We start from the raw sequence: 55508 nt of genomic DNA on the forward strand, positions 1-55508 counted from the left end.
GCAGCGGTCATCATGAACGGGACCAGCGCCACGGCGAGCGCCACCGGGATGAGCGTGATCAGCGTGAGCCGCCAGTCGACGGTGAACAGGTAGACCAGCGACAGCAGCGGCACCACGAACGCGGAGATCAGTTCGCCGGGGGTGTGGGCGACGAACGGGTGCACGGAGCTGACGTCGTCCCCCACCACTTTGGCCAGCTCGCCGGTGCGGCGCCGGGACAGCCAGCCGATCGGTACGCGTCCGAGCGACGCGGCCAGCTCCCGGCGGAGCGCCAGCTGCACCTGGCCGTCGACGAGGTGCGCGATGCCGGACGACGCGCCGGTGAACAGCAGCCGGACGAGCAGCCCGGCCGCGCCGGCGATCACCAGGAACCGGACGTGACCGGGATCGAGCGGGCCGGGCGACAGCAGGGCGCGGCCGAGCTCCACGACCGCGAGCAGCGGTGCGAGGCCCGCGACCGCGCCGACGACCTGGAGGGCCACGACGGCGGCGAAGCCGCGGGCGTGCGGGCGCAGCAGCCGGCGCACGGCCTGCCGCGCTGTGTCGGTGGCTGGGTCGGTGGCTGGGTCGGTGGCTGGGTCGGTGGTGGTGGTCCCGCCCGTGGGTTCGGTTACCTGGGCTCTCATGACCGCCATCGTCATCCGATGGCGTGGTCCTGCGCGTCCTGCCGGTGGAGTCCTTCGCCGCTACGACGCCGGGAGTAGTCCCGGCGGTTGCGTACGGTGGTACGCGTGACAGGCATGATGTCGGGGCCGCCGTCCGACGAGGAGCTGGTGCGCTCCGCGCGGGACGGCGAGATGGCGGCCATGGGGGCGCTGCTCGAGAGGCACCGGGCCGGGATGCACGCCGTGGCGCTGAGCGTGCTCGGCAACCGGCCCGACGTGGAGGACGCCGTACAGGACGCCTTCCTGGTCGCCGTGCGGCGCATCGGCGACGTGCGGCGGGCGGAGTCCGTGGGCGCGTGGCTGCGCATGATCGTCCGGAACGTCTGCCGCTCCCGGCTGCGCTCGCCCGACGCCCCGACACCGGTCCCCGACCTCGCGATGCTGCCGGGCGCGACGAGCCCAGAACGGATCCTCGACCGGCACGCGATGCGCGACTGGCTCTGGAGGGCGGTCGAGGAGCTGTCGCCCACCCTGCGCATGACGCTGATGCTGCGTCACTTCAGCCCGCGCACGCCGTCGTACGAGCAGATCGCCGAGCTGTGCGGCGTGCCGGTCGGCACGGTGCGCAGCAGGCTCAGCGAGGCCAGGACCAAGCTGGTCGCCGCGATGGCCGCGACCGCCGAGTCGGCGCACGCCGACGCCGCCGCGCTGTCGCGGGCGAGCGCCAGGCAGGCGGCCGAGACGCTGGCCGCGGCCGAGCGGGGCCGGTTCGCCGAGCTCACGGCCGAGCGGTGGAGCCCGGACGTCGCCCTCTACTCCGGGCGGCAGCGGGTGGGCGGCCGCGACTTCCTGGTCCGCGGCATGGAGTGCGACCTGGAGGCGGGCGTACGGCAGCGCTTCGTGACCGCCGTCACCAGCCGCGACGTCACCATCTGGGAGATGGACCTGGTGAACCCACCGGACGATCCCGACCACTGCCCGCCGGCGGTCGCCTGGCTGATGACCATGAAGGACGGCCGCCCGCACGAGGTACGGCTCTTCCACGGCTGAGACGTCACGAGCCGTCGGCGGCCGAGGTCCTGCGCCGGACGTCGGCGGTCAGTTTCGCCAGCAGTCGCGCGAGCGTGGCCTTCTCGTCCGCGGACAGCCCGGCGACCAGCGACGCCTCGCGCCCGAGCACCGAGTCGACCGACCCTTCGATGAGCGCGTGCCCCTCGTCGGTCAACGACACCACGACGCTCTTGCGCCCGGTCTCGCCGGGGCTCCGCCGGATCAGCCCCTCGCGCTCGGCCCTGGCCACGCGCTGGGAGATCGCCCCGGCCGTCACGAGCGTGCGCCGGGCCAGCTCGCGGGTGGTCAGCCGGTAAGGAGGGCCGGAGCGGCGGATCACGGACAGCAGGTCGAGCGTGGCCGCGTCGATCCCGGCCGCGCGCAGGACGCGGGCGCGGTCGTCGGCGAACAGCTTGGCCAGCTGCCAGATCGGCGTCACGATCTCGATGGACTCGGTCGGCGTGCCGGGCCGTTCACGCTGCCAGGCGGCCGCGATCTCCGCGGGAGTGGTGTTGGACATCCGGGAACCCTCCGCTATGTTTAGGCCTAAACAGAGTAGCCGCATGGAGTGAACGTGAGCAGAACCGTACTCGTCACCGGGGGCACCAGCGGCATCGGCAGGGCCGTCGCCGCGCGTTTCGCCGCCGACGGGGCCGACGTCGTCATCACCGGCCGCCGCGCCGGCACCGTCGAGCCCGCTGCCAAGGACCTCGGGGTGCGCGGGATCGTCTGTGACGCCACCCGGCCCGACGAGGTCGCCGCCCTGGCCGGCGAGCTGAGCGGCCCGCTCGACGTGCTGGTCAACGTCGCGGGTGGCCTTCCCGCCACGCCGGACGCCGGGGCGCCGCCGCTGGAGACACTGGCCGAGGAGTGGCTGTCGAGCGTCTCGCTGAACGTGCTGACCGCCGTCCTGACCACGGCCGCCGTCAGCGAGCGGCTCGCCCCTGGAGGCGCGGTCGTCAGCATCGGGTCGATCGGCGCCGAGCGCCGCGGCGGGTCGTACGGCGCCGCGAAGGCCGCCCTCGCCGCCTGGAGCGCCTCGCTGGCCGCCACGCTGGGCCCGCGGGACGTCACCTGCAACGTCATCTCCTCCGGCTACGTCGTCGGCACCAACTTCTTCGGCGACGCGATGACCGAGGAACGCCACCGCGAGAAAGTGGCGGAGACGCTCGTCAAACGGCCGGGCACGCCCGACGACATCGCCCACACCGTCTTCTTCCTCGCCTCCCCCGGCGCCCGGCACATCACCGGCCAGACCATCCACGTGAACGGCGGCGCGCACACCACCCGCTGAGCGCAGAACGGGCCGGCCCGTTCCCCCGAGCGTCGGTCCACCACCGACCGGGGGCGGCCCGTTCGCGCAGGTCAGGGGCTTGCGCCGGCGCGTTTTGTCGGGGCGCGACGGTAGCATGCCCCTCATGACGCCGCACGAGCTCGCCACCCTCACGCACCTGCGGCGGGCGCGCGACCTGATCGACCGCGAGTACGCACGCCCGCTCGACGTGCCGACGATGGCGCGCCACGCGCTCATGTCGCCGGCCCACTTCTCGCGGCAGTTCAAGGCGGCCTACGGCGAGACGCCGTACAACTACCTGATGACCCGCCGCATCGAGCGGGCGATGGCGCTGCTGCGCGCGGGCATGAGCGTGACCGACGCGTGCATGGCGGTCGGCTGTACCTCGCTCGGGTCGTTCAGCTCGCGCTTCACCGAGCTGGTCGGCGAGACGCCGAGCGCCTACCGCGCGGGCGAGCACCCCGCCGAGGCGGCGATGCCGCCGTGCGTGGCCAGGACGCGCACCCGCCCGGTCAGGCGCGAGCCGAGCAGGATCGGAGAAGCGCGGCGCGGAGCCGCCGCCTAGCGTTGGCCGTATGACCATCGCACTTCAGTACTGCCATATCACCGTCAACGACGTCGACGAGGCGCTCGCCTTCTACCGCGACGCGCTCGGCCTCGACGTACGCAACGACGTCGGCTCCGGCGGGTCCCGCTGGGTGACCCTCGGCTTCCCCGGCCTCCAGGTCCCCGAGCTGGTGCTCTCCGACCCGCACGCCGGCCGGTCGCAGGCCGACGGCGACGCGGTCCAGGAACTGCTCACCAAGGGCGTCCTTTCCATGGTCGTGTTCCGTACGGACGATCTCGAGGCGACGTTCGACAGGGTGCAGGCGTCGGGCGCCGAGGTGCTGCAGGAGCCCATCGACCAGCCGTGGGGGGTGCGCGACTGCGCGTTCCGCGACCCGTCGGGCAACATGGTGCGGATCTCCCAGCAGCCGAAGGCCTAACCGCCGTCCGGTGGGCATGGGGTGGGGTGGGCGAGACGAGGCGATCGGGGGCGAGCATGGCTCACGACGGCGAGACCGACCGGCCGGCGGCTGACGGCCACGCGCGCCACGACGACCTGGCCGTCACGCTCACCGAACTGGCCCGCACGCTGCGGGAGGAGCCGGGCGTCCAGGAGACGCTCGACGGGATCGTCGCCGCCGCCGTCGACACGGTCCCGGGCACCCGGTACGCGGGCCTCATGGTCGTGGAGGGCCGCCGGCACGTCGACACGCGGGCCGTCACCGCCGAGGTGGTGCGCCTCGTCGACCAGGCCCAGTACGACGTGGGCGAAGGCCCCTGCCTCGACTGCCTGGACGCCGTCCACGAGCGCCGGACCGTGCGCCTGCCGGACATGACCGCCGAGCGGCGCTGGCCGCTGTTCGCCCGGCGGGCCATCGAGCTGCGGATCATGAGCATGCTGTCGTTCCAGCTGTACGTACGGCGCGACATCCTGGGGGCGCTGAACCTGTACTCACGTGAGGTGGGCGCTTTCGACGACGAGTCCGAGCACGTGGGCCTGCTGTTCGCCGCGCACGCCGCGGTGGCGATGTCGGGGGCGCAGCACGAGGAACACCTGGTCAGAGCCGTGGCGATGCGCGACCTGATCGGCCAGGCCAAGGGCATCCTCATGGAACGTCACCGGGTGACCGCCGAGCAGGCGTTCGCGCTGCTCGTACGCGCCAGCCAGCAGACCAACACCCGGCTGGCCGACATCGCGCAGCACCTGGTCGACACCGGTGAGCTGAGCCGCCGCCGGCCATGACGCCGTCACGTCGACGCGCACGGCTTCACCACGCCCGGCGCGCTCAGGCCGAACGTCTCCTGCATGCCCATGGCCGCCAGGACGGACGTCACTCTGGGGCTCGGGTGCACCACGGTGAACTCGCAGCCCACCTGTGCGGCGTCGGCCTGGCAGGCCAGCAGCGTGCGCACCCCGCGTACGTCGAAGAACTCGACCTCCCACAGGTCGGCGAAGATGTCGACCGGCCGGTAGCGGCGCAGCGCGTCCAGGACGGCCGCGTGCAGCAGGCGGGCCGTGCACGTCTCGAGGTCGCCGCTCACGAACAGGCGTACGGTGCTCGGGCCGTCGACCTGCGTGGCGATCGACAGCGGCGGGTTGTCCGCCGCCACGGCGGGGGGAAAGGGTTCGGAGTGCACGAGTGCTTCCCGCTGTGCAGGACCGGCTGCGTCCCCTCGCTGTTGAAGGCAAGAACCGGTCGCGATGCCTCTATCCGCCCATAACCGCCATAAACCCTGATTTAGGGCTATCCATAACACCCTACGGTCGGGGTAGGGGCGCCGTTCTCGTGGGGACGGCGCTGGTCGAGGTGGACTCCTCCTCCTACGCTGCCGGCGGAGAACACCGTCGTCCGCCTGCACGGGCACCACGCTCAGGTCAACGCCGCCCAGCTCGCCCGCCTGATCCCCCGCACCTGACCGGATTGTCGGTGCGGCAGGCCATACTCCACCGGAAGATCACCAACAGGGCGAAGGCGTTGACATGGCACAGTTGCTGCGGCGGCTCGACGACGAGATCTACGTCGAGTACAACACGTTCGCGCTGGAGGGCACCGACCTGCCGGCGTGGCGCTCCCCCACCGACGAGATGTACCACTTCCACTGCGCCGTACGGCTGGAGGCATGGGACGCCGAGCCCGACCCCGCGAACGCCTCGTGGACGCCGGTCAGCTCGACGGTGTTCGTCGCCGAGAACGGCGTGGTCGCGATGGCGAAGACGGACGGCAAGGGGCACGACTTCCTGATCGGGCCACCGTACTTCGAGTACGGCGTCCGGATGTACCTGCGGGAGCCCGAGCCGGGCGACGGGCATGCCACCGGAACGTGCGCGGAGACGTGGCTGCTGAGGTTCTGGCCGATCCGCGACGTCTTCGACCCGATCGCGCACGCGGCGCCGTTCTCCTACATCGCGCGCGGCGTGCTGTACTACTCGATCGACCTCGAACCGGAACAGCTCGTGCAGCCGCCGTCGCGGCGGCCGGTGCCGGTGCCGGTCTCGACGGCGGCCGATTGGGCGTCGCTGCGTCCGGACCCCCGCCTGGCCTCCCGCACCCCGCCGCGGGCGCGTGCGGGGCGGCGGTTCAAGGATCCGCTGATCGACCGCTACCACGCCGAGCAGGCGTGGCGGGACTGGTCGTCCAGGCGCGACCTGGGCGAGGACGAGCTGCGCGAGCGCGCCGACGGCGAGCGCATCGCCAAGGAGTTGTGCCGCGACGGCACCCCTACGTACTCCGTGCCGATCGAGGGCCGCGACGCCTGGTACGTACCACCGGGTGTCAGCCGCCGTGTGTGGCGGTGGGAGGACGACCTGCTCGGCGGCGAGCTCATGGACGACGGGCTGACCGTCGATCGGCAGGTTCTCGCCAGGAACCCGTGGACCAGGCAGATCCTCGTCTCCGGCATCGTCACGGTGCTGCGCCGCGATCACGACCGCCACTGCTGTGGCGACACCGTCCGGTACGTGGTGCGCGACGCCGAGCCGCACGAGGCGGCCAGGGTCCTGTGCGCGGAGGCCACCTGGGAGGAGGACCCTGACCGGCGCCGCGCCCTCGACGAGGTGGCCAGGGAGAAACTGATCGAACTGCGGGCCACCTACCGGAGCCGGAAGCTGTGAGGACGGTCAGCAGGTGCGCTTGGCCACGGCCCGGCGTTCGATGATGCACTGGGAACCGTTGGCGTAATTCGCGCCGCTCTTGGTGTTGTTGCTGTTCACGGAGGCGTTGCCGTTGGTGAAGTTCCCGCTGTTCACCTGGCGGCCCTTGCCCCGGTAGTTTCCGCTCTTCCACATGTTGCCGCTGTCCTTCGGGGTGTCAGCGGCGGCAGGAGCCGCGGAAAACGCATTCGCCACCAGCACGACCGCGGCCGCGGCTCGTGTCCCCCACGCGCAAAGCCGTCGAAGCGCTCCCAAGGTGTCCCTCCGCCATGTCGTCACCGCTGCTGACGTGCTCGCCGACAATAGCAACAGGAAACCGGAAATCCGCGGCATGCGAATAGGGGATGTCCGTGGCATCACGGTCACCTTTACCCTCCCTGTACCGGACGTCGAATGTGGAAAGACCGGTTTTCACCCGGGGATATTCGGGTTGTGGGTGACCCCGACGGGAAACGGCTCTCCTATGCCCTCAGATCATGGTTCCCTTACGGCCGCACAGGAATTGTCCGTGGTGGCCGTGATACTCATCGCCGGCGGATTACTGCTCGTCGTGCTGGGCGAACTCGGGCGCCGGCGGTTACTGAGACAGAACGCGGTAGCCGGGCTGCGTACCCCGCTGACCATGTCCGACAGGGCAGCCTGGGAGCACGTCCACTGGAAGGCCGCGCCCTGGGTCATCTCGAGCGGGCTGGCACCGGCCGCGGCAGGCGTGGCCATCCTCGTCGCGGGCACCGCCGACGTCCTGCCGTGGGCGGTCCTGGGCAGCGCCGTCATCTCGGTGACGCTGCTCGCCATCGGCACTTTGCGTGCGCAAAGAGACTACCGACGCCGCCAGGACCCCGGGTGATCCACGAAGTAACACGCCCCCACAATTTCCGACTACGAAGTGAGAGGCGGCAGGGCCTCGCGCCGGTTCCGCGCCCCTGACCGCAGGACGAGGCTGAGGGGGATCAGGATGGCTGTCGTCGCCCGGCCGCCGTTCACGGACCGGCTCCTGCCCATGACCGCCGGAGGTGCCGGAGCCGCGACGGTGGCCGCCCTGCTCGCGCTCCGGCTGGCGGGTCAGGACGGCTAACCGATCCGGTCGCGGTGCCGCGTCGGCTGTCCGTCGCGGGCATCGTGTACATCGTCGTGTCCGCCGCCCTGCCGGCCGGCCCGTACGTCGCCGCGTCCGCGTACGTGCTGCAGGTCGTGCTCCTCGCGGTCATCGGCTGGTACGGGCTCCGCGCGGCGCTCGACAGGCGCTGACTTCCCACGCGTCAAGGGGCTGATGACAGTGCGAGCACGGCGTTGAGGGCCGCGGCACCCTCCAGGAGGGCCCGGGAGCGGGTTTCCACCTCGGTGTCTCTGGCGGCCAGTGCCGCGATGATCTCCTCGGGACGGCGGGCGCGGCGCAGTTCCGGCACGAGAGCGCGCAGGGGTTCGATGCGGTAGCCCGCCTGGCGCAGCTGGTGGACGATCCGTGCGTCGCGTACCTGGGCGGGGGTGTAGCGCCGGGCGCCGCGCACCGGGTCGCGGTCGGGGACGACGAGCTGCTCGGCGTCCCAGTGCCGCAACGTCGACGGGCGTACGCCGAGGGCGGCGGCCAGCTCGGAGACGCTCATCGCGTCCGACGCGCGGACGTCCTCGATCGGCTCGCCGCCGATCGCCTCGGCGGCCTGTTTCGCCTGCCTCAGCTCGGCCCGCTCCATGTGCAGCCGGGCGTGCGCCGCGTCGAGCAGCGCCAGCGCGCGGGAGACGGGAGGCCCGTGGGCGGCGCGGACGATCCTCCTGGCCTCGGCCGGGCCGGCGCCCGCCGCGAAGGCCCCGTAGGCGAGCGCCGACTGCACGTGGATCTCCTCGTAGCGGCGGTGGCCCGTGGCGGTGCGCGTCGCGGGCGGCAGCACGCCGTCGTGTTCGAGGTCGCGGATCTGCTGGACGGAGTATCCGGCGCGCCGCGCGACGTCGACCGTACGCAGGACACCTGATTGGAGACCTGACACCATGAAACCCCACTGTTCTCGCCTCGAAGTCTCCACAAGCACCTTAATGGAACGCTTGAGCACATGACCAAGGACGAGATCATCACCTTCGTGGGCGGGCTCGACGGCGTGCTCACCCTCGCGCCGGGCCCGGGCGACGGCTCTCCGGAACTCGCCTGGGGCGACGCGTTCTTCTACTACTCGCCCGACGGCGTGGTCCCGGAGACCGGGCAGCCCTTCGCCACCGTCGTGACCAAGAACTATCCCGGCGACGAGGCGTCCGGCCTGGACCGTCCCGGTGCCTACCGGGTGAACGTCGCCGCCGGGAAGGAGGCGTTCGTCCGGTGGGCCCGGCGCGCCCCGCGCGATCCCGCACTCGCCGGGGAGGACCCCGGCGCCGTCGACACGGTGATCGCGCACCCCGTCTACGGCTCCCTCGGCTGGCTGGCGGTGGTGAACCCGGGCCCGCGCACCGGCGAGGCGCTCCGCGAGCTGCTGCGCACGGCCTACCGGCTGGCACGGTCGCGCCACGAGCGCCGTACACCCTCTGAGCAGGGGCGCGACTAGAGTGGCCAGGTCAGAAACCTGTTCCGGGTGAGTGAGGAGACGGGGGCATGAGCGTTCTTGACGCCATCCTGGAGGGCGTACGCGAGGATCTCGAGCGGCGCAGGAGCGAGACTCCGCTCGCGGAGCTGCGGGCGCGGGCGGCGGACGCGCCGCCCGCGCTCGATCCGATGCCCGCCTTCCTGGAGCCCGGGGTGTCGATCATCGCCGAGGTGAAGCGCAGGAGCCCGAGCAAGGGCGACCTCGCCGACATCCCCGACCCCGCGTCGCTGGCCGCCGAGTACGCGGCGGGCGGGGCGGCGGCCGTCAGCGTGCTCACCGAGCGGCGGCGCTTCGGCGGTTCCCTCGCCGACCTCGACGCCGTGCGCGCCCGCGTCGAGGTGCCGGTCCTGCGGAAAGACTTCATCGTCGACCCGTACCAGGTGTGGGAGGCGCGGGCGCACGGGGCCGACCTGGCGCTGCTCATGGTCGTGTCGCTCGACGGGAGCCTGCTCGCCGACCTGATGGGGTTGTGCCGGGAGGTCGGGCTGACGCCGCTCGTGGAGTCGCACACCGCCGACGAGCTCGAACGGGCGGTCGACGCGGGCGCGACCCTGCTCGGCGTCAACGCCCGTGACCTGACGACCCTGGACGTCGACCGGTCGGTGTTCGCGCGCCTCGCGCCGCTCATGCCCGAGGGCGCCGTACGGGTGGCGGAGTCGGGCGTCGCGGGCCCGCAGGACGTCGCGGAGTACCGGCGCTGGGGCGCCGACGTGGTCCTCGTCGGCGAGGCGCTGGTGCGTTCGGGTGACCCGCGCGCGTCCGTGGGCCGTTTCATCGAGACGGCGAACGCGCAGGTCGCCTCCTAGACCAGGAACTCGCGGGCGCCGCGCACTCTGGTACGCAGGCGCCCCCGCGTCATGCCGCACTCCAGGCGCACGTCGAGCGGCCCCGGCACCCCCGAGCCCGCTCGCCTGCCCGCGGGCAGGCGGTCGGGGTCGAGTCCGTCCCGCAGGGCGATGAGCCTGCCGAGTTCGTAGCGGCTCATCGCGTCGGGACCGGCGACGTGGTGGACGCCGTGATGGCCGGAGGCGGCCAGGTCGAGCAGGGCGGCGGCGAGGTCCGCGACGTGCACCGGACACCGGACGTCGTCGGTGAACAGCACTCCCTGCGCGGCGCCGGTGGCCAGGGAGCGCACCCGGGTCTCGTGCGCCGAACCGCCGTCACCAATGATCAGGGACGTCCGGACGATCACCGCGGCCGGGTCGATCGCGGCGACCGCCGTCTCGGCGGCCGCCTTGGCCGCGCCGTACGGGGTGATCGGGTCGGGGACGCACGTCTCGTCGTAGTGGACCGCGGCGCCGGAGAAGACCGCGTCGCTGGACACGTGGACCAGCCGCCCGCCCCTCGCGGCGACGGCGAGGGCCACGTTCGCGGGGCCCATGGCCGTGGTCGGCCAGTCGGCCTGCCGGAACGCGGCGTTGATCACCACGTCGGGGCGGAAGGCGGCGACCAGCGCGTCGACGTCGTCGCGGCGGCGCACGTCGAGCGGCAGCCAGGCGACGTCAGCGGTCTGCCCCGGCCGGGTGCGGTAGGTGGCCGCCACCTCGTGGCCGGAGGCCAGGCACGCGCGGACGAGCGCGCTGCCGAGCAGACCGCTGCCACCGACGACGAGGCATCTCATCGCGCTTCGTCGTCCCAGTCGGGGAGGGTGACCGTGCCCGTCTCCCAGTCGCGACGCAGCACGGCGTAGCCGACCGTGTCGTGCAGAACGCCGTCGCGGTCGGGCCACGACTCGCGGTAGTGCGCCTCCTTGACGTATCCGGCCTTTCGGAAGACGGTTCGCATCCCCCGGTTGTCCTGGCGGGTCGTGCCCTCGATCCGCTGGACCTCCTTGAACTCGGTGAACAGGTGGTCGGTCAGCCACGTCAGCGCCGCCGTGCCGAGGCCCTTGCCGCGGCTCGCGCTCCGGATCCGCAGGTCGAACATGGGGGTGTCGTCCGCGAGGTCCTGCAGCCGGATCAGGCCCGCGCGTTCGCCGTCGGCGAGCACCCAGAACGTCCGGTTCTCCTCGTCGTCGTAGTGGCCGTCGGCGGCGTTGCGACGGATCGCGTCCGGCTCCTGGACGCCCGCGTGGTAGAGCCACTCGTCACCGGTCAGGAAGTCGACGAGCAGGTCGACTTCGCGATCGGGGACAAACGGCGCAAATTCGATGTGCATCCGGCCATGCTGGCGAAGAACGCACAGTCCGATCAACTGAATAAAGGAGGCGGGTGACGTACACCCATGACGTCATCCGACGGTCGCCGTGGCCTTCCGCCGCTTCCTACCGTGGTCGCACTGTGAGAACACCGAGAACGGGGCAGGTAAGCCATGTCTGAAATCACGTACACCGCCGTGGTCGCCTCCACCGCGGAGGGTCGCAACGGGGGGCGGGCGACCTCCAGCGACGGCGTGCTGGACCTCGGCCTCGCCCTGCCGCCGCAGTTCGGCGGCACGGGCCGCGGCACCAACCCCGAGCAGCTGCTCGCCGCCGGCTGGGCGTCCTGCTTCGCCGGCGCCGTGCACCGGGTGGCCGGGCTGCGCAAGCTGAAGCTGGACGACCTGGCCGTGGTCGCGGAGGTCACCCTGCACCACGACACGGAGCTCGGCGAGTTCTGGCTGAGCGCCGTCCTGCACCTGGAGGCGTCCGGCATCGACCAGGAGACGGCCGACGTACTGGTCAAGGCGGCGCACGAGGTGTGCCCGTACTCGAAGGCGACCCGCGGCAACGTCGAGGTCACCCTCGACGCCACCGTCGCCTGAGCCCGCGACGAGCCCGCCACCGTCACGGTGGCGGGCTCGTCGTGTCACCGATCCTGCAGGGCCCGCAACGTCCGGGCGAGATCGGCGCGCGAGCTGACCCCGAGCTTGGGGAAGATGCGGTGCAGGTGGGTGCCGACGGTCCGGTGCGACAGGTAGAGCCGCTGGCCGATCTCCCGGTTCGTCAGCCCCTCGGCGGCCAGTTGCGCGATGCTCAGCTCGTGCGGGGTGAGCTTCTCCCGCGCGTGGGCGTCCCGGTTCGGGCTCGCCTCCCCGGCACTGCGCAGCTCGCGCCGGGCGCGCTCGCTCCACGCGACCAGGCCGAGCGCGTCGAAGGTCTCCCTCGCCGTACGCAGGTGCGTCCGCGACTCGACGACCCGGCGCTGGCGGCGCAGCCACTCACCGTACGCCAGGTGGACGCGTCCGCGCTCGGCCGGCCATCCGGTGAGGTCGGCCCGCAGCGCGGCCTCGAACAGCTCATCGGCCTCGCCGGTCGGGGCGAGCACGGCGCGAGCGTAGCGCAGCCCGATGTGCAGCGCCGGCGACGGCGTGGCCGCGGCCGCGCGTTCCAGGTCGCACAGGACGTCGCGCAGGACGTCGGCCTGACCGGCGCGTACGGCGGCCTCGGCGAGCTCGGCGACGCAGTAGGCGCGCAACGCCACCTGGTACGCCGGGTCGGCGGGGTCGAGGAGCCTGCTCAGCCCGGCGAACGCGTCGTCGAAGCGTCCCTCGCTCAGGGCCGCGAGGCCCCGCGCGAGCTGGACGGTGGCGAGGACCGGCCGCGCGCAGGACGGGAGCGCGACGCGTTCTGCCTCGTCGGCGAGGGTCCGCGCCTCGTCGTGCTCGCCCCGGAGCGCGGCGATCTCCGCCTGCACCGCCCTGGCGAGGCCGTACATGAACGGCTGGCCCGTCTCCTGGCCGAGCGTCGCCGCCTCCGCCGCGGCGGGCACGGCCGCGGCGAGGTCGCCGAGCCTGCACAGACTGTACGCGTGCACGGCCAGCGCCCGGGTGAGCAGACCGAGCCGGCCCTGGGCACGCAGGCCGGGCACGGCCGCCGCCGAGAAGCGGGCCGCCAGGTCGAACGCGCCCACCTGGAGGGCCGCGCTGCCCAGGTGGCGATCGGTCGCCGGGTCGGCCCCGGCGGAACCGGCCAGGGCACGGAGCCGTTCGAGCACGTCGGCGCCCCGCTCGAACGGGGCCACGTACGCGCTGATCGAGACCAGGCGGGGGTCGTCGGCGGGCAGCGGCAGCCGGTCGGTGACGGCGAGCAGCCTCTCGCGGGCGGCGGCGCCCGGCTCGGACCAGAAGCAGCGCATGGCGGCTCCCCAGAGGATCCGCGCGGCCGGTTCGGTCTCCCCGTCGGCGGCGACGGACGCGGCGAGCTCGGCCAGCTCGGCCACGCGGGAGACGTCCTCGCGGACGCCGTCCTCGAAGCCGCTGAGCAGCCAGGCGGCGGTGGCGCGCCGGCGCGGTGAGAGGTCGAGGGCCTGCGCGTCGCGGACGAGCCGCTCGGCGGTGTCGCGGCGACCGGACTCGACGGCGAGCTCGGCCGCGCGCAGCAGCCGGGCGGCCTGCGCGTCGCGTGCCTCGCTCAGCCGGGCCGCCCGCTCCAGTGCCGCGACCGCGGCGGCGGCGCCTCCGCGGCGCAGCGCCCGGTCGGCGGCGCGCTCCAGTTCGGCCGCCACGCTCTCGTCCGGTCCTGCGCTCGCGGCGGCGCGGTGCCACGCGCGGCGGTCGGGGTGTTGCGCCAGCGTGTCGGCGAGCGCCAGGTGGGCCCGCCGGCGTTCGGCGAGCGAGGCGGCCGCCGGGACGGCCGACCGGATCAGGGGGTGGCGGAAGACGAGCGCGCCCGCGCGGAGCTCGACCAGGCGCACCTCGACGGCGGGGGCGAGAACGTCCGGCTCGACCAGGCGCGCCCCAGCGGTGCGGGCGTCCGGCTCGGCCAAGCCCGCCTCGAGGGCGTGGGTGTCCGCGTCGGCCAGGCGCGCCTCGACGGCGGGGGTGCCAGGGCCGAGCGCCAGGCCGGTGGCGGTGAGCGTCTCGGGCAGCGACGGGCTCTCGTTCAGCGCGGCCACCAGCAGGGCCGTGCGGGTGGGCGCGGGCAGGGCGGCGACGCGGGCGGTGAACGCGCGCTCCAGGCGTCCGCTGAGCGGCAGCGCCGGGTCGAGCCGGCCGAACTCGTCGACGGCCGCCGGCAGCTCGGTCAGCGCCAGCGGGTTCCCCGCGGCCTCCCGCAGGAGCCGTTCCCGTACGTCGGGGGCGAGGCCCGGCGCGACGGAGTCGAGGACGTGGGCCGCGGCCTCGTCGGGCAGCCGGCTCACCGAGATCGTCGACAGCCCGGCGTCCTGGACGGGTGACCGCTCGTCCTCCCTCAGGGTCGCGACCACGACGACGGGTTCGGACTCGACCCGGCGCGCCACGAAGGCGAGGGCGTCGGCGCTGGCGCGGTCGAGCCAGTGCACGTCCTCGGCGACGACGAGCAGCGGACGGTCGGCGGCCGCGTCGGCCAGCAGGCTGAGAGTGGCGAGGCCGACGAGGTAAGGGGCGATCTCTCCCGGTTCGGCGAGGCCGAGCGCGCCGCGCAGTGCGTCCCGCTGCGGGGCGGGCAGCGCGTCGATGCCCGCCCTGATCGGGAACAGCAGCTGGTGCAGCCCGGCGTAGGCGAGGTGTCGTTCGGCCTCGACGCCGGTCGTCGTCAGCACGCGCAGACCCGCGGCCGTCGCGGTCGCGACGGTCGCCTCGACGAGCGCGGTCTTGCCGATCCCGGCTTCCCCGCAGACGAGCGCGCCGCGACCGGCGGGCCTGTCGACGAACTCGGCCAGAGCGCTCAGCTCGGCTTTCCGCCCGAAAAGCAGCATGACGCGGCGCTCCTCCCCCGCAGGTGTCCGCAAAGTCCCCGGTCGTGACCTTACCGAAGCCCCGGAGCCGCCGAGCCGCCGGAGGTGCCTAGACTGGACCCCACAGTCCAGTACGGGGGTTCTGTCATGCGCCGGCTGACGCGCAAGGGGGCCGCGACGCGGCAACGCATACTCGAGGGCGCGGCCCTGCACATCCGCGAGCACGGCGTGGTCGAGACGACGCTCGACGACGTCCTCGTCCGGACGTCCACGAGCAAGAGCCAGCTCTTCCACTACTTCCCTGGCGGCAAGGAGGAACTGCTGCTGGCCGTGGCCCGCCTGGAGGCCGACCGGGTGCTGGAGGACCAGCAGCCCCAGCTCGGCGAGCTCACGTCCTGGGAGGCCTGGCGGCGGTGGCGCGACCTGATCGTCGCGCGCTACCGCGACCAGGGCACCAACTGCCCGATCCATGCCGTCATGTCGCAGCTGCGCGCGAGCACGCCGGGCGCGCAGGCCGTCGTCAGCGAGCTGATGGAGCGCTGGCAGGCCGAGATCGCCGACGGCGTACGGCACATGCAGGCCGTCGGCGAGGTCGCCGGGAGCCTCGACCCCGACCAGGCGGCCGCGGCGCTGCTCTCCGGCATCCAGGGCGGCGTACTGATCCAGCTGTCCACCGGCCGGACCACGCACCTGGAGGCCGCTCTCGACATGGGCATCGCCCACCTGCGGGCCAACCGGCCGTGAGCGCGCCGGACACGGGACGGCCGGGCCGCCTCATCGAGGTGGCCCGGCCGGGTGGCGCCGCGCTCGGTGTGTTCCGCCCCTGATCCTTCAGGGGCGGGACGTCACTGGGTCTGTTCCTGCTCCGCGAGGCCGCCGCAGGTGAAGCCCTCCTCGCGCTCGGGGTCCATCTGGATCTCACCGAGGTTGGTGGTCTCCATCGGCCGCCGGATGGTCTCCATCTTGTCGCAGTCGTACAGGATGTACGTGCCGTCGCTCTCGCCGAGCATCATCATGTAGCGCCCGTCGTAGAGCGGCTTGTCGCTCTCGGCGTCCTTCACGATGGCCCACTGGTCCTGGAAGCCGACGGCGCCCAGGAGTTCGTTGGCCTGACCGGTCGCCTGCACGTCGAGCGCGCCGTTGATGAGCCCGAGGACGAGCACGAAGCCCAGACCGATGCCGGTCAGGCCGCCGACGATCACCTTCGTGCCCGCGCGACCGACCGGCTTGCGGCGCAGCAGCCGGAACGGCACCAGGAAGGCCAGGACACCGAGCCCCACCGCGACGGCGACCATGACGAACAGGTCGAGGTCGCCGAACAGGTCGAACAGCCCCCAGTAGGTCGCCCCGCACCAGAGCGCCGCCAGCGTCGCGGCGATCCAGGGCCGCTGCCTGATCGCCTGGACGAGCCTGCCCGTCGCGCCCCCAGTGATCTTGTTCAGCAGCCAGCCGAGCCCGACGATGATGCCGAGCAGCGGGAGGGCGATCAGCAGGAGCAGGACGAGGGTGCTCATCATGCGGCCGAGCAGGACCGACTGGTCGACCCCCACCTGCTGGGGGTTGACCCCGAAGATGGCGTACATCTGCTCGATGCCGATGTAGAGGACGGCGTAGAGCGCCACGCCGATCGGCACGAAGACGGAGCCGATCCGTTCGAGCAGGCTCATGACGCTCCCGCCGCTCTCCTCCTGCGCGTCGGGAGCCACGGAATCGCCACGTGCCGGGGTCTCCGGCGGATCAAGGGTAATCGGGTGATTGGACACGGCGAACGACCATAAGAGCCGCATGTATACGAAATGTAGACAACGGGTATACGCCGAGCTGCCTATGGGTGGTCGTCGCACGCGGCTGTACAGCGGTCGCCGCCCGACAGCCCTTCACGTTACGCGCCGATCGGCGAAACGTCACTACCTACGGCACCATTTGCTCCTGGAACGCACGCGCGAGCCTCGCCGGGCGCGCACCCGGATCGCCCGCCGGCGATTCCGACAGGATCGTCATAGTACGTGGCCTTATGGGCGACTTTCCACGCAGGCACGTCGCGCGTCATCCTTCCTCGATCGCCACCTCCGCCAGGACACGCGCGGCCCAGATGACGGCGTCCGGTTCTGCCCGCGGGTCGAGACCGGGGGCGGCCGGATCCCGAGCGGCCCTCGCCGTCGGTTCCGGCCGCCACGCGGCCGGAAGGTCCAGGCTCGGCAGCCCTACGCGGGCGGCCGGTTGTGCTTCCCGTCGAGCCAGAGCACGTCGGACTCGTCGCGGTGGGAGCCCGAGGTTCCGACGTGCTTGGCGTCGATCTTCGCCCCCTTCTTGATGACGTGCACCAGCGCCATCGCGTGCCCACGGCCCAGGCCGTAGTCCTGCTTGAGCCACTCGATGATCGGGGTGGCCTTGACGGCGGGGTCGTCGAAGCCGCGCTCGCCGGCGAGCGCGATGAACTCGCGCGGCGTCAGCCCGGTCCTGTCTTCGATATTGTCGAGGTACGCCTGGAACGACATGTGTCTCTCTCGGTGCTCGTGGTCTGTGCGGCCTTCCGGCCGGGGCCGATGTGATCAACGATGCCGTCCTGCGCGGCGCCCATCAACGCCCGATCGCGCTACGATCCGTTAGCTGAACTACGCGATCGGACCGAACGGTGCTGGAACGACACGAACTCCAAGTGCTCCTGACCCTGGCCGAGGAACTGCACTTCGGGCGCACCGCCGAGCGGGTGGGGGTCACCTCCAGCCGGGTCAGCCAGACCGTCAAGAAGCTCGAACGGATGATCGGCGCGCCGCTGTTCGAGCGCACCAGCCGCCAGGTGCGGCTGACGGCGATCGGCCGGCGGCTGGCCGACGACCTGGCTCCGCTGGCCGCCGCGATGAACGACGCCGTGGGCCGGGCGATCGACGCGGGCCGCGGCGTCACCGGCGAGCTGCGGGTCGGATTCCTCAGCGCCGCCGCCGGGCAACTGCTGCTCACGGCCGTCGCGCGGTTCAGCCGGCGGCACCCCGACTGTGAGGTGCACATCCACGAGGTCCAGGGGCACGACGCGGTCGCGCGGCTGCTCGACGGTGACATCGACGTCCTGTTCACCGACCTGCTCATCGCCGCCCAGCCCGACGTGGTGGCCGGGCCGGTCCTGCTGTCCGAGCCGCGGATGCTCGCGGTCGCGGCCGGACACCCGCTGGCCCGCGAACGGCAGGTCTCGGTGGAGGCCTTGGCGGACCACCCGGTGATCGGGGTGCCGGCCGACATGCCGGAGGCGTTCCAGCGCGACCGCAATCCGGCGGCCACGCCGTCGGGGGCGCCGATCCCGCGGGGGCCGCGCGCCGCCAGCTTCAGCGAGACCCTCACCCTGGTCGCGGCGGGCCGCGGCGTCTTCCCGGTCGGCGAGAACGTCGTCCGGCTCTACCCCCGCCCCGACATCACCTACCTGCCCTTCTGCGACGCCCCGCCGATCCACTGGGGCCCGATGTGGCTGAGGACCAACACCACCCGACGCGTCCGCGAGTTCGTCCAAGCCGCTCAAGCCGCCCCCGGCTCAACGCGGTGATTCCGGTGGGCCGGATCGCGGGTGACGGGGTCAGGGCCGCACCGATCCGGCAGGCGATGGCCCGTCGGCGCCGCACAAGGAGTCGCCGAGGGCTGTCGTCATGTACAGGACGTTTCGTCCGTACCGCTCTCGCGTGACGAGGCCGCTCGCGCGCAGCACGCCGAGGTGTTGCGACACCGCGCTGGGTGTGACGCCGAGGGCGCGGGCGAGGTCCGTCGTGGTCGCCGGAGAACGCAGTGCCTCGAGCAGCGCGGCGCGCGCCCTGCCGAGCAGGCGAACCGTGCTGCTCGACGGCGCTCGCGTTCCCATGGTCCACAACCCCCCAGCGCCCCGCGCCGGATAGCGCACCGTGGTCTGCGTGGACGTCCTCTTCTTGATCAGCACGTGCGGCGAGCCGAGAGCGACCGGCATGAGCACCAGCCCGCCAGGACCGCGATCCACGACGATCTCGCTTCGCCAGCGTGCTCCCTCCAGCACCAGCCGGCCGTCGCGCCAGTGCAGATCGGGGTGCAGGTCGGCGAACAACTGCTCGGCCCCGCCCGCGGCGAACCGCTTGGCGCGATGAATGACGTCGGCGTCGAGTACGGCCCTGATCCGCGACCAGTGCGGCGCGATGAGCCGATCGTGCACCGCACGCAGTTCGCCGGCGATCGCCCGCAGACCTGCCGCAGGCCGCGCGGCGAGCCTGGCGACGGCGTCAGGCGGTCGCGCGCCGAACACGCGCCGGAGGCTGGTCCTCACCTGCTGCGCGGTAGTCCGTTGCAGGGCTTCGAGGTCCTCCTCGATGGACGTCCCCGCGCCGCGAGGGGCGGGGACGAGGAACTCCGGCCAGGCCAACCGCTCGCTGACGATGAGCGGCCAGGTGTGGGAGAGGTGGAGCGGCTCCTCGGCGAGGCTCTCCTGGGCCCACCGCAGCCATGGCAGATGGATCGCGTGCCGGTCACGATCACCCAGTTGGCGCAGGCAGGCCACCGTCTCCGACAGCGGCGAGACCGCGAACCGCGTCGCCGCCAGCTCCGCCACGCCGAGATGAACCGTCAAGGCCATGCTCGATTATCTGACGCGCTGCCCGGCATGAAAGCCGGAGCGCTGCGGACCATCCCGGTAGCGCTGACCTAAAAGGTGTCAGTGCCGCGGCGCGGGGGGTGAGGCTCCTGGCATGACACACAGCGATGCGGAGCGCTTGTCCAGGCCCTACTGGCGGTTCCGGTGGGCGACGGCTGTCGCGACCGTCGGCGACGGGGCGTTCGCGGCGGCTGTTCCGCTGCTGGCCGCCGCGGTCACGAGCGACCCCCGGCTCGTGTCGGTCGTGTCCGCGGCGACGTACCTTCCCTGGCTTCTCCTGTCGCTGCCGGCCGGCGCGCTCGTCGACCGCTACGACCGGGTCGCCCTCCTGTGGCGTTCACAGGCGCTGCAGGCCGGGGTGGTCGGCGTCGTGGCGGTCCTTGCCGCGTTCGGTCAGGTGGGCGTGCCCACGCTGGCGATCCTGGCCTTCTGGCTGGGGGCGTGCTCGGTCGTTTTCGGCAACGCCGCGCAGGCGATCCTGCCGGACATCGTCGCCAAACCCCTGCTGCACCGGGCGAACGGCCATCAGCAGGCGATCACGACGATCGGTCTGCAGTTCGCCGGGCCGCCGGTCGGCAGCATGCTCTTCGGGGTCGCGGTGGCGCTGCCGTACGGGCTGGCGGCCGGCTTGTTCGCGCTGGCCGCCGCGCTGCTGGCGACCTTGCCGAGGCGTGGCCGGCAGAGGGTCGCGCATCCGCCGATGCGTAAGGCGATCGCGGACGGACTGCGCTGGCTGGCCGGGCACCGGCTGCTGCGGACGCTCGCGGTGCTGCTCGGCGTCAACAACTTCTGCGGTCAGCTCGCCAACACGATGCTGGTCCTGCTGGCGACGCAGACGCTCGGTCTCAGCGCACGCGTCTACGGTCTGCTGCTCGCGTCGGCGGCGATCGGCAGTCTGCTCGGCGCGCTGGTCAACGCGCGCGTCGTCGAGCGGCTGGGGGCGCTTCCCGCCCTGGTCACGGCGCTCGTCACCAACGTCGTCGTCTTCGCCGGGATCGGGCTGAGCCGGAACGCGGTCACGCTCGGCGCCCTGCTGGCGGTGAACGGTTTCGTCACCACACTGTGGAACATCGTGACCGTCGGCCTCAGACAGGAGCATGTGCCGTCCGAACTGCTCGGACGGGTGAACAGCGTCTACCGCATGCTGGGGTGGGGGCTGATGCCGCTGGGGGCGCTGGCCGGCGGTCTGGTGGCGCACACGTTCGGGTTGCGCGCGCCGTACCTCGTCTCGGCGGCCATCAGGGGCATCGCCCTGCTGGTCGCGATCCCCGTCATGGTCCGCGCCGTCCGAAGCTCGCGGCGTCGATGATCGGGGCCGGTCGTGTTCCGGCCGGCCGCGTCCCATACTCTGCCGCGTGCGGTGGCGATCTCAGGGAGGGTGAACCGGTTGGTGGGGCCGATGGAGCGGTATGAGATCGAGACGTTTCTGGCGCTGGCCGAAGAGCTCCACTTCACACGCACCGCTGAACGTCTGCTCGTCTCGCCTGGCCGGGTCAGCCAGACGATCAAGCAGCTGGAACGCCGCCTCGGCGGCGCGTTGTTCGAGCGCAGCAGCCACCATGTCGCCCTCACCTCGGTCGGCGAGCAGCTCTACGCGGAGCTGCTGCCTGCGCACCGGGAGGTCCAACGTGCCGTCGAGAACGCGTCGGCGGCCTTCGCCGGGATCAGCGGGGTGCTGCGCGTGGGGTTCACCACCCCGTGGTCCGGTGCCCTCCTCCTGAGAGCCGTCGAGGCGTTCCATTCCCGCCGCCCCCGGTGCACCGTCCAGTTGCAGGAGCTGACGTACAACGCGGCCTTGCCGGCGTTGCGGGACGCGGACGTCGACCTGGTGATCACCGTGCTTCCCGTCGAGGACGCGGCGATCACCGTGGGTCCCGTCCTGTTCTCCGAACCCCGCGCCCTGGTCGTGCCCGCCGACCACCCGCTGGCGGCCAGGGAAACGGTGTCGCTGGAGGATCTCGCGGTGCTGCCGCTGATCATGGGTGGCGGGATGTCCCGCGCCTGGCTGGACGCCCACTTCCTGCGCCGGACCCCGCAGGGTCGTCCCGTCCGGCACGGTCCGATCGCCAGCGGGTGGCAGGAGGTCCTCGCCCTGGTCGGGGCAGGCAAGGGGGCCTCGGTGGCTCCCGTCCGGGCGGGGCTCTACCACGGTCGGCCCGATGTGGTTTATGTGCCGTTCGAGGACGTGCCGCCCTTCGACTACGCGTTGATGTGGCGTGACGCGGGCGACACCGCCCTGCTCCGGGAGTTCGTGCGGACCCTCCACGAGTTCGTCCCTCAGGCGCGGCGCTCCGTTCCCGTGTGAGCCCTCAGGTCTTCCTGTCGCCGCGGCAGCGTCAGGGTCGCGCACGCGGTGAGCAGGAGTCCGGCCGCCGCGAGCAGCATGCTCCACCGCATGCCGGTCAGGAACCCGTCCGCCCCGGACAGCAGCGCGCCGAAGACCGCCACCGCAATCGCCCCGCCGACCTGGCGGGCGGTGTTGAGCACGGCCGAGGCGGCGCCTGCCCGGTCCGGAGGCGTCGCGTCGAGGAGCATCGCGGTCAGCGCGGGCACCGCGAGTGCCCCGCCGAGGCCGACCGGCACCATCAGCACCGCCACCGCCCCCACCCCGGTGTGCGCGCCGACCGTGGTCAACGCCGCCAGCCCGGCCGTACCGAGCAGTTGTCCGGCGACGATCGGCACCCGTGGGCCGAACCGGGCGGCCAGCCGCGCCGAGGCCAGGTTCACCACCGCGACCAGCGCCGTCATCGGGATGAACAGCAGGCCTGTGTGCAGCGCCGACTGTCCGCGCTCCTGCTGGAGGTACAGGCTGAAGACGAACACCCCGCCGTAATAGGTGGCATTGAGCATGAAGCCGACCACCAAGGACACCACCACGACCCTTGAGCGGAACAGCGGCAACGGGAGCATCGGATGGGCGCCCCTGGCCTGCGCCGCGAGGAAGGCCGCCGCCGCGACCACGGCCACCAGCAGCGACGCCACCACGAGCGGCCGGCCGAACCCCTGCTCGCCGCCCTCGATCACGCCGTAGGTCAGCGCGCCCATCGCGACCACGGTCGTCACCTGCCCGACCACGTCCAGCCGCGCGGGCAGTCGCGGGGAGGGCGGCACGCGGGTGAACAGGGCGAAGGCCAGCAGGCTCGCCGGGAGGTTGACGTAGAAGATCCACCGCCAGCCCGTGGAGGCGACGAGTGCACCGCCGAGCACCGGTCCTGCCGCGACCGCGACCGCGCCGCCCACGGTCCAGACGGCGATCGCGCGGGCGCGCTCGGTCTGGTCGGGGAAGTTCTGGCGGATCAGGGCGAGGGACGCCGGCATCATCACCGCTGCCGCGGCTCCCTGCACCAGGCGGGCGATCACCAGCACGCCGAGCCCGGGCGTGAGTCCGCACGCGGCCGAGGCCAGCGCGAAGAGCGCCAGCCCGCCGCCGTACGCCCGTCGTGCCCCGATGCGGTCGCAGAGGGCTCCGGCGGAGAGCATCAGGGCGGCGAAGATCAGCGTGTATCCGTCCACGACCCATTGCAGGCCCGACATGCCGACGCCGAGGCTGCGGCCGATGTCGGGCAGCGCCACGGTGACGATCAACGCGTCCAGCGAGATGAGGAAGAAGCCCAGCATCGCGGCGCCGAGGACCACGAGAGGTCCGCTCCGGGCCGGGGCGGAGGAGGAGTGCTGGGACAGGGGTTTCATCAGGGCACTCCTGAGACGTTCGGTGCCGCGGTGTGACCGAGCCCCGTCGTGCGGCGCGTTCATGCGGTCAGCCCGCCGCGTGTGCGGGCAGATCCTTGTTGCCGTCACCCCAGGTCGCCGTCATCACCACCGAGGTGATCAGCCATCGGCCGTCCGCCCGTGCCAGCTCCCAGCGGTAGTCGCCGCCGAGTGTCCACAGCGGCGCCCCATGAGGGGTGGCGAGCCGGTGGGTGGCCTGGAAGGAGGCGGTGCACACGGCACGTTCGCCGTCGATGTGGACCAGGTGGTTGGCGACCAGGTGCTGGGTGGCGTCGAAACCTCCGAGCGTCGCCGACCAGGCCTCGACGATCTCTTCAGGGGTGAGCCGGACCGGCTCGCCGCCGTTGAGGCTGGTGTAGTCGAGAAGCGCCTGCTCGGCGAACAGGCCGCGCAGGAGCGCCCATGCACGGCGGTCCGCGTACACGGCCATCCGGGTGCAGGTCTCGATCACCTCGATCCTGGCTTCGGACGGGGATGGCGCAAGGGTTGCGAAGGACTCGGGCATGGCGAGCGATCTCCTGTCGGGGGATGAGCGGGCAAGCGCGAGAACCGGCTCACAGCGTGCGGGCGAAGTGCTCGGCCGCCGCGTCCGCGGCCAGGCCGACCTGGGGTGACCGGTCGTAGAAGTCGAACTGGCTCCCGTGGGTCCACAGGAATTCCCTGGGCCCGGCGAGGCCGTCGTGGAACCGGCGGGCGCCGTCCGGAATGGCCCCGTCCTCGCTGTGGACGAGCAGGACAGGCGCGGTCAACGTCGGCGCGATCGCGACGGCGTCGAAGTCCAGCCACCCGGACCAGGCCATGACGGCGAACCGGTTGGACCACTGCGGAATCCCGCCGCGATCAGGGTTGAGATAGAAGTCGACGGCGAAGGGCATGGCCGCGTCCGGGTCGCTGCCGCTGACCACGGGCACGTAGCCGACCTCTCCGGTCTCCTCGTACCTGCGCCGGGCCTCGGCCGCCGCGGCCTTCTTCGCCTCGATGCCCGCCGTACCGCCGTAGTTCTCCTCGCAGATACGACGGTCGTGCAGCCACGGCGCCACCAGAGCGAGAGATCCGACCCTCGCGTCCTGCGCGGCGAAGGCGCTCACGTACATCGCGCCGGCGCACACCCCCAATGCGCCGAGTTGTCCGCCGTTCACCGCGGGATGCCCGGTCAGGAAGTCCGCCGCGGCGCGAAGGTCCGCGACCTTCAGTTCCGGCGACTCGTGGTCACGTGGCTCACCGGTCGATTCGCCGTATCCGGTGAAGTCGAAGGACAGGGCGGCGTAGCCGCGCCGGGCGAGCTGCTCGGCGTACCGGTCGGCCATCTGTTCCTTGACGCTGGTCCAGGTGCCGGCGACCACGACGCCCGGCACCGGGGCGGTGTCGCCACTGACTGCGGTATCGGGCAGAAAGAGGTGACCGGTAAGTTTCGCCGTATCACTGGCGAAGCTCACGCGTTCACGTACGGGCATGGTGGGACTCCCTCGCAGCGGAAACGGGTGGCGGCTGGGCGCGCCGTTGCCTCGGCGCGCCGCATGAGCGGCACAGTCGCTCGTTGCCCTGCAGCATGCTGGCAGCCGCTTCTCCTGCCGGCCACGACGAATGTCTAACAGCGCGTTGAGCGCGTCTCATCACACCTGTGACCGAGCATGGATCCCGGCCAATGGTGAACGGGACCTGTGGAGCACAGCCGACCCCCGCATCCGCGTCGGCGCGACCTTGGTGTGCCTACCGGGAATTTACTTATATGTCCGCATTAATACCGTTTTGGGGGAAAACATACCTAAATGTGTGTGAGATGAGACAACGTGTGGCCATAGGTGCAGCGCCGGACATCTATGAGAGCGCTCCCGTGGGCGTGGCCGTCACCAGCGGGCCCGATCACCGGCTCATCTACACCAACCACGCGTTCCAGCGGCTCGTCGGCGAGCGCCCGCTCGGCCTGCCGATCAGAAAGGCGCTCCGCGACCTGCGCCACCAGGCCTGTTTCGAGCTGCTCGACACGTCACTGAGGACGGGCGAGTCCTTCTCTCTGGAGGAGCTGCCGTTCGAGGTGGGTGCGCACGACCCCACCGCTCCCGCGACCTTCGTCTCCCTCAGCATGGCGAGAATCTCGCACGTGGACGGCGAACCCGGGCTGCTGATCATGATCGTGGACATCACCAAGCAGCTACGGACCGATCAAGCGATGCGGGCCACCGCCGACGAGCGGCGCAGGTTCCTGGAGCGCTACCGCAGCCTCATCGAGCTCAACAGCCAGGCCGTGTGGGTGAACGACGCCCGGGGCCGGACCATCGAACCCAACCAGAGCTGGCACCGCTACTCCGGACAGACCTGGGAGGAGTACCGCGGCTTCGGCTGGCTGGACGTCGTGCACCCCGACGACCGCGAGGCCACGGAGCGCAAGTGGCTGGAGGCCATGGACAAGCCGACCCACTGGGACGAGGTGTACCGCCTGCGGACCTCGGACGGCACGTACCGCCATGTCCGCACGCGCGGCGTGCCGATCGTCGAGAACGGCAGGGTGGTCGAGTGGGTCGGCAGCGTCACCGACGTCGAGCAGGAGTGGCAGGAGGAGCGGCGCAGACGGCTCCTCGAGCGCGCCGGCGCGGCGACCGCTCACCTCGCGCGTCTGGAGGACGTGCTGCGGGCGCTCGCCGAGGAGATGGTGCCCGCGCTCGCGGACGCGTGCGACGTCTACGTGCTGCCGGAGCGCGAGCTGCAGTCGTTCGGCCAGCCGTACGTCGTCGAGCGCGTGCTCAGCCTGCCGGGGCAGCGGACGTACCCGCCGGCGGACGGCCCGCACACCATCCTCCCGTACAGCAACTTCGCCAGGTCGGTCGAGGAACGCCGGCCACTGTTCTGGTCGTTCCCGAAAGGACGGCCGTACCCGTCGCTGCAGTCGCCGCCAGTGACGCAGTGGTTCGTCGACATCGAGGCCAACAGCGTGGCAGTGGTGCCGGTGGTCGTGGACGGCTCGGTGGCGGCGGTGGTGACCGCCGTGACCTGCGGCGACCGCGACCCCATCAGCGCCGCGGACGTCGACCTGCTGAGCCGGATGCTCGACCACGCGCACACCCATCTCAGCAACGCGATGCGGTTCCAGCGCACCCAGCGCATCGCCCTCGCGTTGCAGCAGTGCCTGCTGCCCGAGCCTCCCCGGGTGCCGGGCCTGGAGATCAGCGCCCGCTACCGGGCCAGCACCACCGCGCCGGAGATCGGCGGCGACTGGTACGACTCCTTCTCCCTGCCGGACGGCGCCACGATGCTGACCGTCGGCGACGTGGCGGGGCACGACCTGACGGCGGCCGTCGCCATGAGCCAGCTGCGCAACATGCTGAGGGGGCTGGCGATGGACCGCCGCGAGCTGCCCGGCGACATCCTGCGCCGCCTGAACGTCATCAGCGAGTCGCTCGACCACGACGGCACGACGACGTGCGTCCTCGCCCGCCTCGACGACGTCGGAGAGGAGGGCCGGCGGCTCACGTACTCGCTGGCCGGGCATCCGCCGCCGCTGCTCGTGACGCGTGACGGCGCGGCCCGCTACCTGGAGGAGGCCGCCGAGCCGCTGCTCGGCGTGGCCGGCGACCTGCCGCGCGGCAGCGCCGTCGCGACGCTGCCGCCCGACAGCACGCTGCTCCTCTACACCGACGGCCTGGTCCAGCTGGCGGGCGAGGACCTGGACCACGGCCTGGAACGCCTGCGCCGCCGGGGCGCGTCCCTGGCCAGGGCTCCGCTCGACGACTTCTGCGACAGCCTCCTCGCCGACCTGCCGGAGGAGCGCACGGACGACATCGCCATGATCGCGGTACGCCTGCCCAGCGACTTCAACGCGTCCTGCGGTACCACGTGACGCCGACCGCCACCGCCGCGGCGAGCACCAGCAAGCCGGTCCAGTGCGGGGCGGACGAGCGCTCGGCGCTCACCGGCGTTCCCAGAGCAGCGCTCGACTCCGGGGTGACCTGGCCGGCGGGAAGGAGCACGTTCCCCGAGCACAACGTGGTCGTCAGCTGCGAGCCGCGCGCACGGGCGAACACCAGGTAGCGAAGGCCGTCCACGAACTCGAAGCCGCAGGCGGCCCCCTCCGCCGCGGTGAACACCTCGAATTCACGGCGCAGGACACCCTTGTAGACGTGATCGGTGCGGAGCTTGGCGGTGACTCTGCCGCCGTGCAGCATCGGTTCGTCCACGCGGACATCCGTGACGGTGCCGGAGAAGACCGACACCGCCTCGCTGACGTGCTGCTGTGGTGTGCGCGTCACGCACGAGCAGTGGGCCTGCGCCGTCCCCGCGAGGACGATCGACCAGGCTGCCGCCAGGGTCAGCACCGCGCATGCACGCACCATCATGTCCAGCAGACGTACCGGGGACGTGATCGGTTCAACGCCGGCGGCCTCGTGGTCACAGGTGTGACCACGAGGCCGTCAGGTCAGCGGTCGGTGTCCTTGGTCTTGACCTTGCAGGTCGCCGTGGCGGTCTTGGACGGGTCGCTCACGGAGGACGCCTTCAGCGTGACCGTGGCGGAGTGGGAGCTGCCCGGCGTACGGGTCACGAAGACCGGGACGTCGGTCGACGCGCCGAACGTGGCCGTGGCCAGGTTGTTCTGCAGCTGTGCCGTCCAGCCGCCGCCCGAGGCCGAGGCCGACAGGCGGTAGATGTCGTTGCGCAGGTGGGCGCGCTCGTCCTGCGGGTGCAGGGCGGGGTCGGTGGCGGCGTCCCTGCCGGTGTTGGTGAGCCGGAAGGAACAGGTGGTGGCGTACTCGGGGGCCTTGCCGCCCGGCTTGCCCTTGGTCAGCGCCACGCCGCGCCGCTGCGGTCCTGCGCCCTTCGGGTTCTGCACGCCGATCACGTAGTGCAGCAGGCCCTTGGCGTCCTTGTAGGTGTCGAGGACGTAGAAGTGCAGGCCGTTGGCGGCGTCGACGTACTCGTTCTTCGAGCCGGAGTCGGTGCCGGCGTGGAAGAGGGCGTCGTTGAGCTGCCGGTAGTCGCCGATGGTGCGCATCACCTTGGTGCCGTCGGGCTTGGTGTAGTCGAGCTCACCGATGTCCTCGGGGTGCGCGTCCACCACCCAGGTGAAGCAGTTGTAGCCGCAGGTCGAACCCTCCTTGCCGTCCTGTCCCGGCTCGTACGGCTTGTTCTTGGCGATCAGGAGGCCGTTGTCCGGCTGGAAGGAGCCGTACCCGATCCGCTGGACGGTCTCCAGCGTGTAGTTGCTCCACTGGCCCGCGGGGCCGCCGCCGTCGCACAGCGGGTCGGTGTTGACGTCGCAGGCGGGCGAGCGGTCGACCGGGGCGGCGCCGTCGAGCAGCACCTGGACGCCGGCGCGGGTGCCCTTCGGCAGGTCACCGGTGTTCACCGCCCTGGCGATCACGTCCGCGACCGCGAGGCCCGACTGGGCCAGGCCGTCACGGTTGAGGCGCAGCACCGAGGAGTAGGGGACGAATCCCATGCCGATCTTGTTGCGCAGTGTCTGCTCGGCGCCCATCGAGGCGCCCTGCTGCGCCGGCACCTGCCAGCGGTTGTGCGGGCCGCCTGGGCCGTTGAACGAGCCACGGTCCATCATGTCCCACGGTCCCGATCCCGCCCGGTGGTAGGGCTGGATGTACGGGTTGTTGTTGTTGTCGCCGATGCTGAAGAAGAAGTGGCTCAGCTCGTGCGTGATCGTGCCGGAGCTCTCTCCCTGCCGGACCGTCGACTGACCCCACAGCTGCGAGCCGGCCAGCCAGGACGTCCACGGCACGTAACGGCTCTGGACGGCGTTGGGCAGCGCCGGGTTCGGGTTGCCCCAGAGCTCGCGCGGCACGTCCTGCGGCGAGTTGAACTTCATCTCGCCGAACTCCTGCCACACCGAGGTCTCGTCGTAGCCGGCGTAGATCCGCAGGACCACGTCGAAGCCGCAGTTGCGCTCGCAGTCGGCGTCCTCGTGCCAGAGCTTGTCGGCGTCGGTCTCGAGGCGGGTCCCGGCGCAGTTGTTGATGCCGGCCTGGTCGGAGACGGTCACCGTGCCGTCGAGGGTGAGGTGCGTGCCGTCGGGAATGCCGGTGACGACGCGCTGGCCGGACGGCGAGACCCCGGCGATGGTGACGATGTCGCCGACCTTGAAGAACGCGCTCGACTCCACGGCGATGGTGGAGACGGCGTTCTGGTCACCGCTCACCTTGGTCTGGCCGGGGCAGCCCTGCTGCTCGGGCTGGCCGATGTCGTTCAGACCGTACTGCGAGGAGTTCTTGGGCAGCTGGTACGGCCCGAACGTGGTGATCGACGAGATGCCGACCTTGCCGCCGCTCTGCTCCATCCAGTAGCCGTTGATGGTCTGGAAGTTGTTCACCGGGCTGGGCTTGTTGAAGAAGTCCGCGTAGAACCGCGGGACGTCGTCCCGGCTGACGGGGTCGATCTGCGGGTTGCCGAACGGGTCGGACTTCTTCGGCTTGGTGATCACGAACGGCTGGTCGGGGAAGTCGACGGCGACGAGCGCCACGCGCAGCGCGCGGTCGGTCGGGACGGCGCCGTCGGTCGCCCAGTCGACGCCGGGGATCGGCTTGTAGTCGGCCCAGGTCATGTCCTCCTGGTCCTGGACGTGCTGGGGGTCGATCGGCTGCATCTCGGGTGGGCTCCAGGTCGCGGCCTGGGCCTGTGTCATGTTCAGCGACAGCCCGAGCATGAGGGCGCAGAGCGCCGCCATGGTCCTGGCCGGCGAGCGTCGCGATCGCCGGCGGGCGCGGTTCGAAAGCACGAAGAACACCTTCCTCAACGAAGTGCCGACGCGGACCTTACGGGCGGTGCGGTGAGGGCGTCACCGTGCAGATGCCGAAGCGCGACGAGGGCCGTCCCGACAGATGTCGGGACTCCTCGTCAGCGCCGTTTGACAGACGGCCCAAAACGGCAAATATCCCGAAAAAGGTTCCACTTCCGTCGAAAGCGGTGCGATGCTCTCGGAGCTTCAAACGATCATCGACGCCCTCGCCAGCCGCGTCGGCCGTCCCGCGCTCATCGAGGACCATCGCCAGCGGGTGGTGGCCTACAGCGAGCAACTGGAGCCCATGGACGAGGTTCGACGCCTGTCGATTCTGCGCCGCCAGACCACCCCCGAGGTGATCGCGTTCTTCCGTGACGTCGGCATCGTGCAGGCCAAGGGGCCGATCCGCACCCCGGCCTGCGACGAGTTACAGATGCTGCCGCGGATCTGCGTGCCGATCCGCCACGGCGACATGCTGCTCGGGTACGTCTGGGTCATCGACGCCGACGAGTCGATGACCGACGAGGAGATCGCGGCGGTCTCCACCACGACCACCGAGCTGGCGCTCGCCCTGTACCGGGAGAACCTCGCCGGGGAGCTGGCCTCGCAGCGGGAGACCGAGGCGATCCGGCTGCTGCTCTCCGACGAACGGGACGCCCGGCGCCACGGCGCGAGCACGCTGCTCGAAGGCGGCCTGCTGGCGGGCGACGACGTCCCGACGACGGCGATCGTCGCCCGGCTGATCATGCGGCCGAACGTCCGGCTCGACGACCTGGCCCGCATCGCCCTGGAGCAGGCGCTCATCGCCGTCCGCCGGCGGAGCGGGCCCCGCGAGGCCGTGCACCTGGTGCGCTACGACCACGGGGTGCTGCTGGTGCACGACCGGCAGGACGCCGGCCCGTCCCGCGTCCTCGCCGGGCACCTGAACGAGGCCCTGCAGGCCACCATCCGCGGGCTGCCCTCGGTGGCCGGCGCGGTCGTCGGCGTGGGACGGCCGCGCGAGGAGCTGGCCGAGCTGCGCCTGTCCTACGACGAGGCGATGCTGGCCGCCCAGGTCGCGATGCGGCTTCCCGCGGTCGGACCGGTGGCCGACTGGTCGCAGCTCGGGATCTACCGCCTGCTGTCGCAACTGTCCGGCGAGATGCTCAGCAACGCCGCCGTCCATCCCGGCCTGGAGCGGCTGATCGGCGACCCGGCGCACCGGCCGCTGCTGGAGACCCTGGAGACGTACCTCGACCTGGCCGGCAACGCGCACGCGACCGCCGTACGGATGAACCTGCATCGCGCCTCGGTCTACTACCGGCTGCAGCGCGTCGAGCAGCTGGCCGGCACCGACCTGCGCAACGGCAACGAGCGGCTGTCCCTGCACATGGCGTTGAAACTGGCCCGGCTGGCAGGGCCGCCGGAACCGCAGCGGCCCTGCAGGAACCCCGCTCAGGCCGTCACCGGTTCCTGAAGGTCAGGGTCCGGGCCTCCTCCACGTTCCCGTTGGCGTCGACGGAACGGAAGGAGAGCTCATGCGTGCCCTTGCGCAGCACCCGGAACGGCTTGTCGTACGCCTGCCACTTCCCGCCGTCGAGCCGGTACTCGGTCGCGGTCACGCCCGAGCCCCAGCCGTCGCCGGCCGTGAGCGTGACCGTCGGGTTCTTGTACGCCTCGCCCTTGCGCGGCGGACGCCGGCTCAGCGCCGCCTCCGTCACGGGCGCGTCCACCTCGATGGCCCGCAGCGCCGCGTTCAGGTCGGGCAGCGGCCCGATGTGCTCGGCGGCGGTCGCCGTGCCCTGCGGCGTGCCCGTCCGCTTGAGCAGGTCGGCGATCCGCGCGGCGCTCCACGGCTCCTGGCCGGTCGCCTTCAGGTACGACTGGACGGCCACCACCGCGCCGGTGACGATCGGGCCCGCGCCCGAGGTGCCGCCGAACGTCCTCGTGTAGCGGACGTCGAGGTTCGCCGGGTCGGTGCCGCCCTGCAGGTTGCCGTTGCCGCCGGAGGTCACGATGTCGTGCCCCCAGCCCTGCAGGTCGAACCTGCTGCCGTGGTTGGAGAAGTTCAGCCGCTCGTGATCGGTGCTGCTGCCGGCGCCGACCATGATCGCGCCGGAGTCCTGCACGCTCCGGTCGAACCACGTGATGCCGTTCTGGACGTACAGCTCGGAGTCGACGTTCTGGTTGCCGTTGCCGCCGGTCTCCACGACGGTGACGCCGAGGCTGTCGAGCAGTTTGATCGCGTCGAAGACGGACGGGATCCACTCCAGGGGCGCGTAGTTGCTGCCGCCGAGCGGGCCCGAGGTCTGCTGCTCCAGCAGCACCGCGTCGCCGGGCGCGAGCACCCCGAGCCCGGCCAGGTACGCGAGCGCGGCGCCTGGGCTCCACCGGGTGCCGCCCCCCTCCAGCGCCTGGGTGGGCGAGATGCCGTACATCGTCGCCTCCGGCACGCTGCCGGTCACGCCGTAGCCGTTGTCCTTGGCGACCAGCTCGCCGAAGACCGCGGTGCCGTGCTCGTCCGCGAACCCCGTGTAGCGCGGGAACGCCGTACCGCCGAGATCGCTGGACGCGTCGAGCTGGAGGTCCTCGTGCGAGACGGTCCAGTCGTACTCGAGGTCGACGATCTTGATGCCGGCGCCCCTGGCGCGCGGGTCCTGGTGGGAGAAGTCGGCGTCGATGCCCTCGGGCGCGGGCCGCAGGTATCCCTGGGAGCCGGTGAAGTCGGGGGTCGACGACGGTGGCGGGACGAGGTCGGGGGCCGGGTAGGCGAAGGCCACCTCGGGCAGGGCCCGCAGGTCGGCGACGACCTGCCGCACGTCCGCGTCGGCGGGCAGCACGACGGTGTACCAGGAGGCCATGTCGGGCGCCGCGCCGGAGCGCGCCTTCGCCCTGGCGCCGAGCTCGTCCAGCTTGGCCACCGCCGAGCCGGGCAGCAGCGGCGTGACCGAGCGGACGCCGTGCCGGTCGAGGACGGCCTGGACGGGGTCGAGGTCGGCGCCCGCGGCGCTGCGCAGCGCCTGACCCGTGCCGCGGACCCGGAGCGGCTCCTTGAACTTGACCTCCAGCGCGACCTCGGGGGTGACCGAGGCGGACGCCTCGAAGGCGCGGCCGTCGCGCAGCGACCCGGTCACGGTGACCGTCGTCGTGCCAGGGGTGAGCCAGCCCCGCGTCTTGTCGAAGTGGAGGACGAGGTCGGCGCGCCGGTCGTGGTCGGTGTCGGCGGTGGTGGCGAGGTACCCGTCGCCGTCCCTGGCGACCGGCGTGCCGCCGGCCAGCCGGACGGTGGCCGGGTCGACCGCGGCGGCGTCCAGGCCGTCCCCGCTCAGCAGCGTGACCGGAACGAATCCCGGGCCGGCGACGTTGACGTGGGCGGGCAGCACAGCGCCGATCGGGAGCGGGGCCGGGGTGGCGGCCTGCGCGGGGAGCGCTCCGATCGCGCTGACGACTAAGGATCCGAGGGTTGCCAGGACTGCCTGACGCTTGGCCATGAACCATCCGTTCGTGCGCGAGGGGACTGTCGATCAAGGGGTCGGCAGCATTGAATCCCGGACGGGCGCGACGTGCACTGGGCCATCTGACGGAAGATCCGGCCGCGCTGACCGACCGTTGTCGAAGGGCACTACCGACCAGGCGACGGGTTACGGTGATCGGCATGCCGGCATACCCCGACAAGCCGCAGCCGGGCGACAAGGTCGCCGTCCTGTCCCCCGGCGCCGCCGCCCCCGCGATCTTCCCTGAGCCGTACGAGCTGGGTCTGACCCGTCTGCGGGAGGAGTTCGGCCTCGAACCGGTCGAGTACCCGACCACCCGCGCGCTCGGGTCGTCGCCCGCCGCGCGGGCCGCCGACGTCAACGCCGCGTTCGCCGATCCGGAGATCAAGGCGGTGCTCACCTCGATCGGCGGCGACGACCAGATCAAGGTGCTGCGCCACCTCGACCCCGACGTGCTCCGGGCCGGCGCGAAGCCGTTCTTCGGCATCAGCGACAACACGAACCTGTGCAACTACCTGTGGAACCTCGGCGTCGTGTCGTACTACGGCGGCACCGTCATGACGCTGTTCGGCCGGGGCGGCCGGATGAACCCGCAGGCGGCCGCGGCCGTGCGGGCCGCCCTGTTCACCCATGACGAGCACGAGCTGCGCCCCGCCGCGACGTACGGCGACGTCGACCAGGACTGGAACGACCCGCCGCTGCCGGCCCGCGAGCCCGAGACGTTCCCCGGCGAGGGCTGGGAGTGGCACGGCCCGAGCCGTACGGTGACCGGCCCCTCTTGGGGCGGCTGCCTGGAGATCGTCGACTTCAACCTGCGCGTCGGCACGCACGTCAGGGAGCCCGCCGCCTACGACGGCTGCGTGCTGTTCCTGGAGACCTCCGAGATGCTGCCGGACGCCGACTACGTGTACTACCTGCTGATGTGCATGGGTGAGCGCGGGCTGCTCGGCCGGTTCGCCGCCGCGATCATGGGGCGGCCCAAGGCGTGGTCGCTCGCCGCCCGCCTGGGGCCGGAGGAGAAGGCCGCGTACGTCGCCGCGCAGCGCGAGGCCGTGCTGCGGGCCTTCGCCGAGTACAACCCGGACATCCCGCTCGTCATGAACGTCGACGTCGGGCACACCGACCCGCAGCTGGTCGTTCCTTACGGGGGCGCGGTCACCGTCGACGCCGCCGCCCGCCGCGTCTCCGTGCGTTACTGACGCCCGCGCCGAACACCGCCTGACCTGCGAGTTAGCCTGAACGTGACCCGGCAGAAGGGGAATGCGCATGTCTCAGGTCAGGAAAGAGGTGGACCCCGATCGGCTGCGCGCGCTGACCGACCGGATGGTCGCCGACGCCGGCGGTTCGATGGCGCTGCACCTCGGGCTCATCGGCGACCGGCTCGGGCTGTTCGCCGCGCTCGCCGACGGCGGCCCGCTCACCCCGGGGGAACTCGCCGACCGCACCGGCACGGCAGAACGGTACGTCCGCGACTGGTGCCTGACGATGGCCGCCTCCGGCTACATCACGTACGCGGGCGGCGGCGACAAGCGCACCGCCCGCTACGAGCTCTCCCCCGAGCAGGCCGAGGCGTTCACGCACGCCGACGGCTCCGGGTACGTCGCGGGCATGTTCCAGAGCCTCACCGCGGCCACCCGCATGACCGACCGGCTGGCCCAGGCGTTCCGCACCGGCGCCGGCATCCCGTGGGGCGAGCAGCACGCCGACATGTTCGAGGGCACCGAGCGGTTCTTCCGCGCCGCCTACATGGCGAACCTGACCGGTTCGTGGATCCCGTCACTGACCGGGATGGCGGAGCGGCTCGGGAGCGGCTCGCGCGTCGCCGACGTCGGCTGCGGGTTCGGCACGTCGACGATCATCATGGCGCGGGCGTACCCGAACTCGGCGTTCGTCGGGATCGACGCGCACGCGCCGTCGATCGAGGCGGCCAGGGAGCGGGCGGAGGCGGCCGGGGTGGCAGGCCGCGTGGAGTTCCGTACGGCGGCGGCCGAGGACCTCGACGGTGACTTCGACCTCGTCACGTTCTTCGACTGCCTGCACGACATGCCCGACCCGCTCACGGCGTTGCGGGCCGCCCGCGCGGCGTTGCGGCCCGCCGGGCGGGTCATGGCGGTCGAGCCGATCAGCTGGGACTCGGTCGAGGAGACCGCCAACCCCGTAGGACGTCTGCTGGTGGGGGTGTCGATGTTCGTCTGCCTGCCGAGCGGGCTGTCCGCGCCGCCCGCGACCGGGCTCGGCTCGCAGCCGGGGCCGAGGCGCCTCCTGGAGCTGGCCGGAAAGGCGGGGTTCGGCGAGGCCCGGGTCGCGACCGGCACGGACGTCCACCTGGTCTACGAGTTCGGCCCGTAGTTCAGTCGTGCCGTCGCCTGCGCCCTGGCAGCTCCGCCAGGGTCTCGAGCGCCCTGTCGATCCGGCAGAACAGCCACGGCGGCATGCGCTGCGGCAGCGCGGCGTGCCGCCGCCCGAGCAGCACGATGAGCTGCTCGGGCGGCAGGTCGATGTAGCGGGGCAGGTGCTCGAACCAGCGGGCGCTGTTGCGGGCCGCTGCCTGGCTGGCGCACGTCGGCGGTTTGCGCATCCGCTGGTAGCGGCTCAGGGCGCGCGGCAGGCGGGCGTCCTGGCACAGCGCTTCTGCCAGGCCGGCGGCGTCCGCGAGCGCGAGCGCGGTGCCCGCGCCGACGGAGTAGTGGGTGGTGTGCGCGGCGTCGCCCAGCAGGACGACGTTGCCGCGGTGCCACACGCGGTTGGTCAGCGTACGGAACCTCGCCCAGCGGACGCCGGTGTTCTCCTGGCCGATCAGCGGGTGCCCGTCGAGGACGTCGGCGAACAGCTTCTCCAGCAGGGCCATGCCGTCGGCCTCTGCCACCTCGTGCAGCCCGAGCCCCCGCCAGGTCTCGGGGGCGCACTCGACCACGCAGGTGCTGTGGGTCGTGCTGTACGGGTAGCCGTAGCACCAGATCCAGCCGTGCTCCGTGGGCACGAAGGCGAAGACGAACGACTCGAACACCTGGGTCGTCCCGAGCCAGGTGTAGAGGTTGCGCCCGGCCTTGCTGACGGTGCCGAAGTCGGCGGCGTGGCGTTCGCGCAGCACGCTGTTGATCCCGTCGCCGGCGACGACGAGGTCGGCCCCCGCCGTCTCGGCCGGGTCGGTGATCTCGCGTTCGAACGCGACCCGCACCCCCAGGGCGCGGGCCCGCTCGGTGAGGATGCGGAGCAGCTCGTGCCGGCCGATCCCGTAGCCGCCCTCCGCGCCCTCCACCGTCACCCTGGCCCGGCCCTGCAGGTGGGTGTCCCACTGGGACCAGTGGACGGAGCTGCGCCTGACGGCCTCGGCGGAGACGGGATCGCTGACGTAGAGGGCGCCGAGCAGGTCGGCCCAGTAGGTCACGCCCCAGCCGTAGGTGGACCCGGCCGGGTTGCGTTCGTACACGGTGATGTCGTGGGACGGGTCGACGACCTTCATGAGGATCGAGAAGTACAGGCTCGCAGGTCCGCCGCCGACACAGGTGATCTTCACTCGAGGCCCCCAAATTACTCAAAGTGATGATTCATCACCAAGAGTAGCAGGGAGGAATCACCGCGTAACGCCGCGAACACGGGCGCAACCGGAAATGCCGGGTTTCATGGTTCGGCTTGACTGTGGATCTTTCATCCACAAGATTGTTCGGGTCTTTCCTGACCATCCAAGGAATCCCCATGAAGCGAACCCTCGCCGGTGTCGCCGTGGTCGCGGGCCTGGTGCAGCTCCCTGCCGCCCCCGCGCTGGCGGCACCGAAGATCGACCCCGTCAAGGCGCTCAAGGCCGAGCTCGTACGGGGCAAGGCCGTCGACATCGTCGCCGCCGTGAAGGTCGACTTCGGCGGCGGCGTCTCCTACACCTCCGCCATGGACGGCACGATCGGGTACGGGCCCGGCGGCGAGATCGCCTCCGACATCTCCCACACCATGACCTACAGCAAGGCCGCGCTCACCTCCCTGCGCAAGCAGGGCATCGACGGCGACCTGCGGCAGGCACCCGTCAGGATGATCTCCGCGGCCGGCGACGACTACGTCTCCGGCCCTCTGGTCGACCCGGCGCTGCCGCAGGACGCCACCTGGGTGCGGTACGCCGGCACCGACCTGCCGACCAGCAACCTGCTGCTGGAGGTGCGCGAGCCTGACACGCTCAAGGCCCTGCTGAAGCACCGCTCCTCCTACCGCGACGGCGTGCTGAAGGGCAGCATCAAGACCGACGCGCTGGCCAAGGCGTCGCGGTCGTTCGCCTCGCGCTTCGGCAAGCCGAAGAAGGTCACGAAGGTCTCCTACACCCTCTGGCTGAGCGGCACCGGGCTGGTCGAGCGGGTCTCGGCCAAGGCCGCCCTGCCGTCGGGCGACGGCTCCGTCCGCGTCGAGTCCGACACCCGCTACTCGACGTGGGGCCGCGAGGCGACGGTCCTGCTGCCCCTGCGGGGCGACGTGATCGACCGGAGCGAGCTCGCCGACAGGCTGCCGGCCAAGGTGCCCGGCATCTGGGGCTGACGCCGCGCGGCGATAGGGTCGAGCCCGTGCGAGGGGAAGGTCCATGAGCGGCACGCCGGGGCGCGCGCGGGCGCGCTCGCTCGGCGTCGTCGTCGGCGCGTTGCCGCCGGGGCCGCTGAACGCCATCACCGACGTCGATGGCGTGCTGGTCGGCCACACCACCATCGACGACGGCGCCGACCTGCACACCGGGGTCACCGCCGTCGTCCCCCGGCAGCTGGTCACCGGTCGGTGGGAGCTGCCTGCGGCCGTCCACACCGCCAACGGGTACGGAAAGCTCGTCGGCTCCACCCAGGTCGACGAGCTCGGCGTCATCGAGTCGCCGGTCGTCCTGACGGCCACCCTGTCGGCGTTCCTGGCGGCCGACGCGGTGCTGACGTACCTGATGCGGCGGCGCCCGGACGCGCTGTCGTTCAACCCGCTCGTGGGCGAGACCAACGACGGCTTCCTGTCCGACATCCGGCGCCGTCCGATCACCGAACGGCACGTCCTCGACGCCCTCGAAGGGGCGAGCGGCGGCCTGCCCGCCGAGGGCTGCGTCGGGGCGGGCACCGGCACGACGGCCCTGGGGTTCAAGGCCGGGATCGGCACCGCCTCCCGGCGGCAGGTGGTCGGCGGCCTCCCGGTGACGGTGGGGGCGCTCGTCCAGGCGAACTTCGGCGGCGTGCTGACCGTCCTGGGGACGCCGATGCCGGTGGAGGACCTGCTGCCCGGGGTCGTGCGCGCGGAGCCGCCCGGCAACTCCTGCATGATCGTGGTGGCGACGGACGCGCCGCTCGACTCCCGCCGGCTGGGGCGCCTGGCCCGCCGGGCGGTCTTCGCCATGGGACGCGTCGGGGCGTCGTACTCCCACGGCAGCGGCGACTACGCGATCGCCTTCAGCACGGCCCCGCCCGAGCGGCCGCTCCTGCCCGACGCCGTGCTCGACCCGCTGTTCGCCGCGGTCATGGACGTGGTGGAGGAGGCGCTGCTCGACTCCGTGTTCACCGCGACGACCACCACCGGCGTGCACGGCCGTACGAGCCACGCGTTCCCGTACGACCGGATCACTCGAACATGATGCTCCGCAGGACGCGGGCCAGCCGCGTGGTCACCTCCTCGGCCGACATCGACGCGAGCGGGCCCGTCCTGACGATGTAGCGGTTGAACGCGACCCCGACGAGCTGTGCGGCCATCAGGTCGACGCGCACGTCCACGTCGTCGCCGTCCAGCAGCTCGCGGTAGGCGCGCAGGCTGCGCCGCTGCATCTCGGCGTAGAGGGCGGTCGCGGCCCGCTCGTCGGAGGCGGCGATGCTGCTGTTGCCCGCGCTGCGCGACCACATGACGGCCGCGGACCGGGACGCGTGCTCCCAGCACGTCATCCTGACCTCTCCGATGGACGCCCACCTGCTGATCGGGTGGGCGACCCGCGCGAGGTCGAGCTGGTGCCCGCCGGCCTGCCCGGGCCCGCCCGCGAGGCGGCGCCTTTCCTGCGCGAGCAGGCGGCGGCCGACCTGCGGGTGCTGCGGGTGCTGGCCTGACCCGCAATCAACTGGAACCGGCGGCGGGCGGCGAGTAGCCTGCCGTCGGCGCGTCGAATGGTTCGGCGGCTCGCTCACTGGACAGGAGACGACGATGACCGATCGCGCAGAGCAGACGATCCGCGAACTCCGCGCCGAGTTCGACGCGCTGGCATCGAAGGTGAAGGGCTACGGCCCCGACGAGCTGACCCGCCCGTCGGGGGCCGCCGAGTGGGACGTGTCGCAGGTGCTCAGCCACCTGGGCAGCGGCGCCGAGATCATGCTGGCCACCCTCGACGGCACGCTGGACGGCACCGGAACCCCTGACGGGGACGCCATGCGCGCGATCTGGGCCCGCTGGGACTCCATGTCACCCGCCGAGCGGGCGGAGGGGTTCGTCACCGCCAACGAGGCCCTGCTGCAGCGCCTGGAGGGGCTCGACACGCAGACGCGCGAGGACCTGCGCGTCGAGCTGGGGTTCCTGCCCGAGCCGGCGAGCGTGGCCACGCTGACCGGCATGCGGCTCAGCGAGTTCGCCCACCACAGCTGGGACGTCGAGGTCGCTTTCGACCCCTCCGCCCAGCTCCCTGAGGGGGCCGCCGAGCTGCTGCTCGACCAGGCGGGCGGCATGCTGGGGTTCCTCGGCAAGCCCGAGGAGCTGGGCGGGCGGCGGGTGAGCGTCGCCGTGCGGACGACGTCACCCGACCGGTCGTTCGGGCTGGACGTCGGCGAGGCGGTGTCGATCACCGACGTCCCGGCCGAGCCGGACGCCGTGCTCACCGCGCCCGCCGAGTGGTTCCTGCGCCTGGTCTACGGCCGCCACTCCCCCGAGCACACGCCGTCCTCGGTCGACCTGTCCGGTGACGGCGTCATCCTGGACGACCTGCGCCGGGTCTTCCCTGGGTTCTGACGGTCACAGGTCGCGCGCCTGCTCCAGGACGCGAGCCGCCTCCCGCTCGTAGTAGCCGCGGGAGGCCAGCACCACCAGGCCGCCGACGATCATCGGCACGATCAGCGCGTACATGGCGATGATCAGCGAGCCGGTGGCGTCGGAGGTGATGCCGACGATGAGCGGCCCGAACGCGCCGCCGATGGTGAGCAGGAACTGCAGGACGGCGAAGCCGACGCCGCGCGACCTGGCCCCGACCACGTCGGCGATGGAGGCCGTGCACGTGGGGATCGCGGTCGACGAGATCGTGACGGCCAGCAGGACGAGCACCACCATGGGCACCGGCGAGTTCATGAGCAGGGCGCAGCCGAGCAGCGCCGAGCCCACGGTGATGCCGGTGCCGCCCACGAGCAGCCTGCCGCCCTTGACCCGGCCGTGCAGCTTGCGCGCGATGCGGGCGCCGGCCACGGTGCCCGCCACCACGCCGACGATGGTCGTCGTGCCGGTGATGGTGCTGGCGACGCCGGTGCCCATGCCGAAGGTGCGTACGAGGAGTGACGGCAGCCAGTAGTAGATGCCGCCGAGGCCGAGCGTCAGGATCATCACGCCGAGGGAGACGAGGATCAGCGTGCGGATGGTGAAGACCTCGCGGACCTGCGGCCAGAAGGGCGGCTTCACGGCGGCGGGCGGCGGGGCCGGGTCGGTGTCGCCCGGGCCGGGCTGCGGCGGCACCAGTTGCTCCGGCGCCTGCGCCGGTTCCGACGCCGCGTTCTCGGACGAGGCCCGCGCCATGATGCGGTCGATCACACCGCGCTCGGGCTCACGCAGCCGCCACACCAGCAGGGCGGTCAGCGCGCCCGGGATCGCCATCAGCAGGAAGGCGGCCCGCCAGCCGAACGCCTGGCCGATCACGCCGCCGAGCAGGGTGCCGACGCCGCCGAGGTAGGTGGTCATGCGGGTCCAGCCGTACACCTGCATCCGGGTCGCGGCGGGATAGTAGTCGGCGAGCAGGCTGCCCACGGCGGGGTTGTCGATGTTCTCCGCGGCGGCGAGGAGCACCCGCATCAGGTAGAAGATCGCGAATCCGGCCGCCAGGCCTGAGCCGAGGGTGGCGAGGGCCCAGCAGAGCACCACGATCGCGATGATCCGGGTGCGGCTGTAACGGTCGGCGAGGTAACCGGCGGGGAGGGCGACGGCCGCGGCGGCCAGCGCGGCGGCGGTCGGGATCGAGCCGGCCGCGGTGTCGCTGAACCCCCACTCCCCCTGCACCAGGGGCAGCACGCCGGCCATCAGGTTGGCCTCGATGCGGTCGACCATGCCGACGACGAACAAGACGATGAAGGGCCCCCAGCCGAACGGGTTCGGATCGGCGGGATTGATCCCCTCGGGAGGTGGCGATCCGAGTCGGCGGCGTTCGCGGCTGACGGCCTTGACCATGACTTCTCCTCCGCTGTGGTGCTCCCCGGAAGTGGTACGTGACGGCAGAAGGCTTCTAGAACGGTGTTCTAAAACACAGTTAGGCCGAGTGTCGTACATCACACTGCGATGCACCAGAGGGCAATTGTGACGGTGTGATAACGCGCACATGTCACATTTGATCTTGACCGGACGCCGCACCATCCCCTACAGGCAAGGTGCGCCCCAAGGAGGAGGGCTGTTCACGGCGAGCCCTTGGGCCGGAAATTTCCGAATCCTCACCACGGTGGCCAGGTTTTCGCTAGATAACCCCCAACAACCACCCAAGTCCCAAGCGATGGGATACCCATCAGACATACCGTCTTTTAATGGGGCAAAACGCGACATGCCACCCAGCCTCCGAGCCAGGCCGGCACCGCCGGAAGAAAGGCGCGGCCGACGAGGCTTCCGGCGCCCCACCCCCGGACGGCCTCGCCCCCGCTCCCGTCGGGATCGCGATCACCAGCGGCCGCGACCACCGCGTCGTCTACGCCACCGTCGTCTTCCAGCACGCGGCCGGCACCCCGAACCTGCCCCTCCGCCGGCTGCTCGGCCGGCTCCGCCGCGACCACGCCGACCTGCTCGACCAGGTGCTGGACAGCGGCCGGCCGCTCCGCATGCCGAACCTCGCCCTGCGTCCCGAGCGGCGCGGGGCGGCCTCGGATCGCCGGCGGGTGTCGCTGCAGTTGTCGAGGCTGCAGCTCGCCTCCGGCGGCGAGGGACTGCTGGTGGTCGCCGTCGAGACGGTGTCGGCGGCCGGCGCCCCCGCCCCTTCCGGCGACTACGCCCAGGACCGGCGCAGGCTCCTGCGCCACTACCACAGCCTCATGCAGGACGAGGCGCGCGTCGTGTGGGTGATGTCGCCCCTCGGCCACGTGGTCGAATCCTGCGGCACCTGGGAGGAGCTGACCGGTCAGCGGCGCGGGGAGTACCTCGGGGACGGCTGGCTGCGCGCCGTCCACCCCGACGACCGTACGGGGCTGCGCGGGTCGTGGCGGAGGTCAGGGACGCCGAGCCGCTGGGAGCACGTCTTCCGGCTGCGGACCGCGGGCGGCGACTACCGGCACGTCCGGGCGCGCGCGATCCCCGTGAGCGAACGGGCGACGGCGACCGAGTGGATCGGCACGTGCGCCGACATCGAGGAGGAGTGGCAGGCCGGACGGCGCAGGAAGCTCCTCGACCGGGCCGCCGCGGCCACCGCGGACATCGCCGGCCTCGACGAGGTGCTGCGCCTGCTCACCATGGTGATCGTCCCGACCGTCCTCGACGGCTGCGGCGTCTACCTGGTGCCCGAGATCACCGGCGCGCCCACCGAGCCGTTCTCCGCCCAGCGGCTCGTCAGCATCGTCCGTCAGGACCTCAGGCCCGAGCCGCAGCCGGGGTGCGTGCGCTTCCCGCCGGACTGCGGCTTCGTCAGGGCCGTCACGACCCGCCGTACGGTCCACGAGGTCTTCCCGCCGGGGCAGCCGCCGCCCGGTCTGGCGCCGCCCGGCGCGGAGGACTGGTTCAGGATGGTCGGCGCGAACAGCGCCGCCCTCATCCCCGTGATCGTGGACGGCGCGGTGGCGGCGGTGCTCGACGCCGTGGTCTGCGGCCCCAAGGACCCGATCAGCGAGGCGGACGTCGAACTGCTGGTGCGGATGCTCGACCACGCGCACACCCATCTGAGCAACGCCATGCGGTTCCAGCGCACCCAGCGGGTGGCGCTCGCCCTGCAGGAGTGCCTGCTCCCCGACCCACCTGACGTGCCGGGCCTGGAGATCACCGCCCGCTACCGGGCGAGCGCGGCGGCGGTGGAGATCGGCGGCGACTGGTACGACTCGTTCGTCCTGCCCGACGGGACCACCGTGCTGACCATCGGCGACGTCGCGGGGCACGACCTGGCCGCGGCGGTCACCATGAGCCAGCTCCGCAACATGCTGCGGGGGCTCGCGATGGACCGCCGCGAGCCTCCCGGGGACATCCTGCGCCGCCTCAACATCGCCACCGAGTCCCTGTACGCCGACGGCACCGCGACCTGCGTCCTCGCCCGGCTGGCGCCTGGCCCCGGCGGCGGGTGGCAGCTGGACTACTCGGTGGCGGGCCATCCGCCGCCGTTGCTGGTCACGCCGGACGGCACGGCCCGTTACCTGCGGGGCGCGCTCAACCCGCTGCTCGGGGTCGGCTACGACAGGAGGCGGACGAGCGCGGTCTCCCAGTTGCCGCCCCGAGGCACGCTGCTGCTCTACACCGACGGCCTGGTCGAGCTGCCCGGCGAGAACATCGCACGGGGCCTCGACCGGCTGCGCCGGCACGCCGGGGCCCTGTCCCGCGTGCCCGTCGGCGACCTGTGCGACGACCTGCTCGCCCGGATGCCCATCGCCAACCAGGACGACGTCGCCATGATCGCCGTACGTCTCCCCTGAGGGCAGGCGGCTCAGGCGCCGTCCGGGGAGGCGACGCGCGCGACGTGGCCGCCGTCCCGCGTCCGCTTCCTGGGGGCGAGCTCACCCGCCGACGGGGCCGCGCCCGCCGCGACTGCTCCGGACCGCTCCACGATCGGCAGGCGCAGCACGAACCGGGCGCCCCTCCTGGAGTCCTCCACGCCGAGGGTGCCGTGGTGGGCGCGGGCGATGTCGCGGGAGATGGCCAGGCCCAGCCCGCTGCCGCCGGGGTCGCGGCGGCGGGAGTCGTCGAGGCGTACGAACCGTTCGAAGATGCGCTCGCGGTGGGCAGGCTCGACCCCCGGGCCGTCGTCGCTCACCGCGACGACCGCCCGGTCACCCTCCCGCTCGACGGTGATCTCGACCGTCGACTCCGCGTGCCGCTGCGCGTTCACCAGCAGGTTGTCCAGGACGCGGATGAGCTGCATGCGCGAGCCGCGGATCACCAGGCCGGGGGCCGCGCTGACGACCAGCGGCAGCCGGTGGGGCTGCACCGCGACCTCGGACGCGACCAGCTCGCCGAGGTCGATCAGCTCGGCCGGCGCGTCGCTGACGCGCAGGCGGGCCAGCATCAGCAGGTCGTTGATGATCGCTTCCAGCCGGTCGGTCGCCGTGAGGGCGGCGCGCATCGTCTCCTGGGGATCGACCTCCTCCGGGTAGGTCAGCGCCTCCTCCAGATGGGTGCGCAGGCCCGCGAGGGGGGTGCGCAGCTCGTGGGAGGTCGTGGAGGCGAACTCCCGCTGCTGCCGCACCGCGCTCTCCAGGCGGGCGAGGGTCTCGTTGGCGGTGACGGTGAGCTGGGTGATCTCGTCGCGGCCGGGAGGGACGGGAAGCCGCAGGCTCAGGTCGCTCACGGTGATCTCGGAGATCCGGGCGCGGATGGCCTCGACCGGCCGCAGCGTCCGCCCGACCAGCGCCCAGGTGATCCACGCGGCCAGGCCCACCAATGCGGCGATCGACCCGGCGATGAGGTACTCCAGGCGGTTCGTGGTCAGGATGCCCGGCTCCGGCAGGCCGGCGTACACGACGCCCGCGTCCGGGTCGGGGGACAGTCGGATGGCCATGAGCAGGATGCACGGCTCCCCGGGCGGACACTCCATGCGCCGCTGGAACCGGTCGTCGGCCGGAGGCCGAAGCTTGCTCAGCGGTACGGAGTCGGACGCCTGTTTGCTGGAGTCGACGACCCGCATGTGGGAGTCCACGATCTGGACCAGCTCGACCGGTGGATAGGCGGGCATGCGGTGCGGGACGATGCCGTTGCGGGCGGCCGCGCTCCACTGGCTGGCCACCCGCTCAGCCTGGTCGAACGCGTCGGCCTGGACGTTGCTCCTGATGGTGAGGTCCAGCGTCACACCGAGCAGCGTCAGGATGATCAGCGAGAACACGGCCGCGACCACCGTGTACCGCGCTCGGATGGAGCGCGGCCGTGGCAGAGGTGACAACCCGGCTTCCCCTTCCGTTCGGCATCCTCGACACAAACCGGCCATAAGGCACATCGTGGACGTAAAGCCGCAATAAGCGCTTACATCCCCAAACCACTAGACTGCCATGACGATTCCTTGCCAAAGGAACGGTAAAAGTAAAGCTTCACCACAGTGCCGCCTCAGGCCCCACCGAACGCCCATCCCGTCAACGCGGGCGACGCGTGACCGGATGAGGCCCAGTCGCACCCCCCGGCCCCACTACCCTCCCTTAGGACGGCATTTGCGAGGGCGGAGGGATGCGTGACGGTCAACGGGGTGGCGGGGCATCAGACAGCGGGGCACGAGGGTGCCCCCCGGACGGAGGCCGGGCAGGCGGTCGGCCGGGTGCTCGGCACCCAGGCGGCCTCACCGCTGTCGTTCTGGATCGGCCTGGAGCCGGGCAAGGTCGTCCAGCTCGACGACGTCGTGGTCACCAGACGCGAGGTCCCCGGATACGGCCCCGTGCTGGTGGCCGGCGTGGTGACGACCGTGGAGGCGCGCCACGAGGGCGCCGCGTACGACTCCGACGTCTTCCTCATCGCCGACGGCGCGCTGCCCGCCGCGGTGGTCGAGGTGGCCGAGGTACGGGTCACCCGGGTCGAGCCCGAGGTGTTCGTGCCGCCGCTGCCCGGCTCGAAGGTCTTCCTCGCCGGCCAGGGCGACCGCGACCAGGCGCTCTACTTCGACGTGATGGACCGCCGCATCCCCCTCGGCACGGGGCGCGACGGCCAGCCGCTCTACGTCAACTTCGACTTCCTCGACGGCACCCGCGGCGCCCATGTGTCGATCTCCGGCGTCTCCGGCGTCGCCACCAAGACCTCCTTCGCGACCTTCCTGCTCTACTCGATCTTCAACTCGGGGGTGCTGGCGGGCGAGGCGGCCAACACCAAGGCGCTGATCTTCTCGGTCAAGGGCGAGGACCTGCTCTTCCTCGACCACGACAACCTCCGGCTGGACCAGCGGGCGACGGACACCTACGCCCGGCTGGGGCTGCCCGCCCGGGCCTTCGGCAGCGTCCACGTGTTCGCGCCGCCCCGCCCCGGCGACCCCAACGGCGTCCCCCACGTCTCCGCCCGCACGCAGGGGGTGAGCTCCTTCTACTGGACGCTCACCGAGTTCTGCGACGAGGAGCTGCTGCGGTTCGTCTTCGCCGACGCCGACGACGAGCGGGCGGGCTACTCGCTGCTGGTCGGCCAGGTCGCCGCCCGGCTGAAGGCTTGGGCCGAGCCGGTGGGCGACGGCGGGGCCGTCATGGTCCGCGGCACGACCTGCCGCACGTTCTCCGACCTCGTCGAGCTGCTCTCCGACCAGCTGCAGGACGAGGACGCCCGCCGCGACTGGACCGGCGCGCAGACCCCGCTCGGCACCGTCAACGCCTTCCTGCGCCGGCTGCGCAGCGCCGTGCGCCCGCTCTCGCCGATCGTCCGCGGCGACCTGCCGTTCTACCGCAACCACTCGGTACGCACCTCCGACGCGCAGGTGTCCATCGTCGACCTGCACAACCTGCCGGAACGGGCGCAGCGGTTCGTGGTCGGCGTGGTGCTGCGCGGCGAGTTCCACCGCAAGGAGACCTCGGGCACCGCCCGGCCGCTGCTGTTCGTGGTGCTGGACGAGCTCAACAAGTACGCCCCTCGCGAAGGCGACTCCCCGATCAAGGAGATCCTGCTGGACGTCGCCGAACGCGGCCGCTCGCTCGGCGTCATCCTCATCGGCGCCCAGCAGACCGCCTCGGAGGTGGAGCGGCGCATCGTCTCCAACAGCGCCGTCCGCGTCGCGGGCCGCCTCGACCCGGCCGAGGCCGCCCGGTCGGAGTACGGCTGGCTGCCCCCGGCCGTCCGTGAACGCGCCACGATCGCCAAGCCCGGCACCATGTTCGTCGCCCAGCCCGAGATCCCGGTGCCGCTGGCCGTCGCGTTCCCCTTCCCTGCCTGGGCGACCCGCCCCTCGGAGGCGGCGCCCCAGCCGCAGGCCCGTACCACGGCCGCGGGCGGCGATCCGTTCGCCGGCCTGCCCGGCGTCGAAGAAGACATCCCGCCCTTCTGAATCCAGCCCTTCTGAATCCAGGTGGTCTCGTGAAGATCCTGCACACCGCGGACTGGCACGTGGGCAAGGTGCTCAAGGGCCGTCCCCGCATCGACGAGCACCGCGAGGTGCTGCGCGAACTCGTCGGCGCGGCCCGTACGCACGACGTCGACGCCGTCATCGTGGCCGGCGACCTGTTCGACACCTCCGCCCCCACGCCCGAGGCCCAGTCGCTCGTGCTCAACGCCCTCATGGCCCTCGCCGCCGACGGCCGCGACGTCGTGGTGCTGGCAGGCAACCACGACAACCCGCAGCTGCTGGAGGTCTACCGGCCAGTGCTGGGCAAGCTGGGGCTGCACGTGCTCGGCACGTTCCGGCGTCCCGACGCGGGCGGCACGCTCGCCTTCACGGCCCGCTCCGGCGAGCCCGTGCGGCTCGCGGTGCTGCCGTTCCTGTCGCACCGGTACGTCGTACGCGCCGCCGAGGTCCTCACCGGCACGGCCGCCGACCACAACCGCGACTACGCCGCCCGCATCGGCGAGCTGGTCCGAGCGCTCACCGCCGGCTTCCACGCCGACACCGTCAACGTCGTCACCACGCACGGCACCCTGCCAGGCGGCGCGTTCGGCGGCGGCGAGCGGGAGGCGCAGTCGATCTTCTCCTACTACTTCGAGCCGACCGCGTTCCCGCCCGCCACCCAGTACGCCGCCCTCGGCCACCTGCACCGCCGCCAGCAGATCCCGGGCCCGTGCCCGATCTGGTACAGCGGCTCGCCGCTCGCGGTCGACTTCGGCGAGGAGGGCAACACGCCGGGCGCGCTGCTCGTCGAGGTCACCCCCGGGCGCCCGGCCGTGGTCAGTGAGCTGACCTTCACCTCGGCCCGCCGGCTGCGCACCGTGCGCGGCACGCTGGAGGAGCTGGAGGCCGTCGAGCCGGGCGACGACTGGCTCAAGGTGATCGTGGAGGAGAAACCCCGGGTCGGGCTCGCCGACGACGTGCGCGGCCTGCTGTCCGGCACCGTGGACGTCGTCCTCGACGAGCGGTTCCGTCCGGTGCCGGCCACCCGGCGGTCCGGGTCGGCCGACCGCAGCCCGCGCGAGCTGTTCCGCGAGTACCTGAACGCCACCGGCCGCTACGACGAGCAGGTGGCCGGCCTCTTCGACCGGCTCTACGACGAGGTGACCGGCTGATGCGTCCCGTCCTGCTGCACCTCGACCACTTCGGCAGCTTCCGCGACCCGGTGACGATCGACTTCTCCGACACCGAGTACTTCGCGCTCGTCGGCCCCACCGGCGCCGGCAAGAGCACGATCATCGACGCGATCTGCTTCGCCCTGTACGGCACCGTTCCGCGCTGGGGCAGGGAGAACGCCGTCGCCCACGCCCTGGCTCCGTCGGTCGCGGCGGGCAAGGTGGCGATGGTCTTCGACAGCGGCGGCCGCCGCTACGGCGTGGCCCGTTCGATGGTGCGCGACGCCAAGGGCGCCGTCCGCACCAAGGAAGCCCGGCTCGACGAGCTCGACCCGGCCGCGCCGCTCGACACGGCGTTCGAGTCGGTGCTCCGGCCGCTGGCCGAGGGCGAGAACGTCACGCCTGAGGCGCAGGGGGTGACCGGGCTGGAGTACCGGTTCTTCACCCAGTGCGTGGTGCTGCCGCAGGGCCGCTTCGCCGAGTTCCTGCACGCCGCGCCGCGCGAGCGGCAGGACCTGCTGGTGCAGCTGCTCGACGCCGACGTCTACGAGGGCATCAGGCAGCGCGCCGCCCGCGAGGAGGAGGCCGCCAAGCAGGCCGCGTCCTTCGCCCGCGACCAGGTCGCCAAGCTGTCGGGCGCCACCGAGGAGGCCGAGCGGGAGCTGTCCGACCGGCTCGCCGCGCTGAGCCGGCTCGCCGGGCAGATCGGCTCCGACCTCGACCTGCTGCGCTCCCGCGAGGACGACATCCGCCGCGCCGACCAGGAGCGGGCCGCCGTGGCCGAGCGCCGGTCGGTCCTGGCCTCGCTGCGCATGCCCGACGCCGTACCCACGCTGGCCGCGGCCCGCCGGAGCGCCGCCGAGGCGGTCGAGCGGCTGACCGCCGAGGTCGAGACGCTGGAGGCCGACGACCACGAGGCGTACGAGGCGCTGGCGGCGCTGGGCGACCGGGGCGCGCCACGAGCGGCGCTGGCCGCGCTCGACGCCCGCGAGCGGCTCGCCGCCGAGGCCGCCCGAGCCCGCGCGGAGTCAGGCTCCGCGGCCGCGTCGCTCGGCGACCTCGCCGCCGCCCGGGAGACTGCCGAGCGGGCGCTCGCTGACGTGGAGGCCCGCCGCGAGCGTCTGCGCGACGCCCATGCCGCCGCTCACCTGGTCGCCCGGCTGGCCGTCGGCGACCCGTGCCCGGTCTGCGCCCACCCCGTCTCCGAGCTGCCCCGCCACGAGGCGCCCGCCGACATGCGCACCGCCGACCGCGCGCTCGCGAGCGCCCGCGAGCAGGCCGAACGGGCGCGTGCTGCGCACGCCCGCGCCGAGTCGTCGGCGTCCGTGCTGGCCGCCCAGGCCGACCGGCTGGAGTCGGAGCTGGCCGCGCTGCCCGCGCCCGCCGACCGGAGCGCCGTGGAAGGCGTGCTCGCCGCGATCGCCAAGGCCGAGGAGGTCGCGGCCGAGGCCCGTCAGGCGCTGCGGGCCGGCCGGTCCCGGCTCGACCAGGCGCGGGCCGCCGCCACGCGGGCCGAACGCCAGGCCGAGACCGCCTGGCGGGAGCTGGAGGCGTCCCGCGACCGGCTGCTCGTCTCCGGCCATCAGGACGACCCGCCGCCGCCGCTCGACCGCGACGACCTGCACCGGGCCTGGACCGGTCTGCTCGCCTGGCGCGACCGCGCCGCGCAGGCCGCCGCCGCCGCGCTGGCCGAGCGCGAGGAGCAGCTGGCCGGCGCCCGCGAGCTGCTCGCCGCCGACCGCCGCAGGCTCACCGAGCGGCTCGCCGAGCACGGCGTCGTCGCGCCCCGCGACGCCTCGCCCGACCAGCTCGGCGCGGCCGTCGCCGGCGCCGTCGCCCACGCCGAGTCCGCGCTCGAACGCCTGCGCGAGGAGCGCAGACGCGCCGCCGAGCTCGAGCTGCAGGTCGCCGCCAAGGAGCACGAGGCCAAGGTCGCCCACGAGCTGGCCCTGCGCCTGCGGGCCAACGCCTTCGAGCGCTGGCTGTGCGCCGAGGCCCTCGCCGTACTCGTCGCCGCGGCCTCCGACACGCTGCGCGAGCTGTCCGACGGCCAGTACGAGCTGGCCCTCGCCGACCGGACCGGCGACATCGAGGTCATCGACTACGGCGAGGGCGGGCTGCGGCGCAGCGCGCGCACGCTGTCCGGCGGCGAGACGTTCCAGGCCGCGCTCTCCCTGGCGCTGGCGCTGTCCGGCGCGGTCGCCCGCGGCCTCGACTCGATCTTCCTGGATGAGGGCTTCGGCACGCTCGACCCGGCCACGCTCGACACCGTCGCCACCACCCTCGAACGCCTCGCCGCCGGCCAGGACCGCATGATCGGCGTCGTCACGCACGTGCCGGCGCTGGCCGAACGGGTGCCGGTGCGCTTCGAGGTCAGCCGCGACGGCAAGGGCTCCCACGTACGGAAGGCGGGCCTCACCTCATGACGGGCTTCACCGTCGACCCGTGGGACCCCGGCTACGCCGCCGCCCTCGCCGTCGAGAACCTCTCCGAGATGGGCTCCACCAGCGCCGAGCTGATCCTCGACGTCGAACGGCCGGTCGCCGACTGGAAACCGGTCACGCCAGGGGCCGGTTTCACCGCTCCCGACACGCTGCTGGTCGCCGACGGCGTGCGCCGGATCGACGCCCGCGTCTGGGTGCACGACCCCGACGCGCCCATGCCCGTGCCGGGCATCGCCGCCTCGTACGCGGCCGGGATCGTCCGGTGCGGGCCCGGCGGCGCCGACCTGGCCGCGATCCAGGTCAACCGGACGCTGATCTCGGCCTCGCCGCACACGCCCGAGGTCAGGACCACGCACGCCACGTACCAACCGGGCAGGGCCGCCGACGCGAGCTTCGAGGAGCTGTCGCTGGCGCTGCAGCGACAGGTCACCCAGCTGGAGGTCGACCTGGCGGTGCGGCACCGGTCGCATGGCGACGACCTGCTGCTGGTGGACGGGCCGCTGCGGGGGCGTACGCACCTGCCGCGCACGGTCGGCTACATCAAGACGCACCACACGGCGTACCTGCCGCCGGCGCAGTCGGCGGTCGTCGGCGCGCTCACCGCGGGGCAGCGCACACCCGTGTTCCTCATGGGCACGAGCTGGCGGCGGCACGCCTGGTACGTGCGCCTGCCCGTCCAGTCGCGGGCGCCCTGGGCGGGTGTGGCCAGGTGCGAGGCGAGCGCCGACCTCGACCCCGCCCAGGTGGTGAACCTGGCCGACGAGGTCGCCCTGGCCCTGCCGCCGCTCGCCGGCGTCGACTACAAGGACCCGCGCGCGCCGCAGAACCTCGTCCCGATCGGCGGGCTGGAGAAACTGCTGCGCCACCACCTGGGCGACGGCCGGCTGCTGTACCGGGCACTGCGCACGGCGGCGGGCGGCTAGTCAGGGTTCGATCAGGCCGGCCCTGATGGCGTGCCGGGTGAGCTCCAGCCGGTCGCGCAGGCCCAGCTTGGCCAGGATGTTGGCGCGGTGCCGGTCGACGGTCTTGACGCTGATCACCAGCAGGTCGGCGATCTGCTTGCTGGAGTGGCCCTCGGCGATGAGCTTGACGATCTCCTCCTCACGCGGCGTGAGCAGCGTGTCGGGGAGCGGCTCGCCCTGGCGGTGGCGCTGCAGGTAGTCGCGGATGAGCGCGGTGATCGCCCCCGGGTAGAGGAACGGCTCGCCGCGCATCGCGGCCCGGCACGCCTCCAGCAGGTCGCGGTCGGCCACCGACTTGAGCACGTACCCGCTGGCGCCCGCCTTGAGGGACTCGAAGAAGTACTGCTCGTTGTCGTACATGGAGAGCATGAGCAGCCGGATCTCGGGCGCCCGGCGGGAGATCTCGCGGGCGGCCTGGATGCCGGTCAGGCGCGGCATGGCGATGTCGAGGATGGCCAGGTCGACCTCCGTGCCGGGACGGGTGGCCAGCTCGATGGCCTCGGCCCCGTCACCGGCCTCGGCGACCACGGTCAGGTCGGGCTCGGCGTCGAGGATCATCCGCAGGCCGTGGCGCACCAGCGCGTGGTCGTCGGCGAGCAGGATCCGGGTGGCGGTCAAGGGGTTCCTTTCGCGTGGGTGCGATCCGCGGCCGGCGTGCCCGGGGGAAGGGGCACGGTGAGGCGCACCTCGGTGCCGGTGCCAGGACCGGCTTCGACGCCCAGGTCGGCGCCGATCAGCATGGCGCGTTCGCGCATGCCGCGGATTCCGGTGCCCTCCTCGATCGGGCCGCCGCGCCCGTTGTCGACGATGCGCAGCAGGGCGCTGCCGCCCTGAACCGTCAGGCACAGCTCGGCGCGGGTGGCGCGGGCGTGGCGGGCGATGTTGGTCAGGCTCTCCTGGGCGATCCGGTAGATCACCAGCTCCGCCTCGCCGCCGAGGTCGGGCAGGCGCGGGTCGAGCCGCCGGGTCACCGGCACGCCGCTGGCGTCGGTGAACTCGCCGGCCAGCGCGTTCATGGCGGCGAGCAGGCCGAGGTCCTCCAGCACGCCGGGGCGCAGGCGGCGGGCGATGCGGCGTACCTCGTCGAGGCTGGAGCGCACCGTCTCCTGGGCGGTGCTGAGCTCCTCCCGCAGTTCGGCGGGGGCGCGGTCGAGGGTGCGCTTGAGCCCGAGCAGCACCACGGTGAGGCTCTGGCCGATCTCGTCGTGCAGCTCGCGCGCGATGCGCTGCCGTTCGGCCTCCTGCACGGCCAGGGCGTGGGCCGCGCTGGCGCTGCGCTCGGCCTCCAGCCGGTCGAGCATGGAGTTGAACGTCGCGATGAGGGCGCCCAGGTCGCCCTGGTTGCCGCCGGCGGCACGCGCCCTGGGACGCAGCAGGTCGACGCGCTCCATCAGGGCGGTCAGCCCGCTCAGCGGCCCGAGGCTGCGGCGCAGCAGGTAGGCGTTGGCCGCCAGCATCAACGCGAGGCTGCCGGCCAGGATGGGCAGCTCGGTGAGCAGCACCGGTGAGGACACCGTCGCGGGCGACAGCGCCAGCACGGTCAGGCCCGTGGTGAACACCAACCCGTTGATCAGCGCGATCCGCCGGAACAGCGCAGAGGCCATCGGGCGGCCGCGCGCGTCCTGGACGGGCACGGTCTGCCGGGTCGCTGCAGCGTTCATGTCTCCCAGCCTGCCCATGACCGGCCGTCGGTGTCCATCGGAGCCGTCCCCCATCCCCTGCCTCGCATGTCTACATAGCGGCAACCGCCCGATATGGGTGCCGGCACCGATGGCGGTCGGGTCACTCCCGTCGCGAGACTGTCTCCCGGGGATCCCCACCAGACCGGTCGACGGAGGACAAGCGTGATCGCCGCATCTGTGTGCCATTCTGCCGGGGAAGGCACGGGCGCGGCGCCCTCGTCCTCGCCACCGGTCCCTCCTGGCCGGGTGACGACCGCACTGCCCCCGGGGCGGTCGTCACCCGCGCTCCCCGGGCCGCCGGCAGGCCCCGGGGAGCGCACATTCCGCTTCAGCCTGGGGTTACGAACCCCTTCTTCGCCACCGGCGCGCTGTTTAGGCTGAGGCGGTATGAAGCGCGACACGTGTCCGAAAACGGGGGCTTTGTGACATGGCGCTGCCCCAGGCCGCGGTCATCGGGCGCCCGATAGTGGACGTCGTCCAGGTCCCCCGCGCGGCCGATTCGAGCACGGCGGCACCGTGCGGCCCGTTCGCCTGCCCGGCCACCACGCTCTCCCCTGTTTCCACCGGGAATTCACTGCCGCACGAGCACATCGAGAGCAACGGCTGAGCACTTCCGCTCGGAACGCCGCACGTGCCGTTCGACCACCGCCTCCGGCGGGCGGCACATCTCCTGTCCGGCTCCCGAACGTAACCCGTCCGCACACCTCGCCCAGGGATCTTGGTTCAATAAGATGAAATATCCACCCAATCGGACTATCGGAGGCTTGATGGACGGCGCGGAACTGGGCTGGGAGCTGAGTACGACGGTCGCGCTGTTCCACGAGGCGGTGGCCCGGCGGCTCCGGCTGAACGCCGCCGACCACAAGGCGCTGCGCATCGTCACCAGGCAGGGGCCGCTGCCCGCCGGAGCGCTCGCCGCCCAGCTGGGGCTCGGCGCGAGCGCCGTAACCGCCCTCGTCGACCGCCTGGAGCGGGCCGGGTACGTCCGCCGAGTGACCGATCCGGCCGACCGGCGCCGCGTGCTCGTCTCGGCCGACGGCGACCAGGATCCCGACCTGAGCGGCATCTTCGCCGACCTGGGCCGCGAGATGACGGCCCTGGTCGGCAAGTACGACGAGCGCGAGCTCGCCACGATCGCCGACTACGTCCGCGGCACGATCGCCGTGTTCGAGACCCAGACCACCCGCCTGGCCGGGACCGGCTGACCCGGCGCCGGGCAACCTCCGGCGAAACGGACAATTCCGCTAAGTCGCCGGGCCGTGACTACAGTGGGGTCCGGGGAAGAGGAACGTACGGGGGAGACAGTGGATCTCGCAGAACTGGGGGAGTTCCTGAAGTCACGCCGCGGCCGACTGCGTCCCGCGGACGTCGACCTGCCACCGGGCACCAGGCGGCGGGTCCCCGGGTTGCGCCGTGACGAGGTGGCCAGGCTGGCCAGCATGTCGGTCGACTACTACTCCGAGCTGGAGCAGGGGCGCGGGCAGAGCCCGTCCGAGCCGGTCCTGCACGCGCTGGCGCGTTCGCTGCGGCTCGACTGCGACGAGACCGACCACCTGTTCCACCTGGCCGGTCGCATGCCGCCGTTCGGCGCGCAGCCCCTGCTGATGCAGTCGGCGCTGCGCCAGCTCATGGAACGGCTCGACGACACCCCG

At 72.3% G+C, this 55508-nt stretch carries 54 protein-coding genes (2 of these 54 cut by a window edge); 31 read left to right on the top strand and 23 right to left on the bottom strand.

The genetic code is table 11. The features are described from left to right. On the bottom strand, window positions 1-626 hold the 5' end (the start) of the coding sequence (locus tag BLR04_RS27480; RefSeq protein WP_090770725.1) for an ABC transporter ATP-binding protein. It extends 1195 nt beyond the left edge of the window; only the first 626 of its 1821 coding nucleotides appear in the window; it begins with the start codon at window positions 624-626; its stop codon lies off the left edge, out of view. Between the two features lie 114 nt (window positions 627-740). On the opposite strand from BLR04_RS27480, the gene BLR04_RS27485 reads away from it, so the two are divergent. Next, entirely contained in the window at window positions 741-1655 is a 915-nt protein-coding gene (locus BLR04_RS27485; RefSeq protein ID WP_090770593.1) for an RNA polymerase sigma factor, read from the top strand. Window positions 1656-1659: 4 nt separating this feature from the next. Here the strand turns inward: BLR04_RS27485 and BLR04_RS27490 are convergent, their stop codons facing one another. Then, window positions 1660-2175 carry a MarR family winged helix-turn-helix transcriptional regulator gene (locus BLR04_RS27490; protein ID WP_218129200.1) on the bottom strand — a complete coding sequence of 172 codons (516 nt, stop codon included), beginning with the start codon at window positions 2173-2175 and terminating at the stop codon, window positions 1660-1662. Window positions 2176-2229: 54 nt separating this feature from the next. Here BLR04_RS27490 and BLR04_RS27495 point away from each other — a divergent pair, with 54 nt between their 5' ends. The 4 genes from BLR04_RS27495 (at window position 2230) to BLR04_RS27510 (ending at window position 4738) form a co-directional block, all read left to right on the top strand. After that, the gene (locus tag BLR04_RS27495; RefSeq protein ID WP_090770598.1) at window positions 2230-2949 is read left to right on the top strand and encodes an SDR family NAD(P)-dependent oxidoreductase; all 720 of its coding nucleotides are present in this window, start codon (window positions 2230-2232) and stop codon (window positions 2947-2949) included. Between the two features lie 124 nt (window positions 2950-3073). Beyond that, window positions 3074-3514 (top strand): helix-turn-helix transcriptional regulator, encoded by a 441-nt coding sequence (locus tag BLR04_RS27500; protein WP_090770600.1) that lies wholly within the window; start codon window positions 3074-3076, stop codon window positions 3512-3514. Window positions 3515-3524: 10 nt separating this feature from the next. After that, the gene (locus BLR04_RS27505) at window positions 3525-3935 is read left to right on the top strand and encodes a VOC family protein (protein ID WP_090770601.1); all 411 of its coding nucleotides are present in this window, start codon (window positions 3525-3527) and stop codon (window positions 3933-3935) included. A 56-nt stretch (window positions 3936-3991) separates the two neighbouring features. Further along, window positions 3992-4738, top strand: coding sequence for a GAF and ANTAR domain-containing protein (locus BLR04_RS27510; protein ID WP_090770603.1), 747 nt, complete (start codon window positions 3992-3994; stop codon window positions 4736-4738). A 5-nt stretch (window positions 4739-4743) separates the two neighbouring features. Here the strand turns inward: BLR04_RS27510 and BLR04_RS40925 are convergent, their stop codons facing one another. Then, window positions 4744-5133 carry an STAS domain-containing protein gene (locus BLR04_RS40925; RefSeq protein ID WP_176903308.1) on the bottom strand — a complete coding sequence of 130 codons (390 nt, stop codon included), beginning with the start codon at window positions 5131-5133 and terminating at the stop codon, window positions 4744-4746. Window positions 5134-5476: 343 nt separating this feature from the next. Between BLR04_RS40925 and BLR04_RS27520 the strand changes: the two genes are divergently transcribed. After that, window positions 5477-6607, top strand: coding sequence for a hypothetical protein (locus BLR04_RS27520; RefSeq protein ID WP_143022234.1), 1131 nt, complete (start codon window positions 5477-5479; stop codon window positions 6605-6607). 6 nt (window positions 6608-6613) lie between these two features. On the opposite strand, the gene BLR04_RS40930 is transcribed toward BLR04_RS27520, so the two are convergent. Further along, a complete protein-coding gene (locus BLR04_RS40930; protein ID WP_176903309.1) occupies window positions 6614-6979 on the bottom strand; it encodes a hypothetical protein in 366 nt (121 codons plus the stop codon). A 175-nt stretch (window positions 6980-7154) separates the two neighbouring features. On the opposite strand from BLR04_RS40930, the gene BLR04_RS40935 reads away from it, so the two are divergent. Beyond that, window positions 7155-7493 (top strand): SdpI family protein, encoded by a 339-nt coding sequence (locus BLR04_RS40935; RefSeq protein ID WP_176903310.1) that lies wholly within the window; start codon window positions 7155-7157, stop codon window positions 7491-7493. Window positions 7494-7735: 242 nt separating this feature from the next. Beyond that, entirely contained in the window at window positions 7736-7894 is a 159-nt protein-coding gene (locus tag BLR04_RS40940; protein ID WP_176903311.1) for a hypothetical protein, read from the top strand. Between the two features lie 11 nt (window positions 7895-7905). On the opposite strand, the gene BLR04_RS27530 is transcribed toward BLR04_RS40940, so the two are convergent. Further along, window positions 7906-8631: a MerR family transcriptional regulator gene (locus BLR04_RS27530; protein ID WP_176903312.1), complete on the bottom strand. Its 726-nt coding sequence runs from the start codon at window positions 8629-8631 to the stop codon at window positions 7906-7908. Window positions 8632-8691: 60 nt separating this feature from the next. Between BLR04_RS27530 and BLR04_RS27535 the strand changes: the two genes are divergently transcribed. Next, window positions 8692-9174, top strand: a complete 483-nt coding sequence (locus tag BLR04_RS27535; protein WP_090770610.1) for a DUF6194 family protein — start codon at window positions 8692-8694, stop codon at window positions 9172-9174. A gap of 47 nt (window positions 9175-9221) precedes the next feature. After that, a complete protein-coding gene (trpC, locus tag BLR04_RS27540; RefSeq protein WP_090770612.1) occupies window positions 9222-10019 on the top strand; it encodes an indole-3-glycerol phosphate synthase TrpC in 798 nt (265 codons plus the stop codon). On the opposite strand, the gene BLR04_RS27545 is transcribed toward trpC, so the two are convergent. Next, window positions 10016-10834, bottom strand: coding sequence for an SDR family oxidoreductase (locus tag BLR04_RS27545; RefSeq protein ID WP_090770614.1), 819 nt, complete (start codon window positions 10832-10834; stop codon window positions 10016-10018). The genes trpC and BLR04_RS27545 overlap by 4 nt on opposite strands. After that, the gene (locus BLR04_RS27550) at window positions 10831-11370 is read right to left on the bottom strand and encodes a GNAT family N-acetyltransferase (RefSeq protein ID WP_090770616.1); all 540 of its coding nucleotides are present in this window, start codon (window positions 11368-11370) and stop codon (window positions 10831-10833) included. The genes BLR04_RS27545 and BLR04_RS27550 overlap by 4 nt, the downstream gene beginning before the upstream one ends. 153 nt (window positions 11371-11523) lie before the next feature. On the opposite strand from BLR04_RS27550, the gene BLR04_RS27555 reads away from it, so the two are divergent. Further along, a complete protein-coding gene (locus tag BLR04_RS27555; protein ID WP_090770619.1) occupies window positions 11524-11955 on the top strand; it encodes an Ohr family peroxiredoxin in 432 nt (143 codons plus the stop codon). 44 nt (window positions 11956-11999) lie between these two features. On the opposite strand, the gene BLR04_RS27560 is transcribed toward BLR04_RS27555, so the two are convergent. Beyond that, on the bottom strand, window positions 12000-14810 hold the full coding sequence (locus BLR04_RS27560; RefSeq protein WP_090770622.1) for an ATP-binding protein: 2811 nt from the start codon (window positions 14808-14810) through the stop codon (window positions 12000-12002). 126 nt (window positions 14811-14936) lie between these two features. Between BLR04_RS27560 and BLR04_RS27565 the strand changes: the two genes are divergently transcribed. After that, on the top strand, window positions 14937-15533 hold the full coding sequence (locus BLR04_RS27565; RefSeq protein WP_090770624.1) for a TetR/AcrR family transcriptional regulator: 597 nt from the start codon (window positions 14937-14939) through the stop codon (window positions 15531-15533). Window positions 15534-15634: 101 nt separating this feature from the next. Here the strand turns inward: BLR04_RS27565 and BLR04_RS27570 are convergent, their stop codons facing one another. Then, window positions 15635-16495, bottom strand: coding sequence for a hypothetical protein (locus tag BLR04_RS27570; RefSeq protein WP_245740593.1), 861 nt, complete (start codon window positions 16493-16495; stop codon window positions 15635-15637). 498 nt (window positions 16496-16993) lie between these two features. Continuing rightward, window positions 16994-17287, bottom strand: a complete 294-nt coding sequence (locus BLR04_RS27575) for a DUF4287 domain-containing protein (protein WP_090770626.1) — start codon at window positions 17285-17287, stop codon at window positions 16994-16996. 161 nt (window positions 17288-17448) lie between these two features. On the opposite strand from BLR04_RS27575, the gene BLR04_RS27580 reads away from it, so the two are divergent. Further along, window positions 17449-18324: a LysR family transcriptional regulator gene (locus BLR04_RS27580; RefSeq protein ID WP_245740595.1), complete on the top strand. Its 876-nt coding sequence runs from the start codon at window positions 17449-17451 to the stop codon at window positions 18322-18324. A gap of 30 nt (window positions 18325-18354) precedes the next feature. Here BLR04_RS27580 and BLR04_RS27585 read toward each other — a convergent pair whose 3' ends face one another. Further along, entirely contained in the window at window positions 18355-19371 is a 1017-nt protein-coding gene (locus BLR04_RS27585) for an ArsR/SmtB family transcription factor (RefSeq protein ID WP_176903313.1), read from the bottom strand. A 112-nt stretch (window positions 19372-19483) separates the two neighbouring features. Between BLR04_RS27585 and BLR04_RS27590 the strand changes: the two genes are divergently transcribed. Both BLR04_RS27590 and BLR04_RS27595 read left to right on the top strand, forming a co-directional pair. Then, window positions 19484-20698 (top strand): MFS transporter, encoded by a 1215-nt coding sequence (locus BLR04_RS27590; protein ID WP_090770632.1) that lies wholly within the window; start codon window positions 19484-19486, stop codon window positions 20696-20698. 90 nt (window positions 20699-20788) lie between these two features. After that, a complete protein-coding gene (locus BLR04_RS27595; RefSeq protein WP_090770634.1) occupies window positions 20789-21694 on the top strand; it encodes a LysR family transcriptional regulator in 906 nt (301 codons plus the stop codon). Here the strand turns inward: BLR04_RS27595 and BLR04_RS27600 are convergent. From BLR04_RS27600 to BLR04_RS27610, 3 genes are all read right to left on the bottom strand, one after another. After that, on the bottom strand, window positions 21667-23079 hold the full coding sequence (locus tag BLR04_RS27600; RefSeq protein ID WP_090770636.1) for an MFS transporter: 1413 nt from the start codon (window positions 23077-23079) through the stop codon (window positions 21667-21669). The genes BLR04_RS27595 and BLR04_RS27600 overlap by 28 nt on opposite strands. Window positions 23080-23146: 67 nt before the next feature. Next, window positions 23147-23623, bottom strand: a complete 477-nt coding sequence (locus BLR04_RS27605; protein WP_090770638.1) for a nuclear transport factor 2 family protein — start codon at window positions 23621-23623, stop codon at window positions 23147-23149. Between the two features lie 49 nt (window positions 23624-23672). Further along, window positions 23673-24572 carry an alpha/beta hydrolase gene (locus BLR04_RS27610; RefSeq protein ID WP_090770640.1) on the bottom strand — a complete coding sequence of 300 codons (900 nt, stop codon included), beginning with the start codon at window positions 24570-24572 and terminating at the stop codon, window positions 23673-23675. Window positions 24573-24898: 326 nt separating this feature from the next. Here BLR04_RS27610 and BLR04_RS27615 point away from each other — a divergent pair, with 326 nt between their 5' ends. Beyond that, entirely contained in the window at window positions 24899-26953 is a 2055-nt protein-coding gene (locus tag BLR04_RS27615) for a SpoIIE family protein phosphatase (protein WP_090770642.1), read from the top strand. Here the strand turns inward: BLR04_RS27615 and BLR04_RS27620 are convergent. Then, the gene (locus BLR04_RS27620; RefSeq protein ID WP_090770644.1) at window positions 26928-27449 is read right to left on the bottom strand and encodes a hypothetical protein; all 522 of its coding nucleotides are present in this window, start codon (window positions 27447-27449) and stop codon (window positions 26928-26930) included. The genes BLR04_RS27615 and BLR04_RS27620 overlap by 26 nt on opposite strands. Window positions 27450-27529: 80 nt before the next feature. Then, entirely contained in the window at window positions 27530-29833 is a 2304-nt protein-coding gene (locus BLR04_RS27625; RefSeq protein WP_143022235.1) for a peptidase M6, read from the bottom strand. 193 nt (window positions 29834-30026) lie between these two features. Here BLR04_RS27625 and BLR04_RS27630 point away from each other — a divergent pair, with 193 nt between their 5' ends. After that, window positions 30027-31292: a PucR family transcriptional regulator gene (locus BLR04_RS27630; protein ID WP_090770648.1), complete on the top strand. Its 1266-nt coding sequence runs from the start codon at window positions 30027-30029 to the stop codon at window positions 31290-31292. Here BLR04_RS27630 and BLR04_RS27635 read toward each other — a convergent pair. Beyond that, window positions 31279-33306, bottom strand: coding sequence for an OmpL47-type beta-barrel domain-containing protein (locus tag BLR04_RS27635; RefSeq protein ID WP_090770650.1), 2028 nt, complete (start codon window positions 33304-33306; stop codon window positions 31279-31281). The genes BLR04_RS27630 and BLR04_RS27635 overlap by 14 nt on opposite strands. A 164-nt stretch (window positions 33307-33470) precedes the next feature. On the opposite strand from BLR04_RS27635, the gene BLR04_RS27640 reads away from it, so the two are divergent. Both BLR04_RS27640 and BLR04_RS27645 read left to right on the top strand, forming a co-directional pair. Beyond that, entirely contained in the window at window positions 33471-34508 is a 1038-nt protein-coding gene (locus BLR04_RS27640) for an LD-carboxypeptidase (RefSeq protein WP_218129203.1), read from the top strand. 67 nt (window positions 34509-34575) lie between these two features. Then, window positions 34576-35658, top strand: coding sequence for a class I SAM-dependent methyltransferase (locus BLR04_RS27645; RefSeq protein WP_176903314.1), 1083 nt, complete (start codon window positions 34576-34578; stop codon window positions 35656-35658). A gap of 1 nt (window position 35659) precedes the next feature. Here the strand turns inward: BLR04_RS27645 and BLR04_RS27650 are convergent, their stop codons facing one another. Next, window positions 35660-36826 carry an FAD-dependent monooxygenase gene (locus tag BLR04_RS27650; protein ID WP_090770654.1) on the bottom strand — a complete coding sequence of 389 codons (1167 nt, stop codon included), beginning with the start codon at window positions 36824-36826 and terminating at the stop codon, window positions 35660-35662. 179 nt (window positions 36827-37005) lie between these two features. Here BLR04_RS27650 and BLR04_RS27655 point away from each other — a divergent pair, with 179 nt between their 5' ends. Then, on the top strand, window positions 37006-37827 hold the full coding sequence (locus BLR04_RS27655) for a hypothetical protein (protein ID WP_090770656.1): 822 nt from the start codon (window positions 37006-37008) through the stop codon (window positions 37825-37827). Window positions 37828-37870: 43 nt separating this feature from the next. Then, a complete protein-coding gene (locus BLR04_RS27660; protein ID WP_090770658.1) occupies window positions 37871-38887 on the top strand; it encodes a P1 family peptidase in 1017 nt (338 codons plus the stop codon). Here BLR04_RS27660 and BLR04_RS27665 read toward each other — a convergent pair. Next, window positions 38874-39188 (bottom strand): TetR/AcrR family transcriptional regulator, encoded by a 315-nt coding sequence (locus tag BLR04_RS27665; protein WP_090770660.1) that lies wholly within the window; start codon window positions 39186-39188, stop codon window positions 38874-38876. The genes BLR04_RS27660 and BLR04_RS27665 overlap by 14 nt on opposite strands. A gap of 36 nt (window positions 39189-39224) precedes the next feature. On the opposite strand from BLR04_RS27665, the gene BLR04_RS42465 reads away from it, so the two are divergent. Together BLR04_RS42465 and BLR04_RS27670 are read left to right on the top strand one after the other, a co-directional pair. Beyond that, complete coding sequence (locus tag BLR04_RS42465) at window positions 39225-39347, top strand: hypothetical protein (protein ID WP_281191693.1); 123 nt, start codon at window positions 39225-39227, stop codon at window positions 39345-39347. A gap of 94 nt (window positions 39348-39441) precedes the next feature. Further along, the gene (locus BLR04_RS27670; protein ID WP_090770662.1) at window positions 39442-40236 is read left to right on the top strand and encodes a maleylpyruvate isomerase family mycothiol-dependent enzyme; all 795 of its coding nucleotides are present in this window, start codon (window positions 39442-39444) and stop codon (window positions 40234-40236) included. A 3-nt stretch (window positions 40237-40239) separates the two neighbouring features. Here BLR04_RS27670 and BLR04_RS27675 read toward each other — a convergent pair whose 3' ends face one another. Beyond that, on the bottom strand, window positions 40240-41652 hold the full coding sequence (locus BLR04_RS27675; RefSeq protein ID WP_090770664.1) for an MFS transporter: 1413 nt from the start codon (window positions 41650-41652) through the stop codon (window positions 40240-40242). 347 nt (window positions 41653-41999) lie between these two features. Here BLR04_RS27675 and BLR04_RS27680 point away from each other — a divergent pair, with 347 nt between their 5' ends. Beyond that, window positions 42000-44075: a SpoIIE family protein phosphatase gene (locus tag BLR04_RS27680; protein WP_090770666.1), complete on the top strand. Its 2076-nt coding sequence runs from the start codon at window positions 42000-42002 to the stop codon at window positions 44073-44075. An 11-nt stretch (window positions 44076-44086) separates the two neighbouring features. Here the strand turns inward: BLR04_RS27680 and BLR04_RS27685 are convergent, their stop codons facing one another. Further along, window positions 44087-45478: a sensor histidine kinase gene (locus BLR04_RS27685; protein WP_245740597.1), complete on the bottom strand. Its 1392-nt coding sequence runs from the start codon at window positions 45476-45478 to the stop codon at window positions 44087-44089. A 339-nt stretch (window positions 45479-45817) separates the two neighbouring features. On the opposite strand from BLR04_RS27685, the gene BLR04_RS27690 reads away from it, so the two are divergent. The 4 genes from BLR04_RS27690 to BLR04_RS27705 are packed head-to-tail and all read left to right on the top strand — an operon-like array spanning window position 45818 to window position 52135. Beyond that, a complete protein-coding gene (locus BLR04_RS27690) occupies window positions 45818-47599 on the top strand; it encodes an ATP-binding protein (protein WP_218129204.1) in 1782 nt (593 codons plus the stop codon). Between the two features lie 29 nt (window positions 47600-47628). Continuing rightward, on the top strand, window positions 47629-48768 hold the full coding sequence (locus BLR04_RS27695) for an exonuclease SbcCD subunit D (protein WP_090770669.1): 1140 nt from the start codon (window positions 47629-47631) through the stop codon (window positions 48766-48768). Then, window positions 48768-51194, top strand: a complete 2427-nt coding sequence (locus tag BLR04_RS27700) for an AAA family ATPase (protein WP_090770671.1) — start codon at window positions 48768-48770, stop codon at window positions 51192-51194. Before BLR04_RS27695 ends, BLR04_RS27700 begins: the two co-directional genes overlap by 1 nt. Next, complete coding sequence (locus BLR04_RS27705) at window positions 51191-52135, top strand: hypothetical protein (protein WP_090770674.1); 945 nt, start codon at window positions 51191-51193, stop codon at window positions 52133-52135. Before BLR04_RS27700 ends, BLR04_RS27705 begins: the two co-directional genes overlap by 4 nt. Here the strand turns inward: BLR04_RS27705 and BLR04_RS27710 are convergent, their stop codons facing one another. Continuing rightward, a complete protein-coding gene (locus tag BLR04_RS27710; RefSeq protein WP_090770676.1) occupies window positions 52136-52792 on the bottom strand; it encodes a response regulator in 657 nt (218 codons plus the stop codon). It lies immediately after the preceding gene. Continuing rightward, window positions 52789-53835, bottom strand: coding sequence for a HAMP domain-containing sensor histidine kinase (locus tag BLR04_RS27715; RefSeq protein WP_090770735.1), 1047 nt, complete (start codon window positions 53833-53835; stop codon window positions 52789-52791). The genes BLR04_RS27710 and BLR04_RS27715 overlap by 4 nt, the downstream gene beginning before the upstream one ends. A gap of 448 nt (window positions 53836-54283) precedes the next feature. On the opposite strand from BLR04_RS27715, the gene BLR04_RS27720 reads away from it, so the two are divergent. From BLR04_RS27720 to BLR04_RS27730, 3 genes are all read left to right on the top strand, one after another. Continuing rightward, window positions 54284-54463, top strand: a complete 180-nt coding sequence (locus tag BLR04_RS27720) for a hypothetical protein (RefSeq protein WP_090770678.1) — start codon at window positions 54284-54286, stop codon at window positions 54461-54463. Between the two features lie 160 nt (window positions 54464-54623). Further along, on the top strand, window positions 54624-55061 hold the full coding sequence (locus BLR04_RS27725; protein ID WP_090770679.1) for a MarR family winged helix-turn-helix transcriptional regulator: 438 nt from the start codon (window positions 54624-54626) through the stop codon (window positions 55059-55061). A 99-nt stretch (window positions 55062-55160) separates the two neighbouring features. Next, window positions 55161-55508, top strand: partial view of a helix-turn-helix transcriptional regulator gene (locus BLR04_RS27730; RefSeq protein ID WP_143022236.1) — the start only. It continues 522 nt past the right edge of the window; 348 of the gene's 870 nt are visible here — the first part of the coding sequence; the start codon lies at window positions 55161-55163; the stop codon falls past the right edge of the window.

The organism is Nonomuraea maritima (genome assembly GCF_900100395.1).
Taxonomy (GTDB): Bacteria; Actinomycetota; Actinomycetes; order Streptosporangiales; family Streptosporangiaceae; genus Nonomuraea; species Nonomuraea maritima.

What these genes read in the sequence shown, in the direction of transcription:
- BLR04_RS27485 (WP_090770593.1), top strand. Translation starts at nt 741, where the DNA reads ATGATGTCGGGGCCGCCGTCCGACGAGGAGCTGGTGCGCTCCGCGCGG.
- BLR04_RS27490 (WP_218129200.1), bottom strand. Translation starts at nt 2,175, where the DNA reads ATGTCCAACACCACTCCCGCGGAGATCGCGGCCGCCTGGCAGCGTGAA.
- BLR04_RS27500 (WP_090770600.1), top strand. Translation starts at nt 3,074, where the DNA reads ATGACGCCGCACGAGCTCGCCACCCTCACGCACCTGCGGCGGGCGCGC.
- BLR04_RS27505 (WP_090770601.1), top strand. Translation starts at nt 3,525, where the DNA reads ATGACCATCGCACTTCAGTACTGCCATATCACCGTCAACGACGTCGAC.
- BLR04_RS27510 (WP_090770603.1), top strand. Translation starts at nt 3,992, where the DNA reads ATGGCTCACGACGGCGAGACCGACCGGCCGGCGGCTGACGGCCACGCG.
- BLR04_RS27520 (WP_143022234.1), top strand. Translation starts at nt 5,477, where the DNA reads ATGGCACAGTTGCTGCGGCGGCTCGACGACGAGATCTACGTCGAGTAC.
- BLR04_RS40930 (WP_176903309.1), bottom strand. Translation starts at nt 6,979, where the DNA reads ATGCCGCGGATTTCCGGTTTCCTGTTGCTATTGTCGGCGAGCACGTCA.
- BLR04_RS27530 (WP_176903312.1), bottom strand. Translation starts at nt 8,631, where the DNA reads ATGGTGTCAGGTCTCCAATCAGGTGTCCTGCGTACGGTCGACGTCGCG.
- BLR04_RS27535 (WP_090770610.1), top strand. Translation starts at nt 8,692, where the DNA reads ATGACCAAGGACGAGATCATCACCTTCGTGGGCGGGCTCGACGGCGTG.
- trpC (WP_090770612.1), top strand. Translation starts at nt 9,222, where the DNA reads ATGAGCGTTCTTGACGCCATCCTGGAGGGCGTACGCGAGGATCTCGAG.
- BLR04_RS27545 (WP_090770614.1), bottom strand. Translation starts at nt 10,834, where the DNA reads ATGAGATGCCTCGTCGTCGGTGGCAGCGGTCTGCTCGGCAGCGCGCTC.
- BLR04_RS27550 (WP_090770616.1), bottom strand. Translation starts at nt 11,370, where the DNA reads ATGCACATCGAATTTGCGCCGTTTGTCCCCGATCGCGAAGTCGACCTG.
- BLR04_RS27555 (WP_090770619.1), top strand. Translation starts at nt 11,524, where the DNA reads ATGTCTGAAATCACGTACACCGCCGTGGTCGCCTCCACCGCGGAGGGT.
- BLR04_RS27560 (WP_090770622.1), bottom strand. Translation starts at nt 14,810, where the DNA reads ATGCTGCTTTTCGGGCGGAAAGCCGAGCTGAGCGCTCTGGCCGAGTTC.
- BLR04_RS27565 (WP_090770624.1), top strand. Translation starts at nt 14,937, where the DNA reads ATGCGCCGGCTGACGCGCAAGGGGGCCGCGACGCGGCAACGCATACTC.
- BLR04_RS27575 (WP_090770626.1), bottom strand. Translation starts at nt 17,287, where the DNA reads ATGTCGTTCCAGGCGTACCTCGACAATATCGAAGACAGGACCGGGCTG.
- BLR04_RS27585 (WP_176903313.1), bottom strand. Translation starts at nt 19,371, where the DNA reads ATGGCCTTGACGGTTCATCTCGGCGTGGCGGAGCTGGCGGCGACGCGG.
- BLR04_RS27590 (WP_090770632.1), top strand. Translation starts at nt 19,484, where the DNA reads ATGACACACAGCGATGCGGAGCGCTTGTCCAGGCCCTACTGGCGGTTC.
- BLR04_RS27595 (WP_090770634.1), top strand. Translation starts at nt 20,789, where the DNA reads ATGGAGCGGTATGAGATCGAGACGTTTCTGGCGCTGGCCGAAGAGCTC.
- BLR04_RS27600 (WP_090770636.1), bottom strand. Translation starts at nt 23,079, where the DNA reads ATGAAACCCCTGTCCCAGCACTCCTCCTCCGCCCCGGCCCGGAGCGGA.
- BLR04_RS27605 (WP_090770638.1), bottom strand. Translation starts at nt 23,623, where the DNA reads ATGCCCGAGTCCTTCGCAACCCTTGCGCCATCCCCGTCCGAAGCCAGG.
- BLR04_RS27610 (WP_090770640.1), bottom strand. Translation starts at nt 24,572, where the DNA reads ATGCCCGTACGTGAACGCGTGAGCTTCGCCAGTGATACGGCGAAACTT.
- BLR04_RS27615 (WP_090770642.1), top strand. Translation starts at nt 24,899, where the DNA reads ATGAGACAACGTGTGGCCATAGGTGCAGCGCCGGACATCTATGAGAGC.
- BLR04_RS27620 (WP_090770644.1), bottom strand. Translation starts at nt 27,449, where the DNA reads ATGATGGTGCGTGCATGCGCGGTGCTGACCCTGGCGGCAGCCTGGTCG.
- BLR04_RS27630 (WP_090770648.1), top strand. Translation starts at nt 30,027, where the DNA reads ATGCTCTCGGAGCTTCAAACGATCATCGACGCCCTCGCCAGCCGCGTC.
- BLR04_RS27635 (WP_090770650.1), bottom strand. Translation starts at nt 33,306, where the DNA reads ATGGCCAAGCGTCAGGCAGTCCTGGCAACCCTCGGATCCTTAGTCGTC.
- BLR04_RS27640 (WP_218129203.1), top strand. Translation starts at nt 33,471, where the DNA reads ATGCCGGCATACCCCGACAAGCCGCAGCCGGGCGACAAGGTCGCCGTC.
- BLR04_RS27645 (WP_176903314.1), top strand. Translation starts at nt 34,576, where the DNA reads ATGTCTCAGGTCAGGAAAGAGGTGGACCCCGATCGGCTGCGCGCGCTG.
- BLR04_RS27655 (WP_090770656.1), top strand. Translation starts at nt 37,006, where the DNA reads ATGAAGCGAACCCTCGCCGGTGTCGCCGTGGTCGCGGGCCTGGTGCAG.
- BLR04_RS27660 (WP_090770658.1), top strand. Translation starts at nt 37,871, where the DNA reads ATGAGCGGCACGCCGGGGCGCGCGCGGGCGCGCTCGCTCGGCGTCGTC.
- BLR04_RS27665 (WP_090770660.1), bottom strand. Translation starts at nt 39,188, where the DNA reads ATGACGTGCTGGGAGCACGCGTCCCGGTCCGCGGCCGTCATGTGGTCG.
- BLR04_RS27670 (WP_090770662.1), top strand. Translation starts at nt 39,442, where the DNA reads ATGACCGATCGCGCAGAGCAGACGATCCGCGAACTCCGCGCCGAGTTC.
- BLR04_RS27675 (WP_090770664.1), bottom strand. Translation starts at nt 41,652, where the DNA reads ATGGTCAAGGCCGTCAGCCGCGAACGCCGCCGACTCGGATCGCCACCT.
- BLR04_RS27680 (WP_090770666.1), top strand. Translation starts at nt 42,000, where the DNA reads ATGGGGCAAAACGCGACATGCCACCCAGCCTCCGAGCCAGGCCGGCAC.
- BLR04_RS27700 (WP_090770671.1), top strand. Translation starts at nt 48,768, where the DNA reads ATGCGTCCCGTCCTGCTGCACCTCGACCACTTCGGCAGCTTCCGCGAC.
- BLR04_RS27705 (WP_090770674.1), top strand. Translation starts at nt 51,191, where the DNA reads ATGACGGGCTTCACCGTCGACCCGTGGGACCCCGGCTACGCCGCCGCC.
- BLR04_RS27715 (WP_090770735.1), bottom strand. Translation starts at nt 53,835, where the DNA reads ATGAACGCTGCAGCGACCCGGCAGACCGTGCCCGTCCAGGACGCGCGC.
- BLR04_RS27720 (WP_090770678.1), top strand. Translation starts at nt 54,284, where the DNA reads ATGGCGCTGCCCCAGGCCGCGGTCATCGGGCGCCCGATAGTGGACGTC.
- BLR04_RS27725 (WP_090770679.1), top strand. Translation starts at nt 54,624, where the DNA reads ATGGACGGCGCGGAACTGGGCTGGGAGCTGAGTACGACGGTCGCGCTG.